The organism is Mycolicibacterium sp. CBM1 (assembly GCF_054073305.1).
In genome coordinates, this window is the sequence record NZ_JBSXPP010000005.1 from 223073 (window position 1) to 278430 (window position 55358).

Here is a 55358-nt window from a genome sequence, read left to right on the forward strand (position 1 = left end):
ACGGGCTGGCGGTGCTGCTCGGGATCGCGGGGATTGCGGCGGTGCTGTCCAACGTCGTCAACAACCTGCCCGCGGTGCTGGTGCTGCTTCCGCTGGTCGCGGGCAGCGGGCCGGCCGCGGTGCTGGCCGTGCTGATCGGGGTGAACATCGGGCCCAACCTGACCTACGTCGGGTCACTGGCCAACCTGCTGTGGCGCCGGGTGCTGCATCAGCAGGGCGAGGCGACCAGCGTGCGGGAGTTCACCTGGCTGGGTCTGCTGACGGTCCCGGCCTGCGTGGTGGTGGCCGTCGTGGCGCTGTGGGCCGGGGTACAGCTGATCGGGGTGTGACCGCGCGCCGGACGCCGGCTAGCGACGGCGCTGGCGGGCGACCTCGGCCAGCACCACACCGGCGGCCACCGATGCGTTGAGCGACTCGGTCGGTCCCGCCATCGGGATCGACACAACCGCATCGCAGTTCTGCCGAACCAGCCGGGACAGACCCTTGCCCTCGGAGCCGACGACGATGACCAGCGGGCCGGACGCGTCGAACTCGTCGATCGTGGTGTCACCGTCGGCGTCAAGGCCGACCACCTGCAGACCGGCGTCGCTCCACTCCTTGAGCGTGCGATTCAGGTTGGTGGCCCGCGCCACCCGGACCCGGGCCGCCGCGCCGGCGCTGGTGCGCCACGCGACCGCCGACACCGACGCCGAGCGGCGCTGCGGGATCAGCACCCCGTCACCGGCAAAAGCCGCCACCGAGCGCACGATGGCGCCGAGGTTGCGCGGGTCGGAGATGTTGTCCAGCGCGACCAGGAGGGCCGGGTCGCCACCCGAGGTCGCCGACGCCAGCAGATCGTCGGGGTGGGCGTAGTCATACGGTGGCACCTGCAACGCGATGCCTTGATGCAGCCCGTTGGAGCTCATCCGGTCCAGGTCGGTGCGGGGTACCTCGAGGATCGGGATTCCGCGGTCGGCGGCCAGGGTCACCGATTCGGTCATCCGCTCGTCGGCTTCGGCGCCCAGCGCGACGTAGAGCGCCGAGGCCGGCGCGTGCGCCCGCAGGCACTCCACCACCGGGTTGCGTCCGAGGACCATCTCGGTCTCGTCCGTCGGCCTGCTCGGTTTGCGTGGCGGCGGCTTGGCGGTGCGTCTGGCCGCTGGATGGTTCGGGCGCATGTGCGCCGGCGGGGTCGCGCCGCGGCCCTCCAGGCCGCGCCTGCGCTGACCGCCCGAGCCGACCGTCGGGCCCTTCTTGGTTCCTGCCTTGCGTACCGCGCCGCGGCGCCGTGAGTTTCCCGCCATTTACTTGCTGCTTTCGTCACGCAGGGCCCACTGTGGACCGTCGGCGGTGTCGGTCACCTCGATGCCGGCTTCTTTGAGCCGGTCCCTGATCTCGTCGGCCAGCGACCAGTCTCTGGTCTGGCGGGCCTCGTCGCGCCGGTTGAGCTCGGAGCGCACCAGCACGTCGACCGCGCCGAGCGCCGCCGAGGTCTCGTCGCGAACCTCCCAGCGCTCGTCGAGCGGATCGCAGCCGAGAATGCCCATCATGGCGCGAATGTCACCGGCCTTGGCCAGCGCGGTCTCGTGGTCGCCGGACTCCAGCGCACGGTTGCCGTCGGCGCGCGCGGCGTGCACCTCGGCTAGCGCGGCGGGCACGGCAAGGTCGTCGTCGAGTGCGGCACCGAACTTCTCGGTCCAGGTGCCGGGCACCACCGCGCCGACCCGGGTGCGGACCCGGTGCAGTAAGTCCTCGATACCGGTGTAGGCCTTGACCGCGTCCTGCAGGGCCGTCTCGGAGAACTCCAGCATCGACCGGTAATGCGCGCTGCCCAGGTAGTACCGCAACTCGGCAGGCCGAACCCGTTGCAGCACAGCGGGAATCGACAACACATTGCCCAGCGACTTGCTCATCTTCTCGCCGCCCATGGTGACCCAGCCGTTGTGCAGCCAGTACCTGGCGAAGCCGTCGCCGGCGGCGCGCGCCTGGGCGATCTCGTTCTCGTGATGCGGGAACACCAAATCCATTCCACCGCAATGGATATCGAACTCGGCGCCGAGGTACTCGTGGGCCATGGCCACACATTCGGAGTGCCAGCCCGGCCGTCCGCGCCCCCACGGGGTCGGCCAGGACGGCTCGCCCGGCTTGGCACCCTTCCACAGCGTGAAGTCGCGCTGGTCGCGCTTGCCGGTGCCGGCACCCTCACCCTGGTGCACGTCGTCGATCCGGTGTCCGGAGAGGTTGCCGTACTCGGGGAAGCTCAGCACGTCGAAGTAGACGTCGCCGGCACCGGTGTAGGCATGGCCGGCGTCGATCAGCCGCTCGATGAGTTCGACGATCTGGGTGATGTGGCCGGTGGCCCGGGGCTCCGCCGACGGTGGCAGCACGCCGAGCGCGTCGTAGGCCGCGGAGAACTCCCGCTCGTGGGTGGCGGCCCACTCCCACCACGGCCGGCCGGCGTCGGCGGCCTTGGTGAGGATCTTGTCGTCGATGTCGGTGACATTGCGGATGAATGCGACGTCATAGCCCTTGGCCATCAGCCAGCGGCGCAAGACGTCGAAGGCCACCCCGGAGCGGACGTGGCCGATGTGCGGCAGGCCCTGCACGGTGGCGCCGCAGAGATAGATGGAGGCGTGGCCGGGGCGCAGCGGAGTGAAGTCGCGCACGGCACCGCTGTAGGTGTCGTGGAGCCGCAGGCCGCTTGAGGTCACGACGCGCCAGCTTACCGGCCTAATCGGGGTTGTTTGGCACCGAGGCGGATCCGGCCACCACCAAAGCGGTGGCGACGGCCGCTCGACCCTCGCCGCGGCCGGTCAGCCCGAGGCCGTCGGTGGTGGTCGCCGACACCGACACCGGCGCCCCCAGCAGCCGGGTGAGGACGCGCTCGGCTTCGATGCGGCGCGGTCCCACGCGCGGGCGGTTGGCGATCACCTGTACGACGGCATTGCCCACCACGAAGCCGGCCGCCGCGAGCAGGTCGCGCACGTGGATCAGCATTTGGGCACCGGTGGCACCGCGCCACTGCGGTTGGTCGACTCCGAACACGGTGCCGAGGTCACCGAGCCCGGCCGCCGAGAGCAGCGCGTCGCACAGCGCGTGCACTGCGACGTCGCCGTCGGAGTGCCCCGAGCACCCATCGGCGTCGTCGAAGTGCAGGCCCAGCAGCCAGCATTGCCGGCCGGCCTCGATCGGATGGACGTCGGTACCCATGCCGACGCGGGGAACCGTGGTCATGTGGCCAGCAATGCACGCGCCAGCTGCAGGTCCAGGGGCGTGGTGATCTTGAAGGCCAGGGTGTCACCGGCGACGGTGTGTACCGGCGTGCCCAGGTGCTCCACCAGCGATGCGTCGTCGGTCACGGTCGCCCCCGAGGTCCGCTCGTAGGCGCGGCGCAGCAGGGTGGACTCGAAGCCCTGGGGAGTTTGAACCGCGCGCAACCCGGAACGTTCCGGGGTGCCGAGCACAACACCGTTGGCGTCGACGGCCTTGATGGTGTCGGTGACCGGCAGCACCGGGATGACCGCGCGCAGGCCCTCGCGCAGGGCGGCGACGACGCGCTGGATCTGCTCGACCGGCGTCAGTGGGCGGGCGGCATCGTGAACCAACACGAATTGTGGATCTCCGATCGCGTCCAGCGCACGCCGGACGGTTTCCGGACGCTCCAGTCCGCCGGCGACAACGATGGCGCGGCCGTCGAGCAACGATTTAGCCTCGTCGACCCGCTGCTCCGGCGCGGCGACCACGACTCGGTCGACGACTCCAGACGCCAGCAGGCCGTCGACCGCGCGTTCGAGCATGCTTCGGCCGGCAAGATCGACGAATGCTTTCGGGATACCTGCACCTAGCCGCTCACCGGAACCCGCGGCCGTGACGACCGCGACCGTCTCCGACACCTGTCTGCTCAGGGCAGTCAGGAGGCGGCGGCCAGCACCTCGTCGAGAATGATCTCGGCCTTGGCGTCATCGGTGTTCTCGGCAAGCGCAAGCTCGCCGACGAGGATCTGCCGGGCCTTGGCCAGCATCCGCTTCTCGCCCGCGGACAGGCCGCGCTCCTGGTCACGACGCCACAGGTCGCGAACGACCTCGGCGACCTTGTTGACGTCACCGGAAGCCAGCTTCTCGAGGTTGGCCTTGTACCGGCGGGACCAGTTGGTCGGTTCTTCGGTATGCGGTGCACGCAGGACCTGGAAGACCTTGTCCAGCCCCTCCTGCCCGACGACGTCACGAACACCGACGTACTCAGCGTTATCCGCTGGAACTCGAACGGTCAGGTCTCCCTGGGCGACCTTCAGGACGAGATATTCTTTCTGTTCGCCCTTGATGGTCCGGGTTTCGATCGCTTCGATCAATGCAGCACCGTGGTGTGGATAGACAACGGTGTCTCCGACCTTGAAAATCATCAGTTTCGAGCCCCTTTCACACCCCAATGTTAGCACGGCGGGCGACAGCGCGCGGAACAACGATGCAGGTCAGGGGCATCATGGATGAAGAGAGGGGGTTGACAGGGTGAAGAAAGCGTGCAAGGCGGCGACCGGAAATCGCCCGGCGATCACCCTGCGACACGCGGCCGGCTCCCACCCTGTCCGCCGCCGCGAACCCGGCTCGACACCGAGGTGAACCCTCAGCTACCGCCGGACCTCACGACCTACTACTCTGCATAGTCGAACCGCGGCGGCGCGATCATGCCGACCGCAAAGGCCGAGCAGGAGGCTGCTGTGAACCACTTGACGAATCGCCTGGTGGCCGCATCCGCCGGTCTGGCGGCCTGCGGAATGATCCTGACCGGTTGCGGATCCGGCCAGATCTCCCAGACCGCAGACCAGGAGTCGGCCGTCAACGGCGCGACCGCGAACGTGCAGAACATCGCTCTGCGCAACGTCCACTTGCAGGCCGTGCAGACCGGTGACTACCTGCAGCCGGGCCGCACCGTCGAGCTGATCTTCGTGGCGGCGAACACCTCGCCGGACGTCAACGACAAGCTGGTCAGCGTGAGCTCAGATGTCGGCTCAGTCGCCGTCACCGGCGACACGGCCATCCCGGCGGGCGGTTCGCTGGTCGTCGGCAGCGCCGACGGCCCGGCGGAGGCGACGCCGATGGGCAGCGCGCAACCGGTCAAAGCCGAGGTCACACTGAGCCAGCCGATCACCAACGGGCTGACCTACAACTTCACCTTCGACTTCGACAAGGCCGGCGAGGCCACTGTCGCCGTGCCGATCTCGGCTGGCGGCGCGCCGCGCCAGGAAGCCGCCCCCGCACCCCACGAGTGAGCCGACCGGGCCGGCGCGATTCCCGGGCAAATCCCGGTTCTGTCGTAGCGACCCGATAACGTCACGGCGTGGCCAAGGCGCGTTCGCAGTACCGGTGTTCGGAATGTCGCCATCTGAGTGCCAAATGGGTGGGGCGCTGTCCCGAATGCGGCACCTGGGGCACCGTCGATGAAGTTGCAGTGCTGTCCACCGCCTCAGGTAGCGCCCAACGCACCGTCGTGCCGACCACGCCGGCGGTGCCGATCAGCTCGATCGACCCGGCCCGCACCCGCCATTTCCCCACCGGGGTGAGCGAGCTGGACCGGGTTCTCGGCGGCGGGGTGGTGCCCGGTTCGGTGACGCTGCTGGCCGGCGATCCCGGCGTCGGCAAGTCGACCCTGCTGCTGGAGGTAGTGCACCGCTGGGCCCAGGCCGGGCGGCGGGCGCTCTACGTGTCCGGCGAGGAGTCGGCCGGCCAGATCCGGATGCGCGCCGAGCGCACCGGCTGCACCCACGACGAGGTGTTCCTGGCCGCCGAGGCCGACGTCCACACCGTGCTCGGTCACCTCGATGCCGTACAGCCCAGCCTGGTGGTGGTCGACTCGGTACAGACCATGACCGCCGGCGATACCGACGGTGTGGTCGGCGGGGTGACGCAGGTGCGGGCGGTGACGGCGGCGCTGACCGCCGCGGCCAAGTCCACGGGGGTCGCGTTGGTGTTGGTCGGGCACGTCACCAAGGACGGCGCGATCGCCGGGCCGCGTTCGCTGGAGCACCTGGTGGACGTGGTGCTGCACTTCGAAGGCGACCGCAACTCGGCACTGCGCATGGTCCGTGGCGTCAAGAACCGGTTCGGCGCTGCCGACGAGGTCGGCTGTTTCCTGTTGCACGACAACGGGATCGAAGGAGTAGCCGATCCGTCCGGGCTGTTCCTCGACGAACGCCCCACCCCGGTGCCGGGCACCGCGGTCACCGTGACCCTCGACGGTAAGCGGCCGCTGATCGGTGAGGTGCAGGCGCTGCTGGCCTACCGGCCGGAGAACGCGCAGCCCCGCCGCGCGGTCAGCGGCGTCGACAGCTCTCGCGCCGCGATGATCGCCGCGGTGCTCGAACGGCGCGCCAACTTGAAGGTGAGCGCCACCGACATCTATCTGTCGACCGTCGGCGGGATGCGGTTGACCGATCCTTCCTCGGACCTGGCCGTCGCGGTGGCGATGGCGTCGGCGTACGCCGACATGCCACTGCCCGCCACCACCGTGGTCATCGGCGAAGTCGGCCTGGCCGGGGATCTGCGGCGGGTCACCGGCATGGATCGCCGGCTGGCCGAAGCGGCCCGGCTGGGGTTCACCACCGCGCTGGTGCCGGTCGGCTGCGGCACGGTGCCCACGGGCCTGCGGGCCATCGAGAGCGCCACGATCGCCGATGCGTTGCGCTCGATGCGGACCCTGGCGAGAGCGCCGTACGACAAGGTCGTGACCCAACTTCGGCGGGACGGGTCGAGTAACGACCTCGACGCAATGGACAATAAGTGGCTGTGAACACCGTCAACCGCAATGGGTCGGCCCAGCCGACGGCTGTCACGCTGCGTGAGACCATCGGGCGGCTGGCCCCCGGCACCGCCCTGCGCGACGGGCTGGAACGCATCCTGCGCGGCCGCACGGGCGCTCTGATCGTGCTCGGCTACGACGAGCGGGTCGAGACGATCTGCGACGGCGGCTTCTCCCTGGACGTGCGGTTCGCACCGACCCGGCTGCGCGAGTTGTCCAAGATGGACGGAGCCGTGGTGCTGTCCACCGACGGCAGTCGCATCGTGCGAGCCAACGTTCAGTTGGTGCCCGATCCGACGATTCCCACCGACGAGTCGGGAACACGGCACCGCTCGGCGGAGCGCACGGCGATCCAGACCGGGTATCCGGTGATCTCCGTGAGCCACTCGATGAACATCGTCACCGTCTACGTCTCCGGCGAGCGCCACGTGGTCGCCGACTCGGCGACCATCCTGTCGCGGGCCAACCAGGCAATCGCCACACTCGAGCGCTACAAGGCTCGCCTCGACGAGGTGTCCCGGCAGCTGTCGACCGCCGAGATCGAGGACTTCGTCACCCTGCGCGACGTAATGACGGTCGTCCAGCGGCTGGAGATGGTCCGCCGGATCGGACTCGAAATCGATTACGACGCAGTCGAACTCGGCACAGATGGTCGACAGTTGCGGTTGCAGCTCGAGGAACTGCTCGGCGGCAACGACACCGCACGGGAATTGATCGTGCGCGACTATCACGCCAACCCCGACCCGCCGTCCAAGGCGCAGGTGTCGTCCACGCTGTCCGAGCTGGACTCCCTGTCGGACACCGAACTACTCGACTTCACCGCGCTGTCGCGGGTGTTCGGTTACCCGTCTACCGCCGAGGCGCAGGACTCCGCGCTCAGCGCCAGGGGCTACCGGGCGATGGCCGGTATTTCACGGCTACAGTTCGCCCACGTCGATCTGCTGGTACGGCGCTTCGGTTCGCTCCAGGGCCTGCTGGCCGCCAGTGCCACCGATCTGCAGTCCGTCGAGGGCATCGGCGCCATGTGGGCCCGCCACGTCCGCGAGGGCTTGTCGGCGCTGGCGGAATCCACAATCGCCGACCGACTGGTCTAAGCGGTTCAGCCGGCCGGGGCGGGCGCCGGCGCTTCGGCCGGAGCGGGAACCGCGGCCGGGTCGCCGGCGGGCGGCGTCTCTCCCGGCGGCGGTGCGTCGGCGAGGATGAACGGCACCGGAGCCGAGCGCAGGTTGCCCAACTGGACGACCAGGTTGTAGGTGCCCGCACCGATCGGCTGGCGGGGCAGCGGGCACTGCGGGGCCGAGCCCATTCCGGTCCAGGTCACCTCGGTGGTGACCTGCTCACCCGGGTTGAACGTCTTGACCAGCGTCTCGTTGGACGGCGCGCAGTCGAGGTTCGACCAGAGCCGCTTGTTGTCCAGCGAGTACACGTAGGCGGCCAGCACCGCGGCGCCGACGTCGCGCTTGCAGGCGACCAGGCCGATGTTGGTGACGACCATGGTGAATTTGGGCTGGTCGCCGATGACGTACTGCGGCTGGTTGGTGATGCCCTTGACGGCCAGGTTGGAGTCCGGGCAGTCGTCGCCCTCTTTGAGGATCGGAGGTGGCACCACGGCCTCGGTGGGCGTCGGGGTCGGTGCGGGGACGTTCGATTCGGCGGGCGGCGCGACAACCGGCGCCCGGTTCTCCGGCTGCGGGTTAGCCGTCGCGGCTGCGGTGGTCTTGACGGTGCTCTTGGAGTCGGAGCCGCCGCTGAAGACGACGAACGCGACACCGACGACGATGGCAAGGACGAGCGCGGCGATACCTATCGCCAGCCCCCGCCGTCGCCAATAGATTTGCGAAGGCAGCGGTCCATGCGGTTCCAGATCCAGCACCTTCTCACGGTAAGGCCAGGTCACCGCGAGTTGTCCGACCCGGCCCGGCGTGTCGCCTTGTTCGCGGGCGGCAGAAGTGATTACTCGCCGATATCGCCTAGGTGTTCGCGCAGGACGACCCTGCCGTCGGCGAGCTGGTAGGTCAACCCCACGATCGCGAGATTGCCGGCCGCCACCCGCTCGGAGATCGCGGTGGAGCGGGCCAGCAGCTGGGTGCCGGTCTCGATGACATGGCGGGTTTCGAACTCGTCGACACGGGTCAGCCCCTCGCGGCGGCCGACCAGGATCGACGGGGTGACCCGCTCGACGACGTCGCGGACGTAGCCGCTGGGCACGGTGCCGTCGTCGAGCGCCGACAGCGTGGCCTTGACCGCCCCACAGCTGTCGTGGCCGAGCACGGCGATCAGCGGCACGTTGAGCACGCTGACCGCGTACTCGATCGAACCGAGCACTGCGGAGTCGATGACGTGACCGGCCGTGCGAACCACGAACATGTCGCCGAGACCCTGGTCGAAGATGATCTCGGCAGCCACCCGGCTGTCGGCACAGCCGAAGACGACCGCGGTCGGTCGCTGCTCGAGCGCCAGGCTGGCGCGGTATTCGATGCTCTGGCTTGGGTGCTCGGGGCGGCCGGCAACGAATCGATCGTTACCCTCTCTGAGTGCCTTCCATGCTGTTACGGGGCTGGTGTTCGGCATGGCCCACATTCTGCCCTGCCGTCGCGGGCGCGACGTCATGAGCATCGATTCCGCCGAACTCGTGCGCTGGTACGGCGCGGCCTGCCGCGACCTGCCCTGGCGTGCGCCCGGGGTGAGCGCATGGCAGATCCTGGTCAGCGAGTTCATGCTGCAGCAGACGCCGGTGGCCAGAGTCGCCCCGATCTGGCTGGATTGGGTGGCCCGCTGGCCCACCCCGTCGGCGACCGCGGCGGCCGGCGCCGCCGATGTCCTGCGGGCCTGGGGCAAGTTGGGCTACCCGCGCCGGGCGAAGCGACTGCACGAATGCGCGCGGGTGATCGCCGACGAACACGGCGACGTGGTGCCCGACGATGTCGAGGTCCTGCTGACCCTGCCCGGGGTCGGTGCGTACACGGCGCGTGCGGTGGCGTGCTTCGCCTATCAGCGCAACGTTCCGGTGGTCGACACCAATGTGCGCCGGGTCGTGGCGCGGGCCGTGCATGGCCAGGCCGACGCGGGCAGCCCGTCGGCGGTGCGTGATCTGGCCGACGTGGCGGCACTGTTGCCCGATGACGCGACCGCGCCGGTGTTCTCGGCGGCGTTGATGGAGCTGGGCGCCACGATCTGCACGGCGCGGTCGCCAAAGTGCGGAATCTGCCCGCTGAGCGTGTGCGCGTGGCGCGCTGCCGGGCATCCGCCCGCGACGGCTGCGCCGCGGCCCGCGCAGCGCTACGCAGGCACCGATCGCCAGGTGCGGGGCAGGTTGCTCGACGTGCTGCGGGCCAGCTCGTCGCCGGTGCTGCGCGACCAGCTGGACGTGGTGTGGCTGACCGACCCCGCGCAACGCGACCGGGCTTTGGACTCACTGCTGGTGGACGGTCTGGTGGAGCAGACGACCGACGGCCGGTTCGCACTGTGCGGCGAAGGCGGGGAACCGGCGCCCTAGGAGCCGTGGCTAGGCGGACCGGGCGAAGCGGCGCCGGTAGTCCGACGGTGTCACCCCGACGAGGCGGCGGAAGTGGTGGCGCAGCAGAGTGGCCGTCCCGAACCCGGCCCGCTCGGCGATCCGGTCGATGTCGAGGTCGGTCTCCTCGAGCATCCGTCGCGCATAGAGCACCCGCTGATCGGTGACCCATTGCATCGGGGTGATACCGGCCTCCTCGACGAAACGCCGCGCGAACGTGCGCGCCGACATGTTCGCGCGCTGGGCCAGGCTGGCCACCGTGTGTGGCTTGTCCAGATTCGACAGGATCCAATCCAACTGCGGTGCAAAGCCTTCCGAACATCGGGTCGGAATGGGCTGGTCGATGTACTGACGCTGTCCGCCGTCACGCTGGGGCGGCACCACCATGCGACGGGCGATGATGTTGGTCACCGCGCTGCCGAGCTCGCGGCGTACCAGATGCAGGCTCGCGTCGATACCCGCCGCGGTTCCGGCGCTGGTGACCAGATCGCCGTCGTCGACGAACAGCACATCGCGGTCGACGAACGCGGTGGGATAGCGGCTGGCGAGTTCGTCGGCGTGCATCCAGTGGGTGGTGACTCGGCGGCCGTCGAGCAGGCCCGCCTCCCCCGCGACGAACACCCCGGAGCACACGGTCAGGATCGTCGAACCCGACTCGTGGGCGGCGCGCAACGCCGCCAGCGCCTCGGGCGGGTAGGGCTTGATCGGCGCCGCGACGGCGGGCACCGCCACCACGTCGACCCCGATCAAGCCGTCGAGTCCGTGGTCCGGCACAAGCTGCGCGCCGACGCTGGTGCGCAGCGCCTGCCCGGCCCGTGGACCGCAGACCTTGAAGTCGAAGTTGGGTACCCCGTCACTGGTGCGGTCGATGCCGAAGACCTCGCAGATGACCCCGAACTCGAACACCGTGAGCCCGTCGAGCACCAGGGCGGACACACTACTCAACGGCATGGCAGAATTTTATCGCATGTGGTCATTGCCGCCACTGTTGGCGGGATGTTGCCCCACGAAGAATTGCTGCCATGACTGCGCTCCTTGCCTTCGTCCTGTTGACACTCCTGCTGCTCGCTCCGTTCAGTGTGGTCGCCGCCATCGCGCTACTAGCTCGTCGAGAAGGCACCCTGCGCCTGCGCCCCAGCCAGTTCCGCGTCAGCGCGCCACTGGTCGGATACCTATCCGACGACGACAATGCCGACAGCCGCCGGATCGCCCACGACCTCGACGCCGTGCGCACCCGGTTCGAACAGCACCCATCGTGGCCGTCCTCAGGCGCGCTGGGCGAACGCCGCTAGAAAGTCCTCGACGGCCCGCCGGTAGGGCTCGGGCGCGTCGTCGTGCACGAGGTGGCCCGCGCCGGGCACGCGGACATAGCCCGCCCGCGGCCCGGCCAGCTCGGCCATTCGGCGCATCTGCCCCGGCGGCGTGACCGAATCACCGGCTTCGACGAGCAACACCGGCGCCCGGACCGAACACCACTGCTGCCAATAGTCGCGGGTGCCCCATTCGGCGGCGATCTCGATCCACCGCTGGGGGTGGCCGTGCAGCCGCCAGCCCGTCACGCTCCGGTCGAATGCCTCCAGGAAGTACCGGCCCGCAACCGGGCCGAACTCCTCGAACACCTGCTCTGCAGAGGCGTACTCGACCGGCAGCGTATGCACCCACGGCTCCCACGGCCCGGTCGTGCGGCCGACGAAGTCCGGCGCCATGTCCTCGACCACCAGCGCGTCGACCAGATCTGGTCGCTGCGCAGCCACGCACCAGGAATGCAGACCGCCCATCGAGTGCCCGATGAGCACCGCGGGACGGCCCAGGTCGGCGACGGCGCCGGCGAGTTCGTCGACGAACCGCTCGGTGCTGACCGGCAGCTCGTCGACGACGTCACGCCCGCGATGCCAGGGCGCATCGTAGGTGTAGACCGCCCCGAACCGGGTCAGCCACGGCGTCTGCCGCGACCACGTGCTACCGCGGCCCATCAGGCCGTGCACCAACACCAGCGGGCGGCTATCGCCGGTGCAGGTGCCACCCCGGTACGTCAGTTCAGACCCCACCGGTTCATCTTGCGTGGTCGGACACCGCGCCCGGCGGGCGCGGTAGCCTTGCGCCATGTCCGTGGTGAAGATCAACGCAATCGAGATACCGCCGGGCGCCGGCCCGGAATTGGAGAAGCGGTTCGCCAACCGCGCCCACGCCGTCGACAACCAGCCGGGCTTTCTCGGCTTCCAATTGCTGCGTCCGGTCAAGGGCGAGGACCGCTATTTCGTGGTGACCACCTGGGAGTCAGAAGAGGCTTTCCAGGCGTGGGCCACCGGTCCCGCCATCCACGCTCATGCCGGTGAACGCGCCAACCCGGTGGCCACCGGCGCGCACCTGCTCGAATTCGAGGTTGTGTTGGACGTTGCCGGGACCGCCACCAAGGCGTAGCGCACGCCGGGCGCTCCGGAGTGCGGTGGCCCGCTCACTGGCCCGCTCACTGGCCATGGCTACCGCCATCGCATCCACTGCCGCCCTGGCGACGAGCTGCGCACCGCCCCCCGCGCCGCCGGCCAACGCCGGTGCGGGTGTCCGCATCGACCTCAACACACCCCAGGGCGTGCGGGCCAAGCAGGTCATGGACATGCTGAACTCGGACTGGCCGATCGGACCGGTCAGCGTCAAGACCTTGGCCACCCCCGACATGGTGGATTCGGTCGCAGCCACCATGGACGCACTGTGGTGGGACCGGCCCTACACGCTGGCCGGCGCGGACATCGGCGCCAACGTGGCCACCCTGCACGTGCTGACCTCCTACGGCGCCCGCCAGGACATCGACCTGCGCACCGGCGACGACACATACCTGAGCCGTTTCCAGGTAACCACCAACAAGCCCGTCATCAACTCGTGGCAGGACGTCGATGCCGCATTCAGCCGGACCGGCGCACGATATTCCTGGCAGGTATCCAAGGTCGACGACGGCCGCTGCGAGAAGGTAGCGGGAACCAACACCACCGAATCCTTGCCGCTGGCTTCAATTTTCAAGACCTACGTGTTGTTCGCGGTGGAACGCGCGGTGACAGCCGGCACCGTCGACTGGGACGACAAGCTGACGATCACCGCCGAGGCCAAGAAGCTCGGCTCGTCGGGATTCGACAAGCTGCCCCCCGGGTCGCAGATCACCGTGCGCCAGGCGGCCGGCAAGATGATCGCCACCAGCGACAACATGGCGACCGACCTGCTGATCGGGCGGTTGGGCACGCACGCGATCGAGGAGGCGCTGGCGGCCGCAGGTCACCACGATCCGGCCAGCATGACGCCCTTTCCGACCATGCGCGAGATCTTCTCGATCGGCTGGGGCAATCCCGACCTGCGCGAACAGTGGAAGACGGCCACCCCGACGCAGCGCGCAGCGTTGTTGCGCGAGGCCGATTCTCACCCCTACGACCCCGACCCGCAGCGTACGCACGCTCCCGGCTCGGCGTACGGCGCGGAGTGGTACGGCAGCGCGGACGACATCTGCCGGGTGCACGCCGCCCTGCAGCACAACGCCGTCGGCCCGGCGGCACCGGTTAAGGACATCATGTCCGAGATCGCCGGCATCGACCTCGACCGCACCGAGTGGCCCTACATCGGCGCCAAAGCCGGCAACCTGCCCGGGGACTTCACCTTCAGCTGGTACGCCGTCGACCGCACCGGCCAGGCCTGGGTGGCCAGCTTCCAGTTCAACTGGCCGCGCTACCACAGCCCCAACGCGGGTGGCTGGTTGATGACGATCATCAAGCAGGTGTTCGGGCTGCTACCCCGCTACCGCTGATCGAAGCCCGCCCGCAGCGTCCACACCGAGCCGCGGAAGTGCAGGACGGTTCGGCTCGCCGGCGCAATGTCGATGCGCCAGAACGATTTCGGCGGCGCGTCCAACGCCGTCAGGATCGCTGCCCGGACGACTGCCGGATGGGTGACGGCCAGCAGGGTGCCCGCGGTGTTGCTGACGTCGGTCAGCCAGTCACGCACCCGGCCGATCAGCGCGGTGATCGACTCGCCCCCGTGCGGGGCGTCGCCGGGCTCGGTGAGCCACCGCGCGAGCTGGCCCGGGTCCACCTCATCGAGGCGCTTGGCCCGCCACTGGCCGCAATTGAGGTCGGCCAACCGCTCGTCGATACGGACCTTCGCAGCGAGCGCTGCGGCGGTTTCGCGGGACCGCAGCTCCGGTCCGCTGCACACCTGCTCGGCCGGGCGCACCTCGAGAGCATCGAGTTGTCTGCGGCCCAAGGCATTCAGGGGCTCGTCGGCGGGAAACCGCCCGGCTGCCATGGCGTCGGTCATGGCATGTGACACCAGGGTCAGCCGGGCGACATCGCTCACGCCGGAATGCTGACCCGTTCCGGTGCCCCGACCAGACGCTGCATCAGTGCGGCAAAGACCGCACCAATCGTCACCCACATGGCCACCTGGGTACCCAGTGAGTACAGCCGGAATTCGTAGAGCACATCAGCCGGGAAGCCCTCGGGGGTCTCGTCGATCGTCGGCAGGATCACCATGACGACGGCCATCGCCACGGCGTAGCCGCCGGCCGCGACCAGGGTCGCGTTCCATCCGCCCAGGCGCGCGACCAGCCGGCGTTGCGCCACGACAGCGCCGACGAACAGCGCAGCCGACACCACCACCATCAACAGATACAGCAGCGTCCGCTGCCGGATCGTCTCCTCCAGGCTGGCCGCGGGCGGATTGGCCGGATACTTCAGCGCGGGAACGACATAGAGCGACAACAGCATTCCGGCAGCCAGCAGCGCGGACAGCGGGCGCGGCGCGACGTCACCGACACGGCCGTAGGCGATACAGAACACCACCGCCAACAATGCGCCCATCGCCACCGCGAAGGCCAGGACGCCGAAGCCCATCCCGATGTTGCCCTGGACGCCGCGGCTGAACAGCTCAACCCCGTGCTCGTGGTGGCCACCCATGTGCGCCATCTCGTCCTCGAAGCCGATCGCACGCGCGATCACCGGCTCGAGGAAGATCCTGGCGAAGACGAAAGCGATTACTCCACCGAGCGCGCCGGCCAGCAGGCCGCGCGCGATGATTCGCGATTCCACGGCTCAGTGGCAGGGGAAGCCGAGGAGGTGACGGGCATCGTGCAGGAACTCGTGTACGTGCATGTCGTCACCGAAGACCGAGACCGCGCCCTGATCCACCCCGACGAAGTAGAGCACCAACAGCGCGAGGAAAGAGGTCGCGGTCAGCCACACGACCGCCTTGGCGGCGGAGAGGTCGACGACGCGCGTCTTGTGTGCCTCAGAAGTAGTCATGGTCAGTCCTTTCCGGGATATCGCGTCCCGCTCACAAGGTGACGAGCGTCGGGTCTGACTATGGACAGTGGCGCGACCGTTCTGGATTTTCACCAGATTCCTCGACTCGTCGTGTACGGGGGGATCCTAACCCCTCAGTGGCCTAGCTCGCGCCGTACCCCAACTGCGTAGCGGTGTACTTGGCAGCTTCGGTGACCGGGACGGCCTGAACCGCAGTGCCGTAGGCGCACAGTTCGGTCCACACGTCGCCGACTTCGGTGGTGTCGAAGCGCATCCCCACGATCGCGTTGCCGCCGCGGTTACGTGCCTCAGCCATCAGCCTGTTCATCGCTTCGTTGCGACTCTCGGCCAGGTTCTTCGTCATGCCCTGCAGCTCGCCGCCGAACAGGCTCTTCAAGCCCGCGCCCATCTGGGAGAACGCATTGCGGGAGCGCACCGTCAGGCCGAAGACCTCACCGCAGACCCGCTGAATCTCCCAGCCCGGAATGTCATTCGTCGTCACAACAAGCATGAGCAGAGATTAGCCGCCGGCGCCCGGCGGAGTGCAGCAAGCACACGCGAAAGGCCTCCGACCTTTCGGTCGGAGGCCTTCGCTGTATTGCTGGTGTTTACTCGGTGGCGGTGCCGGCGCTGGCCAGATCCGGCTCGGCCTCCTCGGCGCGCTTGGGTCCACCGGCGAAGGTGAACTTCGCATCCTCGCCGGCGCCTTCGCCGTCCCAGTTCTCGACGTCGACGGTGACCAGCTGACCGGGTCCGACCTCTTCGAAGAGAATCTTCTCCGAGAGGGCGTCCTCGATCTCGCGCTGGATCGTCCGGCGCAGCGGGCGAGCCCCCAGAACCGGATCGAAGCCCCGCTTGGCCAGCAGCGACTTGGCCTTGTCGGTGAGTTCCATCGTCATGTCCTTGGTCTTCAACTGCTTGGAGACCCGGTTCACCATCAGGTCGACCATCTCGATGATCTCGTCCTGAGTCAGCTGGTGGAAGACGATGATGTCGTCGATACGGTTGAGGAACTCCGGGCGGAAGTGTTTCTTCAGCTCGTCGTTGACCTTCTGCTTCATCCGCTCGTAGTTGTTCTCACCGCCGCCCTGGGTGAAGCCCAGACCGACCGCCTTGGAGATGTCGGAGGTGCCCAGGTTCGAGGTGAAGATCAGCACGGTGTTCTTGAAGTCGACCGTGCGGCCCTGGCCGTCGGTGAGCCGCCCGTCCTCGAGGACCTGCAACAGGGTGTTGTAGATCTCCTGGTGCGCCTTCTCGATCTCGTCGAACAGCACGACGGAGAACGGCTTGCGGCGGACCTTCTCGGTGAGCTGGCCGCCCTCCTCGTAGCCGACGTACCCGGGGGGTGCGCCGAACAGCCGCGAGGCGGTGAAGCGGTCGTGGAACTCGCCCATGTCGATCTGGATGAGCGCGTCGTCGTCGCCGAACAGGAACTCCGCCAGCGCCTTGGACAGCTCGGTCTTACCGACGCCGGACGGGCCGGCGAAGATGAACGAACCGGACGGGCGCTTGGGGTCCTTCAGGCCGGCACGGGTGCGGCGGATGGCCTTGGACACGGCACGGACCGCATCCTCCTGGCCGATGATCCGCTTGTGCAGCTCATCCTCCATGCGCAGCAGCCGGGTGGTCTCCTCCTCGGTCAACTTGAACACCGGAATACCGGTCCAGTTGCCCAGAACCTCGGCGATCTGTTCGTCGTCGACCTCGGCCACGACATCGAGATCGCCTGAGCGCCACTGCTTTTCGCGCTCTGCGCGCTGGGCGACCAGTTGCTTCTCCCGATCCCGCAGCGACGCCGCCTTCTCGAAGTCCTGCGCGTCGATGGCGCTTTCCTTCTCCCGGCGCGCATCGGCGATCTTCTCGTCGAACTCGCGCAGGTCTGGCGGAGCGGTCATCCGCCGGATCCGCATCCGGGCGCCGGCCTCGTCGATCAGGTCGATCGCTTTGTCCGGCAGGAACCGGTCGTTGATGTAGCGATCGGCCAGGGTGGCAGCGGCGACCATCGCGGCGTCGGTGATCGACACCCGGTGGTGCGCCTCGTACCGGTCGCGCAGACCCTTGAGGATCTCGATGGTGTGCGCCACCGTCGGCTCACCGACCTGGACCGGCTGGAACCGGCGCTCCAGGGCGGCGTCCTTCTCGATGTACTTGCGGTACTCGTCGAGGGTGGTCGCGCCGATGGTCTGCAGCTCACCACGAGCCAGCTTGGGCTTCAGAATCGAGGCGGCGTCGATGGCACCTTCGGCGGCACCCGCACCGACGAGCGTGTGCAGCTCGTCGATGAACAAGATGATGTCGCCGCGGGTGTTGATCTCCTTGAGCACCTTCTTCAGGCGCTCCTCGAAATCACCGCGGTAGCGGCTGCCCGCCACCAGCGACCCGAGGTCGAGGGTGTAGAGCTGCTTGTCCTTGAGCGTCTCGGGAACCTCGCCGTGCACGATGGCCTGAGCCAGGCCCTCGACGACGGCGGTCTTGCCCACGCCGGGCTCGCCGATCAGCACCGGGTTGTTCTTGGTGCGCCGGCTCAGGACCTGCATCACCCGCTCGATTTCTTTCTCACGGCCGATGACCGGGTCGAGCTTGCCCTCCATGGCGGCCGCGGTCAGGTTGCGGCCGAACTGGTCGAGCACGAGGGAGGTCGACGGGTTGCCGGACTCGCCGCCGCGGCCACCGGTGCCGGCCTCCGCGGTCTCCTTGCCCTGATAACCGCTCAGCAGCTGGATGACCTGCTGGCGCACGCGCGTCAGCTCAGCCCCCAGCTTGACCAGCACCTGGGCCGCGACGCCTTCGCCCTCACGGATCAGGCCGAGCAGAATGTGCTCGGTGCCGATGTAGTTGTGGCCGAGTTGCAGCGCCTCGCGCAAGCTCAGCTCGAGCACCTTCTTGGCGCGCGGGGTGAACGGGATGTGCCCGGACGGGGCCTGCTGGCCCTGGCCGATGATCTCCTCGACCTGGCTGCGGACACCTTCGAGTGAGATGCCCAGCGACTCCAGTGACTTGGCGGCTACGCCTTCACCCTCATGAATAAGTCCCAGCAGGATGTGCTCGGTGCCGATGTAGTTGTGGTTGAGCATCCGGGCTTCTTCTTGAGCCAGGACGACGACCCTGCGGGCACGGTCGGTGAATCTCTCGAACATCCTCGGTTACCTGCTCTCCATCACGATTAGGTACGGCGGCAGTCACCACGTACCTGTCGTCCACTGTAGTGGGCGGTCTGCGGAGGTGCGTCCCCTTGCTACCCATACCGCATCCACACGGTGAACTCAGCAGACCAACGCGCGGGGACAGCGGATCGTTTCCGAGAGCGGCGCCGGGTTGCTTCGCCGCCAGCGAACGGCGGCGGTCAGGTAGCGGCGGTCAGGTAGCGGCGTGGAACGCGTCGATGATGTCGGCCGGGATGCGCCCACGGGTCGACACCTTGTGACCGTTGCGCCGAGCCCACTCCCGGATCGCTGCGCTCTGCTCGCGATCGATGGCGGCGCGGCCCCGTCCGGGCGGACCGGAGCGGCCCCGGCGGCGGCCGCCGACCCGGCGGCTGGCCTCAACCCACGGCTTGAGATCGTTGCGGAGTTTCTGAGCATTTTTAGACGAAAGATCGATCTCGTAGCTCACACCGTCGAGCGAGAATTCGACTGTTTCGTCCGCAGCGCCCGAGCCGTCGAAATCGTCGACGAGCGTGACGGTCACCTTTTTTGCCATTACCTCACTGAATCCTTCTGCCTGCGCACAACAAGCGATTGCCGGGCGTCTCTCCCATGGTCACCAATGTGCCACATTGCCGCACGACGTTCAACAAGTATTGGATCGGCCCACCTCAGCCGTGGCGGCGAACAATCGGGAACAATACTGTTTCCCGAATTGACAAGCCGGTAAGCGCCATCAGCAGCCGGTCAATCCCCATTCCGGTTCCGGTGGTCGGCGGCATCGCATACTCCATCGCCGCCAGGAAATCCTCGTCGAGCGCCATCGCCTCGTCGTCGCCGGCGGCGGCCGCCCTCGCCTGGGCCTCGAACCGCTCCCGCTGCACGATCGGGTCGACCAGCTCCGAGTAGCCGGTGGCGAGCTCGAATCCGCGCACGTAGAGGTCCCACTTCTCGGTGACGCCGGGAATGCTGCGGTGCTGGCGGGTCAGGGGTGTGGTCTCGACCGGGAAATCCTTGACGAACGCCGGGGTCCACAGGGTGTCGCCGACGGTGTGCTCCCAGAGTTCCTCGACCAGCTTGCCGTGGCCGTAGCCGCGGTCGCGGGGAATCTCGAGCTCGAGCCGATCGGCGATGGCCAGCAGGTAATCCAGCGGCGTGTCCGGGGTGATCTCTTCGCCAAGGGCTTCGGACAACGACGGGTACATTTGTATCGACGGCCATTCGCCGTCGAGGTCATAGATTGAGCCGTCCGCCAATGGCACTTGCCGGGTTCCGATCGCCTCGTCGGCGACTTCTTGAATAAGTTCGCGGGTGACGATCGCCGAATCGTCATAGGTTCCCCATGCCTGATATGTCTCAAGCATCGCGAATTCCGGTGAATGGGTGGAATCCGCACCTTCGTTTCGGAAGTTCCGGTTGAGCTCGAATACTTTCTCCAACCCGCCGACGACGCACCGCTTGAGAAACAACTCGGGGGCAATTCGCAGATACAGATCTGCGTCGAGCGCATTGGAGTGGGTGACGAAAGGCCGCGCCGCCGCACCACCGGCCAGCGTCTGCAGCATCGGGGTTTCCACCTCGAGGAAGCCGCGGCGATCCAGAGCGTTGCGGACCGCGCGTACGACGGCGATGCGCTGGCGGGCCACCGTGCGGGCCTGCGGACGCACGATCAGGTCGACGTAACGCTGCCGGACCCGAGACTCCTCGCTCATCTCCTTGTGCGCGACGGGCAGCGGGCGCAACGCCTTGCTGGCCATCTGCCAGGAGTCGGCCAGCACCGAAAGCTCTCCACGGCGCGAACTGATCACCTCGCCGTGCACGAACACGATGTCGCCGAGGTCGACCTCGGTCTTCCAGGCTTCCAGCGCCTGCTCACCGACCCCGGCCAGGCTGATCATCGCCTGCAGCTGAGTTCCGTCGCCCTCCTGCAGCGTCGCGAAGCACAACTTGCCTGAGTTGCGAGCGAACACCACCCGGCCGGTGACGCCCACGACGTCGCCGGTCGAGGTGTCGGCGGCCAGGTCCGGGTAGGCGGCCCTGATCTGCGCGAGCGAATGGGTGCGCGGCACCGCCACCGGGTAGGGGTCTTTGCCCTCGGCCAGCAGGCGCTCACGCTTGGCCTGGCGGATCCGGAACTGCTCGGGGACGTCAGATCCCTCAGCTTCGGTGTGCGGGTCGCTTTCCGGCATATCAGCAGAGGTCACGACGTGCCAGCTTAAATGAGCCCATGAAGTCCCTCATCAACGCCGCTTCGGTGGCCGCGCTGACCGGCGACCGCATCGACTGGCGATTCAAGGGTCTGCCGGCCGGTTGGAGCGGTCAGACCGTCGCGCAGATCTGCGCCGGGGCGCCTGATCTGTTTGCCGAGGGACCGCTGGGACCGGTGTGCGTCCTGCATGCCGACGCCCTGGAGCACAACCTGTCGACCATGGCCGGCTGGTGCGTGCGGCACCGCGTGGAACTCGCGCCGCACGGCAAGACGCATATGGCGCCGCAGCTGGTGGCCCGCCAGTTCGCGGCGGGCGCGACCGCGGTGACCGCCGCCACCGTGAGCCAGGTACGGGCGTTGCGTGCCTTCGGAGTCGCAGAGGTGGTGCTGGCCAACGAGCTGGTGGACCCGGCCGGGCTGGTGTGGCTGGCCGCCGAGCAGGACGAAGATCCCGACTTCCGGGCAGTCTGCTGGGTGGACTCGGTGGACGGGGTGCGGCAGATGACGGCAGCACTGGCGGCCGCAGGCGCGCGGCGGCCGATCGAGGTCTGCGTGGAGCTCGGCGCCGCAGGCACTCGCACCGGCTGCCGCGACGACGCGTGCGTCGAGGCGGTCGCCGACGCCGCGGCAGGCAGTCCACAGCTGCGGCTGGTGGGGGTGGCCGGGTACGAGGCGGCAATCGGCCACGACGTGACCCCCGCCGGAGTCGAGCGGGTGAGCACCTACCTGAGCTGGATGCACGCCGTCGCCACCCGGCTGGCGCCGCGTTGCGACGTGCCCGACATCTCCGAGGTGATGGTCACCGCCGGCGGCAGTACGCATTTCGACTTGGTGGCACAGACGCTGGCGGGGCCGTGGCGCACGATCCTGCGCAGCGGCGCCTACCTGACCAACGACGACGGTCTGTACCTGCGCACCTCACCGCTGACCCGTCCCGGCACCGCACCCGGCGGGTTTCGGCCCGCGATGCAGGTGTGGGCCCAGGTGTGTTCGCGGCCCGAACCCAACCTAGCCCTGCTGACGATGGGCCGTCGTGACGTGTCATTCGATCAGGATCTCCCTGTGCCGCAACAGCTTAGAGCCGGTCCGGTGTGGCTGACGGATGCGTTGACCGGCTGCGAAGTGGTCGCACTCAACGACCAGCATGCGTTCCTGACATTGACCCCCGCCGCGCGGGAGACCGTCGAGGTCGGCAGCTGGATCTCCTTCGGGATATCCCATCCGTGCACCGTCTTCGACAAGTGGCAGCTCATCCCGGTGCTCGACGAGCGGGGCCGAGTGGTCGATCTGGTGCGGACGTTTTTTTGACCTATCTCGGCTAGCGGGCGGTCTTGAACCGGCCGCGCTGGCTGTCGCGGTTGCGCTCGAAGACCATCCGCAACCCGTCGAGGGTGAGGTGTTTGTCGTAGTGCGCGACGGTGTGCAGGTCGGGCAGCATCAGCGGGGCGGTGTGGCCGGTCGCGACCACGGCGACGTCGGAGCCGGCGAATCCGTCGACATCTGCCCGGATCCGGTTTACCAGCCCGTCGACCAGGCCGGCGAAGCCGAACAGCGCGCCGGACTGCATGCACTCCACGGTGTTCTTGCCGACCACCGAGCGCGGCCGGGTGAGCTCGACCCGGCGCAACGCAGCCGAGCGGGCGGCCGCCGCGTCCGAGGAAACCTGGACACCGGGAGCGATTGCCCCACCGAGGAATTCGCCCTTGGCCGACACCACGTCGACACAGATCGACGACCCGAAGTCCACGACGATGGCGGCGGAGGCGAATTTCGCATACGCCGCAAGGCAGTTCACGATCCGGTCGGCACCGACCTCTTTGGGATTGTCGACCAGCAGGGGAATCCCGGTGCGGACTCCCGGCTCGATGAGCACGTGCGGCACACCCGCCCAGTACTGGTCGAGCATCAACCGCACCTCGTGCATGACCGACGGGACGGTGGACAATCCGGTGGCCCCGGTTAGCCGCTCCGAGTCATCCCCGATCAGACCTTCGATGGTCAGCGCCAGCTCGTCGGCGGTCACTTCCGGCTCGGTGCGAATCCGCCAGTGCTGCACCACCTTGGCATGGTCGCCGGCCCCGGAGATCAACCCGACGACGGTGTGGGTGTTGCGGACGTCGATCGCCAGTAGCACGGTTACCGCACAGCCCACAGGGACAGCAGATCAGCGCTGGTGGTCGCCGATTCGAGGCGGTTGCTCCGTAACATCAATTTCTCCAGGTGATTTCATGCTTGTCGGCAGTGCCGACGCCAGGCGGGGCGGTGTCGGGCGCCAGGTCGATCGCGATGTTGTCCAGCAGCCGCGTCGTGCCGAGCCGGGCCGTCACCAGCATGCGGGCCGGGCCGTAGGCGGGCGCCGGCTCCAACTGCGGCCCCCGCACTTCGAGGTAGTCGACCTCGATGGCGGGCACCTCGTCGAGGACTGCGCGGGCGGCGTCGAGTGCTGCCGCGGCACCACCGGACGCGCCGTACATGCCGGCCAGCAGTGCCGAGGACAACGCGACGGCCTGCTCGCGTTCCTCGTTGTTGAGGTATCGATTGCGCGACGACATGGCCAGTCCGTCGGATTCCCGCACGATCGGCACACCGACGACACGGACGTCGACGTTGAGGTCGGCGACCATCTGCCGGATGAGCACCAGCTGCTGATAGTCCTTCTCGCCGAAGAACGCCTGATCCGGCCGGACGATCTGGAGCAGCTTGAGCACGACGGTCAGCATGCCGGCGAAGTGACCGGGCCGGGCCGCGCCCTCCAGTTCGGCACCGAGCGGCCCGGGATGCACCATGGTGCGCGGCCCGCCGGGATACATGGCCGCCGCGCTGGGCGCGAACACCACCTCGACTCCTTCGGCCCTGAGCAATTCCACGTCGGCGTCCAGGGTGCGCGGGTAGGCCTCGAGATCCTCCCCCGCACCGAACTGCAAGGGATTGACGAAGATCGACACCACGACCACCGCTCCGGGCACCCGCTTGGCGGCCCGGACCAGCGCCAGGTGACCGTCGTGCAACGCGCCCATCGTCGGCACCAGCATCACCCGCCGCCCGGTATGCCGCAGCGCCCGCGTGACGTCGGACACCGCTTCGGGCGTGGGGTACAGGTTGAGCTGTCCCGCGGTGAACTGCGGCCCTTTCCTCATCGTCGCCCTCGTCGGTCCGACCAGTCAGCCAACACCTCAAAGACCTCCTCGGGGGCGTGCGCACGTTGCGCGGTGCGCAGGGAATTCGCGTAATAACTCTGCGCCAGTTCAGCATTCACCTCGTCGAGGGCCGCCAGATGGCGTCCGACGGCGGGGCCGTCGCCGCGGGCCACCGGTCCGGTCAGCGCCGCCTGGCCACGTTGCAGCGTGTTCTCCAGCGCGGCGCGGGCCAGCGGACCGATGATGCGCTCGGCGAGGCCGCCGGGAGCGTCGGCGATGAGTTCCTGGCCGAGTAGCTCCTGGCCGGCCAGCGCGGCGCGCAGGGCATCCAGCGCATCGGCGACCACGGTGACGACGTGGTTGCTGGCATGGGCCAGTGCCGCGTGATAGACGGTCCGGGCGTCTTCGCGGACCCCGAACGGCTCACCGCCGACCTCGAGCACCAGGGATTGGGCGATCGCGTAACCGATCTCGTCGGCAGCGGTGACGCCGAAGCAGGTGTCGGCGAGCCGGGCAACGTCGTCGTCGGCTCCGGTGAAGGTCATCGCGGGATGGATGGCCAGGGGTACACAGCCCTGCTCGGTCAATGGCGCCAGGATGGCGACGCCGTTGGCCCCGGAGGTGTGCACGACGATCGTCCCGCGGCGCACCGCCCCCGTCGCGGCCAGCCCGTTGACCAAACCGGGAAGCTCGGCGTCCGGCACCGTCAGCAGCAGCAATTCGGCGCTGTCGGCCACGTCGTGCATCGGCAGGATGGGGGTGTCGGGAAGTCGGCGCGCGGCCAGCCGCCGCGATGTGGTGGAGATGGCGCTGCACGCCACCACGACGTGTTCGGCACGCTCGAGCGCCATCCCGAGTGCCGTGCCGACCCGCCCGGCGGAGATGATGCCCACCTTGAGCCGTGCGGGGCGCAAGCCGCTGGGGGTCCCCACGTCGACGACCTCGCTGACGTCGTTGTTTGTTCTATCCGTTGACGGTGATTCTTCGTTCCGGTCCCTGGCCGGGTACCGGACGGTCGTGACAACTCTAACCCGCCGCAGCCCATGGCCCCGCCGGGTCGTCAGTCCTCGCGCCGGCGCCGGCGACCGCCGCCCGGACCACCGTTGGCCTGCAGGCGGGCCAACAGCTCGGCGACGGACTGCCCACCGGCATGCTGGCCTTCGGGTACCTGCGGCGGCGGCTCCTGCTCACCGCCGCGATGCCGGGGCGCAGGTGGAGCCGACATGGCCGGTGCCGACGGGCCCGGCTCGGCGCTGTCGGAGCTGTCGGCGCCGTGCCGGGAGCGCGGGGCGGCCGGCTCCGGCGGCGGCTGCATGACGGGTTCGGGCCGGCCCTGCGACGCGGGCTCGCCGGCCGCTTGTTCGGGTGTCCAGTGTCTGCCGGGGCGGCGATCCTCAGCCGCAACCGGACGCCACGGGGACTGTTCGGCTGCCGGCCGTGGCTCGGGCTGGGGTGCCGGTTGAGGCGCCGGTTGCGGGCGAACGGGTTCCGGCTGGGGCTGAGGTTGGGCCTCGGTGCGCTGCGGGGCTGGTGGGGCCACCGGCGGGGCGACCGGGCCCGCGGCACGGGCACCATTGTCGCCCGCCCGCCGGTGCGAACCTCGATAGTTGTCCGCCGGGGCCGGCTCGGGCTCGGCGCGGCGCCGCGGTGGCGGCGGGGCGTAGGGCTGCGGTGCCGGCGGCGGCGGAGCCAGCGGTTCCTCGGGAACGTCGATGATTGGGTTCTCGGCGGTCGCGGGTCGGCTGGCGGTGTCCTCGGAACGCACCGGTGTGATCCGACTGCTCTGCACCCGGCCGGGGGTCGGCGGCAACGTGGTGGTGTCCTGGGTCCAGTCGCCGCGGCCGGCGCCGGAGCGATCGCCCTCGAGTGCGGGCCGGTCACCCAGGTCGGCGTCGAAGAGGATCTCGAGATTCGTCCGCAACGCGGCCAGCTCGGCACGCAGGGCGGCCACCTCGTCGGCGGCCTGGGCGCGCAGTTCGGAGGCCAGTTCGCGGCGCAGGTGGGATTCGACGCTCAGCTCGTATTCACGACGTGCGGAGATCTCCCTGTCGAGCTGCAGGTCGTAGACCAGCTTGAGGTCTCGGGCGCGGGCCGCGTCGATATCGCTCTGCCTGCGGTAGATCACCGACACGAAAGCGCCGACCACGGCTGCCCATAGCGACAGGATGACCGCCAGCTTGAGCAACTCGACACGGTTGGTGAACACCAACGCGGAACTGGCCGCGATGGCCAGCACCAGCAACACCGTCAAGAGCAGCCAACCCGGCCTGCGGCCGCCGCGCCGATTCCGGGCGCCGCGGGACAGAACGGTCATGGGGTGACTGTACCCGGGCAACATCGGGGAACGTGTCGTCGAACTGCGGCGATTCGCCTGGAAGCGGCTAGTCCCGGGCGGCGTCGGCGTTGTCGGCCGGGTCGCCCGGAGACTTGCAGCAATGTTCGAGCCACAAGGCGGCGGCGACCAGTGCCAGCGCGCTGAGCGCGGCCACGCCGGTACCCGGGATGAAGCTGCCGGCGACCTGCTCGGCGCGCCGAGGCCAGAGGTAGACCAGGATGCCGATCCACCAGCCGGCCATCAGCGCCCCGACCCAGGCCGAGGCCTTGGCGATCACCACGCTGCGCGCCACGGCCAGCGGGTGCAGCCGGCCCGCACCGACGCCGATCTCACCGTTGCGGATCCTGGTCCGCACCGACACCGCCCAGGCCGTCTCGACGGCGGCGACCGCAAGCAGCGACAGCCCGGTCCACAGCGTGATCGGCGGGAAGTGGCGGTAGAGGACCCGCATCAGCAGCCAGGTCAGGATTGCGACGCCGATGACCGCGGCCGCGAGGTCGCGCCGTCGAGTGATTCCCATCAGGAACCGAGCCGCAATACCAGGCCGGTCAGGCGTACCCCGTCGCGATCGACCGCGTCGACTTCGGCCAATAGCCCGTCGACCCGGCGGCGCTGGCCGGCGACGGTCAGCTCGGCCTCAGGGTCGACGGCCAGCCACGGGATCATCACGAACGCCCGCAGGTGCGCCAGCGGGTGCGGCAGCGTGAGGCCTTCGTCGCGGGAGAAGACCTCGATGTCGCCCTCGGCGGTCGTGTCGTAACAGCAGACCAGGTCGACGTCGAGCGTGCGCGGTCCCCATTTCTGGCCACGGACCCGCTCGTTGGCCGCCTCCAGGGTCTGCGCCCGACGCAGCCAGCCCTGCCCGTCGAGTCCGGGATCCTCGGCGACCACGATGGCGTTGAGGAAGGCGCCCTGCTCGACGCCGCCCCAGGCATCGGTCTCGTAGACCGGGGACAACGCGCGCACCGAGTCGCCGAGTCCGTCCACGGCGGCCTGCAACCGCGCCATCCGGTCGCCGAGATTGGATCCGATCGAAAGCACCACCCGGGTCATGTCACGGCTCCGGCGGGAACGATCTGACCGCGTCCGCCCCGGCGGGACCGGCGCGCGACGACGGCGACGTCGGTGAAGGACAACGGGATCGGGGCGCTTGGTTTGTGCACCACCACCTCCACGGCATGGACGCGCTCATCGGTCATGACGTCCTCGGCGATCTCGGCGGCGACGGTCTCGATCAGATTGCGCGCCGGACCGGCGACGACAGTGGCCGCCCGTTGGGCCAGCACCCCGTAGTCGTAGGTGTCGGCGAGATCGTCGCTGGCGGCGGCCGCGGCGAGGTCGATCCATACGGTGACGTCGACGACGAAGTCCTGCCCGTCGCGACGCTCGTGGTCGAAGACGCCATGGTTGCCACGAACGGTCAGCCCGCGCAACTCGATGCGATCAGCCATGTCCACCTTCCTGCCACGCCCCGACGACTTTGAGCGCATCCGCGCTCGCGCGCACGTCGTGCACCCGCACGCCCCACGCACCCTGCCCGGCGGCCAGTGCGGAGATCACCGCGGTGGCGGTCTCACGCCCGTCCGGGGGCCGGTCGGTCCCGTCGGCCTCAGCCAGAAGCGAGCCCAGGAAGCGCTTCCGCGACGCCCCGACCAGTACCGGGATGCCGGTGGCCACGAATTCGCCCAGTGCGTTCAACAGCGCCCAGTTGTGCTGCGCGGTCTTGGCGAAACCCAGGCCCGGGTCGATGATCAGCGCGTCGTGATCGACACCGGCCGCGACCGCGGCATCGACACAGGCCAGCAGTTCGTCGCGCACGTCGACCACCACATCGCGGTACTGCGGCACTTCGTGCGGGTGTTCGGCGCGCACCGACCGCCAGTGCATCAGCACCCACGGCACCTTGGCTTCGGCGAGCAGCGGGGCCATGCCCGAGTCGGCCTGACCGCCCGAGACGTCGTTGACGATACGGGCCCCGCTGTGCAGCGCCGCCTCGGCCACCGCGGCGTGCATGGTGTCAATGCTGACCGTGATGCCTTGCGCAGCAAGCTCTTTGACAACCGGGATCACCCGCGCGACCTCGACGGCCGCGTCCACCCGCACGGCACCGGGGCGGGTCGACTCACCACCGACATCGATGATGTCCGCGCCCTGCGCGACGAGCTTCAGGCCGTGTTCGACCGCGCGCGCCGGATCGAGGTAACGGCCGCCGTCAGAAAAGGAATCGTCGGTGACGTTGACGACCCCCATCACCCGGGTGCGCGGTCGGAGTGGTTGCGTCATTTACGCAAGATGAGTTCCAGCGCCTCGGCTCGCGATGCCTTGTCGGTCTTGAACTGTCCGCGCACCGCCGACGTGGTGGTGGTGGCGCCCGGCTTGCGCACGCCGCGCATCGCCATGCACAGGTGTTCGGCCTCGATCACCACGATGACCCCGCGCGGCTTGAGCTTGCGCATCACCGCGTCGGCAACCTGCGTGGTCAGCCGCTCCTGGACCTGTGGCCGCTTGGCGTACAGGTCGACTACCCGGGCCAGCTTCGACAACCCGGTAACCCGGCCGTCTTCGCCTGGGATGTAACCGACATGGGCCACCCCGTGGAACGACACCAGGTGGTGTTCGCATGTCGAGTACATCGGGATGTTCTTGACCAGGACCAGCTCGTCGTGCTGCTCGTCGAAGGTGGTCTCGAGCACCGCGTCGGGGTCGGTGTAGAGCCCGGCGAACATCTCCCGGAAGGCACGGGCGACGCGGGCCGGGGTGTCCAGCAGGCCGTGCCGGTCCGGATCCTCCCCGACCGCCAGCAGCAGTTCGCGGACCGCCGCCTCGGCTCGCGGCTGATCGAACTCCGGGGTGTCGAACGTGATCGAAGTAGGCTGCGCCATCGAAGCTTCCGTTCGTCTATCAGCCGTTGCCGGGGGGATTGGCCCGGCCGGCGTCGTCACCCTGATCGTCTGCGGGACCGGCCTTTGGGCCGGTGTGACTGGGTGAAGGATACGGCTGGTAGGGCGGGTACGGCTGGCCCTGCTGGGGAGCCGGCGGACCCCAGCCCTGCTGCGGCGGGTACCAGTACCCACCCTGCTGCGGGTTCTGCGGTGGTCCCTGCGGCGGCCAGCCGGGCGCGTGCCAGCCGGCCGGCGCCCCGTAATCGGGCTGGTTGGCACCGGGCTGGGCCGCGTGGGCACCGGTGTGCGAACCGTTGCCGTTGCCGCTGCCCGGCTGCTGGCCCTGCGCCGCCGCTGACGCTTGGGCGATCGCCTTCTTGAAGGCCGGCTCGGGCATCGGTTTGGGCCACGGCTCGCCGCGCTCGATGGCCAGCTCGCCCGGGGTCTTGATCGGGGGCTTGTCCGAGGGGATACGGCCGCCGAAGTCGTCGAACACCGTCAACCGCGGCCGCTTCTTCACCCCACCGAAGATCGCTTCCAACTCCTTGCGGTGCAGCGTTTCCTTCTCCAGCAGCTCACCGGCGAGGATGTCGAGCACGTCGCGGTACTCGGTGAGAATCGTCCAGGCCTCGGTGTGCGCCGCCTCGATGAGCTTGCGGACCTCGTCATCGATGTCGCGGGCGACCTCGTGGCTGTAGTCGGACTGGGTGCCCATGGTGCGGCCCAGGAACGGGTCGCCGTGCTCGGTGCCGTACTTGACGGCGCCGAGCTTGGAGCTCATGCCGTATTCGGTGACCATCGCCCGGGCGATCTTGGTGGCCTGGTCGATGTCGGAGACCGCGCCGGTAGTGGGCTCGCGGAACACCAGTTCCTCGGCGGCGCGCCCGCCCATGGCGAACACCAGCCGGGAGATCATCTCCGAGCGGGTCATCAGACCCTTGTCGTCCTCGGGCACCGAGACGGCATGGCCGCCGGTACGTCCGCGCGCCAGGATCGTGACCTTGTAAATCGGCTCGATGTCGGGCATCGCCCACGCCGCCAGCGTGTGACCGCCTTCGTGGTAGGCGGTGATCTTCTTCTCCAGCTCGCTGATGACGCGGCCCTTGCGGCGCGGGCCGCCGATCACCCGGTCGACGGCCTCTTCCATGGCTGCACCGGTAATGACGGTGCCGTTCTCGCGGGCGGTGAGCAGCGCGGCCTCGTTGATGACGTTGGCCAGGTCGGCACCGGACATGCCGACGGTGCGCTTGGCCAGACCGTCGAGATCGGCGTCGGGGGCCATCGGCTTGCCCGCCGAGTGCACCCGCAGCACGGCCTTGCGGCCGGCCAGGTCGGGGCTGGTGACCGGGATCTGGCGGTCGAAGCGGCCGGGGCGCAGCAGCGCCGGATCGAGGATGTCGGGCCGGTTGGTGGCCGCGATGAGAATGACACCCTGCCGTTCGCCGAAGCCGTCCATCTCGACGAGCAACTGGTTGAGCGTCTGCTCGCGTTCGTCGTGGCCGCCGCCCAGGCCGGCACCGCGCTGGCGGCCGACAGCGTCGATCTCGTCGACGAAGATGATGCAGGGGCTGTTCTGCTTGGCCTGCTCGAACAGGTCACGCACCCGGGAGGCACCGACGCCGACGAACATCTCGACGAAGTCCGAACCGGAGATGGTGAAGAACGGGACCCCGGCCTCGCCGGCCACGGCGCGGGCCAGCAGCGTCTTGCCGGTGCCGGGCGGCCCGTAGAGCAGCACGCCCTTGGGAATCTTGGCGCCCAGCGCCTGGTAACGCGACGGGTTCTGCAGGAAGTCCTTGATCTCGTAGAGCTCTTCGACCGCCTCGTCGACGCCGGCTACGTCGGCGAAAGTCGTCTTGGGCATGTCCTTGGAGAGCTGTTTGGCCTTCGACTTGCCGAAGCCGAAGCCCATCCGGCCACCGGTCTGCATGCGGGAAAACAGCACGAACAGGCCGACGAGCAGCAGCAGCGGAAGCATGTAGACCAGCAGCGAGCCCAGGATGCTGCCCTGGTTGACGGTGGTGTTGGTCTTGACCTTCTTGGCCGTCAGCGCGTTGAACAGGTCGACGGCGTACCCGGTGGGGTACTTGGCGATGACCTTGTTGGAGTCCTCGGTGTCGCTGTTGCCGTTCTTGAGCTCCAGACGGACCTGCTGTTCGCGGTCGTCGATCTGCGCACTGTTGACGTTGTCACCATTGATCTGCGCCATCGCCACCGAGGTGTCGACGGGTTTGAAGCCTCGGGTGTCGTCACTGAAGTAGAAGAACGACCAGCCGAGCAGCAGCACCACGGCAACGACCGTCAGTGTGCGGATCACGTTTTTCCGGTTCATCAAGCATCGGCCTTTGCGGCCCGGTCCTTCCGATATGCGCAGCTGGGATAGTTCAGGCTACCGCTAGACCAACGTCGGCAAGTGCCCCCAGGGTTTCCGTCAGGGTTTGGTCGTTGTTCGCCAGAAGCCGAACCACCCTTTAACGCGGGGCTCGGGCTGTGCTTGGCTGGCAGGGTGATCGCTTCGACCGAACGGTTCGTTGAGGTCAACGGCGTGCGGTTGCGGGTGCTCGAAGCCGGTGAGCGCGGCGCCCCGGTGGTGGTGCTGGCCCACGGCTTTCCCGAGCTGGCCTACTCGTGGCGGCATCAGATTCCCGTTCTCGCCCAGGCCGGCTACCACGTCCTGGCGCCCGATCAGCGCGGCTACGGCGGCTCGTCGCGCCCGGCGGCGGTCGAGGCCTACGACATCCACCTGCTCACGGCCGATCTGGTCGGCCTGCTCGACGACATCGGGGTCGGGCAAGCCGTGTTCGTCGGGCATGACTGGGGCGCGATGGTGGTCTGGCACACTGCGCTGCTGCACCCGGACCGGGTCCGCGCTGTCGCGGGCCTGTCCGTCCCGCCCATCCCGCGTGCGCGCTCGCGCCCTACCACGCGGTGGCGGGAAAAGTTCGGCGAGGACTTCTACATGTTGCGCTTCCAGGAACTCGGCGTCGCCGACGCCGAGATGAGCGCTGACGTCACGGCGACGATGCGCGAGATGTTCACCGGACTGACCGGGCCGGACGCGCCGCCGGACTGGATCAGCACCGACGAGTTCGACCACTATGTGCGCGAATTCAGCAGGACGGGATTCACCGGCGCGCTGAACTGGTATCGCAACTACGACCGCAACTGGGCGACGACGCCGCAGCTCGCCGAGGCGCGGATCCAAGTGCCCGCACTGTTCGTCGGTGGCACCGCCGACCCGATCGGGTCGACGATGAATCCGGCCCGCGCCCATGAGGTGGTCGCCGGCCCGTACACCGAGGCGTGGATCGAAGGCGCCGGACACTGGGTGCAACAGGAGCGTCCCGACGAGGTGAACCGGATTCTGTTGGAATTCCTGGGCACGGTGGAGGCGACATGACGGGGCGGCCGTTGAACACGCCTACACGATGGGCATCGACCCGGTCGACCAGCGCCGGCCCCGAGGGCCGAGTGGACCGGCATACCGACTGATTCACCCTGCGCGACGCCCAACTGCACATCCGCCCCGACCGCATCTGCGACCTACTGGAGCGGGCCGGCAAGGCGATCCTCAAAGCCATCGGCGAGCGCACCGACCAGAGCCGAAGCTAAAGAACGTCGGTGGCCGTGCCACCGTGGGTGCACAGGGCAAGCACATACTCGAGCTGGTCGAGCCCGACCAGGATGGTCCGCGCCAGCGCGCCCTCGACGCGACAGAGGACCGTCCAGAGGTGACAAGGGTCCACCGGCAATGATCCGGCGGCCCGCGCCTGTTCGGACGCGGCGATAAGCCCCGCCTTGGCGTGCGGGCTGAAGGTCAGGTGGATGTGTCGGGGCGCGGCCCGTTGCCGGGCGCCGGTGGCCTGTTCGAATTGTTCGCGGACTGTGGCGGCGCTGATGTCGCGATCCCGGAGGGCTGCCACGACCCAGTGCGAGGTGTCGGTCATCAGTCCCATCAGCAGGTGAGCGGTGCCAATGACGTCGCTGCCATAGCAATAGGCCTCGTCGTGGGCGCGCGACACCACAGCCCGGCTCTCTGCCCCCAAATCAGCCAGGGCCTGCGCGACCCGTTTCGGGTTCAGGTCTTCACCGGGTAACGACATGTCAGCAACCACAGTGACGCACTTTACAATATATTTGTATGGTAGCTGGTTTATGGCTGAATTGGGTTCGCCGCTGACGGGACCGATATCGGGAGCGGCGCGCTAGTCGGCGAACTGACCGAAGCGCAGCAGCATGTTCACCGAATCCTGCCACCGCGCCAGCTGTGCCGGGGCACAGAATGATTCGGGCAGGTAGCGGTCGATATGGCGGCGCAGGATGACGACACCGAACACCAATACCGTCGGATTGAGCGCCGCCCAGACCAGATCCAGATCCGGCCGCGTGACACCCTTGTCCGCCATCTGCCGCCAGTGCGCACCGACGATCGCCATCGTCGCATCAAAAAATGCTACGCCGGACGCGGTGCCATTAGCCAGCAAACGAGCGAGGTAGTCGACCACGGTGCGTTGCTCGGCCAGCAGGCCGGTAACCCGGCGGCCCAGTTCCAGCACGGCCTCCGTCGGTTCCTCAGACAGGGGCTGCGCCATCGCGGCCCTGATGAGCTCCATCGCGTGCGCGTCCACGGCCGCCACCAGACCATCCTTGGAACCGAAGTGGTACTGCACCAGGCCAACCGAGACGTCCGCCGTGTCGGCGATGGCCTGCAGGGTCGCCTCGGTAAGACCGCGCTGGGCGAATACCTTGAGCGCGGCATCGATGATGCGGTCGGGTTTGGACCGGGCGGGGCGCCTCCCCGACATCACTGGACTCCTTTCGCCTGCCGTGCCGACAGCGACGGCCGCCGAGGAGGTTACGCGGTAGCCGCGAGATGGCCGGTGAACTACCTGCCGCACGCTACGGTGTCAGCCATGCCGATTCCGGGACGTCGCCGTGTCGTTGTTGCGTTGGCCGCCGCGGGCGTGGCCGCCGCCTTGCTGTCCGGATGTGACTCGACCGCCGCTCCGGTGGGCGCCAATCCGCGCGAGGTGACCGTCGTCGGGGCGGGCGAGGTGCAGGGCGTGCCCGACACGTTGACCGCCGACGTCGGCATCGAGGCCGTCGCCGCGGATGTCACGACGGCGATGAACCAGACCAACGACCGGCAGAAGGCGGTGCTCAACGCCCTCAACGCCAGCGGAATCGACAGCAAGGACATCAGCACCACGCAAGTCAGCCTGCAGCCGCAGTACGCCGACAACTCTGCGATCAACGGCTATCGCGCCAGCAACTCGATCCAGATCAAGATCCGCAAGCTCGACACCGCCTCGCAGGTATTGGCCAATGTCATCAATGCCGGTGGCGACGCCACCCGGATCAACTCGGTGAGCTACTCGATCGAGGACGACTCCAAACTGGTCAGCGACGCGCGGGCGCGGGCGTTCAACGACGCCAAGCAGCGTGCCGCGCAGTACGCCGAGCTGTCCGGATTGTCGCTGGGCAAGGTGATCTCGATTTCGGAGGCGCCCGGCGGTACACCTCCCCCGCAGCCGGTCCCGATGCAGACGCCGCGCGGAGCGATGGCCAGCGAGGTCCCGCTGCAGCCGGGTCAGCAGACCGTCAGCTTCTCGGTGACGGCGGTCTGGGAGCTGACCTAGCCGCTGCGACGACGGTTCAGTGCTGGTAGACCTTGGGATCCAAAGTGCCGATGAACGGCAGGTCGCGGTAGCGCTCCGCGTAGTCCAAGCCGTAGCCCACGACGAATTCGTTGGGGATGTCGAAACCCACGTAGGCGATCTCGACGTCGGCGCGCACGGCGTCGGGTTTGCGCAGCAGCGTGCACACCCGCAGGGAGCGAGGATGGCGCGTCGCCAGGTTGCGCAGCAGCCAGGACAGTGTCAGGCCGGAGTCGACGATGTCCTCGACGATGAGCACGTCGCGGTCGTGGATGTCGCGATCGAGGTCCTTGAGGATGCGGACCACACCGGAGGACGACGTGGAGGAGCCATAGGAGCTGACCGCCATGAACTCGAGCTGGGTCGGCACCGGAAGGGCGCGGGCCAGATCGGTGACGAACATGACCGCGCCCTTGAGGACGGTCACCAGCAGCAGGTCCTGACCGCCGAGCGAGTCGCCGTAATCCCTGGCCACCAGCGCCGCCAGTTCCGCGGTGCGAGCCTGAATCTGGTCTTCGGACAACAGGACCGATTTGATGTCCCCGGGGTACAGCTCGTGCGCCGACACGAGCACACTGTGCCACGAGCCGGGCTCAACGACCAATCACACGGGCTGGGTGTACGTCATCAACCTGCCGGCACGGCGTGCAGCGAACAGCCGCTGCTGCCGCAGCCGAGAGCCGACCGCCACCCCGCCCTGCCCCCGCCAGCCGGTGACAAGTTCGTCCACGGCGCGCAGTTGCTTGTCGGTGAGGTTCACCGCTCCGCCCCGCAGCAACCAGCCCCGGATCACCCGCCGGCGCACCGCGGCGGGCAATCCGGCCAGCGCGGCCACCGCCAGCGTCTCGGCGTCGTCGGGGTCCAGTTGGCGTTCGGCCAGCAGGTCCAGGGCGTCGGTATCCTCGCGCAGCGCTGCGGCGGTGCGGGCCAACGCCTCGGCGACACCGCCACCGAGGACGTCCTCCAGCAGCGGTAGCACCTCGGTACGCAGCCGGACCCGGGTGAACCGGGCGTCCCGATTGTGCGGGTCGTCCCAGGGCACCAGACCCAGTTCGACGCAGGCCTGATGTGTCTCGCTGCGGCGCTGCCCGAGCAGCGGACGGAACCATGGCGGGTCGCCGGCCCGCATCCCGGCGATCGAGCGCGGCCCGGACCCGCGGCCCAGCCCGAGCAGTACCGTCTCGGCCTGGTCGTCGAGGGTGTGGCCGAGCAGCACCGGCGCCTCGCCGCGCGCGGCGCCCAGCGCGGCGTACCGCGCGGTGCGGGCGGCGGCTTCGGGACCGCCCTCGGATCCCACCTGCACGCACAGCACCCGGGCCGCCACGCAGCCAAGCTGTTCGGCCTGGTGGCGGGCGGTCTCGGCCACCGCGGCGGAGCCTGGCTGCAGACCGTGGTCGACGATCAGGGCGGTAGTGGGCAACGTGGCCGCGGCCGCCGCGGTGAGGGCCAGCGAGTCCGGCCCACCGGACAACGCCACACACCAGGCGGTGGCGTCGGGCAGCCAGTCGGTGGCGAAACCGGCCAGCACCGCCCGCAGGCGGGCTACAGCACCCGGTCGATCCACCGCTGCGGATCTTCGATCTCGTCGGGCAACGGCAGCGTCTGCGCGCTGGACCACACCGCGTTGAACCGGTCCATGCCGACGCGGTCCACTACGTGGTCGACGAACGCCTTGCCACGGGTGTACTGACTGAGCTTGGCGTCCACGCCGAGCAGCGCTCGCAGCAACCGCTGCAGCGGTGGTTGTCGGCGCTGGCGCCGCTCGTCGAACCGGCGGCGAATCGTCTGCACCGAGGGCACGATGGCCGGGCCAACGGCGTCCATCACGTGGTCGGCGTGGCCTTCGAGCAGGGTGCCCAGCACCAGCAGCTGATCCAGTGCTGCGCGTTGCGGTTCGGACTGCACCGCCCGCATGAACCCGAGGATGCCGGCCTCGTTCGGATCACCGTCCCCGCCGCGGCGGCGCTTCCTGACGTAATCGGCCAGCCGCGACACCGCCTGTCCCACGTCATCACCCGCGTCGGAGGTCAGCGCCCCGAGCGCCTGCGACATGTGTTGGGAAAGCCAAGGATTCGCAGTGAACTGCACCCGATGGGTGGTCTCGTGCAGGCATACCCACAACCGGAAATCGGCGGGTGTCACCCGCAACTGCCGTTCGACGGCGATGACGTTCGGATAGACCAGCAGCAGATGGCCGCCGGCCCCGTCGGCGCCGGCGAAGGGGTCGTACTGGCCGAGGATGCCCGAGGAGACAAACGCCAAGACCGCGCCCGTCTGGGCGCCGGTGACCCGCCCGGTGATCGGGTTGCTCGCGGTCTCGGTACCGCCGGTCATCACCCGCATCGACTCCGCGGCGGCCCGGACCCAGCCCTGCCGGTCGACGATGCGCGCGTCGGGCACGGGTGCGTCGCCGCCCATCCGGGTGACCTCCCGCACCGGCCCCTCCGCGGCGCGAGAGGCGGACGCCAGCTCGTCGATCGCCTGGCGACGGGTGTAGTCGGTGGTCGGCGGTCCCGGCCGGGTCAGCCAGGCGCCGACGTTGCCGGCGAACGCCCAGTCGACGGCGTGCCCGACGGTCAGTTGCGAGGAGTCGCTCACGCACCACATCCGCAGGTGCGCAGGGTGCCGGCGAGCGTGTCGAGGGCGACGCGGCCCATCGGGCCCGCGTCGTTGGAGATGAACGCGAACGTCAGTACACGGCCGCTGGCATCGGTGACGACGCCGGCCAGGGAGTTGATCGCGGTCAGCGACCCGGTCTTGGCGCGCAGCCAGCCCGCTGACGACGTCGTGGCGTCGCCGGCGAGGAACCGGTCGGACAACGTGCCGCTGCCGCCGGCGATGGGCAGCAGGTCCAGCAGCGGGCGCATGGCCGGCTGGTCGGGTCCGGCCGCCGCACCGACCACCTCGTCGAGCGTCGTGGCGGTCAACCGGTCCAGCACCGAGAGCCCGCTGGAGTCGAACAGGGTCGCGCCGGTCATGTCGATGCCGGCACCGGCCAGTTTGGCGCTGATCGCGTCGACCGCGCCGACGAAACTCTGTGGCCGACCGGCGGCCCTGGCCACTTCCCGGGCGATCGACTCGGCCATGACGTTGTCCGAAGCATTCATCATCTGTCGCAGGCGCTCGATCAGTGGGGCGGACTGCACCGCCGCCAGCTGCCGCCCGGTCGGCGGGACGGCGGCGAACGTGACGGTGGCAGGGTCGACCCCCAGTGCGGTCGCCAGTGCCCGGCCCGCGTCCAGCGCGGGGGTGGTGGACCGCGCCGAGTCGACGGTCGTCGGCTGGGTGCGACCTGCGTCGAGCATCACCGACTGGATCGGCGCGATATCGCCGCCGTCGATGTCGGCCGGGTCCCAGCCCGGCGCGAAATCCGGCCCGCTGAACAGCGAGCCGTCCACCTGGACCGCTGTCACGGTGATTCCGCTCTTGCGGACCTGATCGGCCAGGTCGCTGATTCGGGCCGCTCCCCGATACCAGGTGTCCTGGCCCGGAGGGGCCGCCGACAGGATCGGGTCACCGCCGCCGACGAGCACGACGACACCGGGCTGGCGGGTCTGGTCGGCCGCGACGACGGTGGTGGTGACACGCTCGTCTCGGTCGAGGGTGAGCAGCGCGGCCCCGGTGGTCAGCGTCTTGTTGGTGGAAGCGGGCAGCATCGGCATACCGGAGCGCTGCTGCCACAGCTGCTCACCGGTTGCCGCATCGGTGACCCGGCCGGTGACGTTGCCGAGGTTGGGGTCGGCGACCGGACCGGCCAGCGCCGCGGCAAGACCGGCCGCCGTGGGCACCGGCGCTGAAGCCGATACGGGCACCACGGCGGGGTCGGCGGTGGCCGGCGGCCGCGGGGCCGGTCCCCGCGCCGTTTTCGTGTCCCCGCCGCTGGTCAGCAACGCTGCCGCCGCGACCACCAAGGCGACCAGCGCGATCACCGCCACGGCCAGCACCACATGGGTGGAACGCCGCCACCGGGTGGGCCTCATGGATCTCCTGCCTGCTTCCGCGCATCGTTGCAACTGCGTTCTCACCATTGTTGCCCAAGCACAACCACCCTGACGCGCAGGCTGTGGCTGACGTTAGTGTTAGGCGCCGTCGCCGAAGGGCGACCACAACCAGCGGAATAGGAGTCGCGCGGTGGAGTTCGACGTCACCATCGAGATCCCCAAGGGCCAGCGCAACAAGTACGAGGTCGACCACGAAACCGGCCGGGTACGGCTGGATCGCTACCTCTACACCCCGATGGCCTACCCGGCCGACTACGGCTTCATCGAGGACACCCTCGGCGAGGACGGCGATCCGCTGGACGCGCTGGTGCTACTTCCGCAGTCGGTGTTCCCCGGTGTAATCGTCGAGGCCCGCCCGGTGGGCATGTTCAAGATGGTCGACGAGGCCGGCGGTGACGACAAGGTGCTCTGCGTCCCGGCGGGCGACCCGCGCTGGGATCACATCACCGACATCGGCGACGTGTCGAGCTTCGAGCTCGAGTCGATCAGGCACTTCTTCGTGCACTACAAGGACCTCGAGCCGGGCAAGTACGTCAAGGCCGCGGACTTCGTCGGGCGGGCCGAGGCTGAGGCCGAGGTGGAGCGTTCGCGAGAGCGGTTCGCCGCCGGCGAGCACTGAGAGCGCCCGGCTCGGCCCGCTGCAGGGCCCTGGTGAGGGTCCGGGTGAGGATCCGGGTGCGGATTTAGCCTGCCCGTAACATCCGGTAACCCAGTTGTGCTCTGGGTTTCCGATGATGACGGGGTGTTGATGCACCAGGGCATCGGTCTGCAGGCTTTCAACGAGCTGCCGGATCGCAAGGCTGTGCATGCGCTCTACGAGTGCTGCAACAGTGTGACGCTGGCCCGCGATCTCGCGCGCGGTCGCCCGTACGCCGACCACAACGCTCTGTTCCGGCGCGCCGATGCGCTGTTGTTCTCGCTGTCGGAGACCTCTATCGACGACATCCTGCAGGCCTACCCCCACGTTGGCAGCCGTCCGCGCAGCACCCGGTCGCAGGCCGAGCAGTGCTCGGTGTGGGACGAGGCCCCCGAGGTGATGGCGGAGCTGAACGCGGCGGTCCAGGAGTACACCGACCGCTTCGGCTTCGACTTCGTCATGCACGTCGGTGGTCTGCCGCCCGGGGCGTGCGCGAAGTCGGTCATCGCCGCGGTCCAGGACCGGATGCACCACGACCCGGAAACCGAGCGCAAAGTGGTCCGCAACGAGCTGGCCAGGATCAACCGCAGCCGCCTCGAGCGCATGCTCGGCCCCGAGGGCGGCTACGACAACTGGGCCTGACAACTGGGCCAGACAACCGGGCCAGACAACCGGGCCAGACAACCGGGCCGAGCCGAACCAGGCGCGGGCACCTAGGCTCGTAACGTGATCGGCCCGACTCAGAACGCACCAAAGGCCCAGCCCCACTTCCTCTCGCTGCCGGATCTGGCGGCCCGTCCCGCGGGCGGGGCTGTGGTGTGGGCGAACGACGACCTGTTTGCCGAGCGGGAGAACCTGATCAATCCGAAGCCGGCGGAGTTCCGCCCGGCCACCTTCGGACACAAGGGCCAGATCTACGACGGGTGGGAGACCCGCCGCCGACGCGGTGTCGGCCCCGACGACTGCGACCAGGCGATCGTCCGGCTGGCGACGCCGGCGATCGTGCGCGGTGTGGTGGTGGACACCGCGTGGTTCACCGGCAACTATCCCCCGCAGATCTCGGTGGAAGCGACCTTCGCCGAGGGCTACCCGGGCGCCGAGGACCTGGTGCGCGACACCGACTGGACCACCATCGTCGAGCGCAGCAACATCAACGGTGATACCCGAAACCCGTTCCCGGTCAAGTCTTCTCGGCGTTGGACCCACGTGCGGCTGTCGATCTACCCGGACGGCGGCGTGGCCAGGCTGCGGGTGCACGGTGAAGGTCTGCTCAACCCGCGCTTCACCGAGGGGATCCCGCTGGACCTCGCGGCGCTGGAGAACGGTGCGCGAGTCAGCGCGTGTTCGAACATGTTCTACAGCTCGCCCAACAACCTGCTGCTGCCCGGGACCGCCCGCACCATGGGCGAGGGGTGGGAGACCTCCCGACGCCGCGACGACGGCAACGACTGGGTGCAGGTCCTGCTCGCCGGTGAAGGCGTGCTGACCGCGGCCGAGTTGGACACCTCGTACTTCGTCGGAAACGCCCCTGGCGCAGCGCGACTGTTGGGCCGCGCGGACTCTGGTGACTGGTTCGAACTGCTGCCCCTCACGACATTGCAGCCCGACACCCGGCATCGCTTCATGCTCGGTGACCAGCGGCCGGTAACCGAGGCACGCCTGGACATCCACCCCGACGGCGGCATGGCCCGGCTGCGGCTTCCCGGCCGGCTGACCGACGACGGACTGCGGGCGGTCCGGCAGAGGTGGCAGGACAGCGCCTAATGTCGATAAGCGTGGCCCTTCCGATGGATCCCCAAGTCCAAAGCCTCCTGCAGCCGTTGCTCGCGACCGCCGCCGCGCTCGAGCCACCCGCGGTCGGCGACGTCGCGACCCGCCGCGAGCGTGCGGTGCCCTTCTTCCGCGTGCTGGCCGACAACCGTCCGGTGGTCGGCGGCGTCGAGCGACACCGCCACACGCTGACCACGGCCGACGGGGCCGAGCTGGATCTGGCCTGGTATGTCCCGTCGTCGGGAGTGCCCGGCAGCGCGGTGCTCTACCTGCACGGCGGCGGCATGATCTACAGCATGGCCGAGACCGCACCGGCCTACGACGTGGGCCTGCGCAGCTACGTCGCCGCCTCCGGCGTGCCCATGCTGACCGTGGATTACCGTGTGGCGCCGGAATATCCGCATCCCACCCCGGTCGAGGACTGCTACGCCGCCCTGGTGTGGCTGGCTGAGAACGCCGAGCAGCTCGGCGTCGACCCCGCCCGGTTGGCGGTCGCCGGTGACAGCGCGGGCGGCGGGCTGGCCGCCGGGGTGAGCCTGCTCGCCCGTGATCGCGGCGGGCCTGCGCTGGCACTGCAATTGCTGATCTACCCGATGCTCGACGACCGCACCACCACGCCCGATCCGCAGTTGGCACCGGAAACCCTGACCTGGACCTACGAGGACAACCTCACCGGCTGGGGCGCGCTGCTCGGCGATCAGGCCGGCGGTGCCGACGTGCCGGTCTACGCCGCGCCGGCACGGGCCCAGGACCTGGCCGGACTGCCACCGACCTACCTCGACATCGGTGATCTCGACATCTTCCGCGACGAGGACATCGCTTATGCGACAAGGCTTTCGGCAGCCGGTGTGCCGACCGATCTGCATGTGCACCCGGGCTGCCCGCATGCGTTCGAGGCGCTGGCTCCCACCGCGGATGTCTCGGTCCGGGTGATGGCCGACCGGGTGCGCCGGCTGCGCTCGCTGTAACGGTGGCCTCGCTGTGCACTTCGGGTGGCTGATCTTCCCGCTCAGCGGCCAGATCGAGACTTGAGCAGGTCCTCGCTAGCCTGCGGCCCAGCTCTTGGCCCGATCCAGGTCGTCGAGCCCGAACACCGCGGCCTCACCCGGCACCAGCCACGACAGCGCGTGCAGCGTGTGGGCGATCCACTCCTTGTCGGTGACGATGGCGATCCGCTTGAACGCCGCGTGATGCGGATAAACGGTGCCGAAACCCATCTTGAGATCCTCGGTCAACCCGCCGGGGCCGAACCCCGCATAGTCGGAGTCGATGACCTCGACGATCCGGATGTCCCGACCGGAGGCAAGCAGCTCGTCGAAGGTCGGTCGCAGCCGGCGCAATTCGTCGCCACCGAGCCGTCCCGACACCCGGAACCCTGTCACACCCGCCGGCATGTCCTCGAGTAGTTCGATCATCGAACTCGCCTCCCTGGTCCGCTCACCAGAGTAGGACGCGGCGGCTCGACAGTCAGTTGGTCTGGTCGATGTATCCGGCCGGGAGCTCCGACGGGGCCACGGAGATCACCGTCTCGTCGCCGATCCCGGGGCAGTCGAAATAGGTGATGTAGGCGAACTCGGCCATGAAGAGGATCGGGTACGTCGGTCCGGCGTCGCGATACGCCCGCATCTGATCGAGGTGGTCGTTCTGGTACAGCACGGTCTTGGCGAAGTCCAGCTCGACCCAGTGCGGGAAGAACACGGTGCCGTGGATCCGCCGCTTCCCGGGCATCACGTTGAGCGCGACCGAGGTGCCGGTGGGTTCGGTCCAGGACACCTTGTAGATGTCGTCGTCGAGTTGCACGAGATCGATCGCCTGGTCCTTGACCCAGCGGCCGGCCAGCGGACCGGTATGGATCCGGTAGTCGGCGGTCTGGGCGTCCTTGATGTAGAACTCGTAGACCACCCCCGTCTCGTAGCGGTACATGAAGCGGTGGCCGACCAAACCGCTGAGATCCTGATCGGGCGTGGGGGCGAATGCGTTCGTCGTCATGCCAATAGTTTTTCTACAAAACTAGTTTTGTGTCAAACCTTTCTGGAAGTGATGATCGTCTCGTGACCGCCGATGTCGTCCGACTGCTCCGCCTTCTGGGTCCGCTGCGCCGGGCACAACTGCACGCGACCCGCGCGGCGGGCGACCTGCCGGACATCCCGGAGGCCCATGTCGAGGTCCTGCGCTTGCTTGCCGCCGAGGGGCCGTTGACGTCAGGAGCACTTGCCCTGCGGCTGTACATGGCTCGCTCCACCATCAGCAACCTGGTGAAAACGATGGTGGCGCAAGGACTCCTGGAAACCACGCCCGTTCCGGACGACTTAAGATCGGTGTCGATCGGCGTGTCGGCCTTCGCCTTGCAGCAGTTGCAGCGCTACGACGAAACCGGCGTCGACGTCCTGGCCGCCGTGCTGCGACAACTCGACCCCGACGAACGCGCAGCGCTGACCGCGGCGACACCGGTCCTGGAGAAGGTGACCGCATTGCTGGCCAGCGCCGCCGAGGCGACCGGGCGGTAGCCGCGCTACGCCGCGGTGTCTGTAGCCGCGCTACGCCGCGGGGATCCGCAGCCGGTCCTGGATGCGGCTCAGCGTCGCCTGGGCGCGGGGCCCGAGTTCGCCGGCTGTGCCGGCTGGGATGAGGGTGACCCCGTCGGCGACACCGGCGACGTACAGGTCGGCGACCAGCCCGGCCAACCCGTCGACTGTGCCGGCGTAACGCACGGTCGCATCGGTGTGGTCGACATCGTCGGAGTCAGCGGAGATCGCTGCCAGCGCCGTGCGGGCGTCGTCGGCCACCGAGACCGAGACGTCGAGGATCACCGGGACGTCGGCGGGCAACCGGCGGCGGCGCCGACGCGCCTCCTGCAGATCCGGGGCACGCAGCCGCACCACCGGATGGCCGCCGCCGGTCAGCTCCGTCCAGCCACCCCCGGTGTCGGCGACGAACACGCGCAACGCCTGGCTGGTGGGTGCATCTGTCTGCGGCATGTACGCCACGTTAGGGGCACCGGCCGCTGCCGACAACGGTTGCACTCACCCGGAGGCAAAAAGAACCTCAACCCTTGTTGGTGGTCCGAGTTTTGAGCAGGCTGGCCACCATCGTCAGGAACAACGTCAGGATGATGACCGCCAGGCTCAGCAGGGTCGGAATCTCCGGGACCTCGACGTGCTGACCGCCGTTGATGAACGGCACGGTGTTCTCGTGCAACGCGTGCAGCACGAGCTTCACGCCGATGAAGAACAGGATGAACGCCAAGCCCTGCGAGAGGTACACCAGTCGGTTCAGCAGGTCGCCCAGCAGGAAGTACAGCTGGCGCAAGCCCATCAGCGCGAACAGGTTGGCGGTGAACACCAGATACGGCTCACTGGTCAGCCCGTAGATCGCCGGAATCGAGTCGAGCGCGAACAGCAGATCGGTGGTGCCCAGGGCGACGACGACCAGGAACATCGGGGTCATCAGGCGCTTGCCGCCGTCCTTGATGTACAGCTTGAGCCCATCCCACCTGTCGGTGGTGTTGAGGTAGGTCCGGGCGAAGCGCACCACGGCGTTCTCGGCGTCGTCTTCGTGGTCGGTGTCACGCACCAGCTTGACCGCGGTGACCACGAGGAACGCGCCAAAGATGTAGAAGATCCACGAAAACTTGGTGATCGCAACGGCTCCCAGCGCGATGAAGATGCCGCGGAAGATCAGCGCGAGCACGATGCCGACCAACAGCGCCTGCTGCTGGTACACCTTGGGCACGTTGAAGCTGGCCATGATGATGATGAAGATGAACAGGTTGTCCACCGACAGGCTGTACTCGGTGAGCCAGCCCGCGAAGAACTCCAGCCCGAACTGGCTGCCGTGGAAGTTCCACACCCAGATGCCGAAGGCGATGGCCAGGCCCACGTAGAACGACAGATAGATCGCGCATTCACGCGTCGTCGGTTCGTGTGGCCGGCGGGCGATGACGATCACGTCGAACAGCAGGATGGCCACGGTCACACCGAGGGTGATCAGCCATTCGAGCTGGGACACGTTCACAACTGACCTCCGGGCGTCACAAAACGTCCGAGGTCTCTTCCGCCGCATACGACGCGCGGCCCGCGGCACCGGACGGCCGATGACGGCCGACGTGGTGACGACACCGCGGCGAAGGAATACTCCCCTCTTGCCCGCAGTCTGTCAGGTCCGCGCACGGCGCGCCAAACCGGAGCGCGCCGATCGCCCGTCCCCCGTCGCGTCCGCCGCTGCGATGTCGACGACGACGCCTAGGATCCACAGTCGTGACGACGCCGGAAATTCCCCCTCAATACCTGCTCTCCGAGCAGGCTCCGCCGCCGCGCACGCTGATCGACATCCTGTACGACACCGCCAACCGTTACCCGGATGCCGCGGCTATCGACGACGGCACGGTGCAGCTCACCTATGCCGAGCTGATCGCCGACATCGAGGAGAGTGTCGACTGGCTGGCCGCGCGGGGAATCGGGCGCGGCGACCGCATCGGGATCCGGATGCCGTCGGGCAGCTATGCCCTATACGTGGCGATCCTGTCAACCCTGGCCGCCGGGGCGGCCTACGTTCCCGTCGACGCCGACGATCCCGACGAACGGGCCCAGCTGGTGTTCGGCGAAGCCGAGGTGGTGGGCATCATCACCGACGCCGGGCTGGTGCGCGGGCCGGGTTCGTCCCGCGGCTGGCGCGCCACCGCTCCGCTGGGCCGCGACGACGCGTGGATCATCTTCACTTCGGGTTCGACGGGGACACCAAAGGGGGTCGCCGTGACCCACCGCAACGCCGCGGCGTTTGTCGACGCCGAAGCCCGAATGTTTCTGCAGGACAACCCACTTGGCCCTGGTGACCGCGTATTGGCCGGCCTGTCGGTGGCGTTCGACGCCTCGTGCGAGGAGATGTGGCTGGCCTGGCGCTACGGCGCCTGCCTGGTGCCGGCTCCTCGCGCGCTTGTGCGCAGCGGCATGGACCTCGGCCCGTGGCTGGTGTCGCGGGACATCACCGCGGTCTCGACGGTGCCCACCCTGGCGTCGCTGTGGCCGGCCGAGGCCCTCGAGGCGGTCCGGCTGCTGATCTTCGGCGGCGAGGCCTGCCCGCCGGAGCTGGCCGAGCGTCTGGCCGTCGACGGCCGCGAGGTATGGAACACCTACGGCCCGACCGAGGCGACGGTGGTCGCCAGCGCCGCCCGCCTCGACGGCCGCTCCGCGGTCAGCATCGGCCGGCCGCTGCCGGGTTGGGACCTGGCGGTGGTCAACGCCGAGGGCGCGCCGGTGGCCCTCGGTCAAGTCGGCGAACTGGTCATCGGCGGGGTCGGGCTAGCCCGCTATCTGGACCCGGAGAAAGACGCCGAGAAGTACGCGCCGATGGAATCGTTGGGGTGGGCCCGGGCCTACCGCAGCGGCGACCTGGTGCGGCTGGAGGCCGACGGCCTCTACTTCCAGGGCCGCGCCGACGATCAGGTCAAGGTCGGCGGCCGGCGCATCGAACTCGGCGAGGTGGATTCGGCGCTGGTGCACCTGCCCGGCGTCAGCGGCGCCGCCGCAGCGGTACGCCGCACTGCCAGCGGCACCCCGATGCTCGTCGGCTACATCTCCCTCCCGCCCGGCACCGACACTGCGACCTTCGACCTCGCTGCCGCCCGCGCCCACCTGGCCCAGGCGCTGCCCGCCGCGCTGGTTCCGCGCCTGGTTCTGCTCGACGAGCTGCCCACCCGCACCTCGGGCAAGGTCGACCGCAACGCCCTGCCCTGGCCACCGCCGGGATACCAGGAGTCCGAGCCCGACCTCGGCGGCACCATGGGCTGGCTGGCCGGGCTGTGGCGCGATGTCCTCGGCGCGGTGGTCGACGGGCCGGAAGCCGACTTCTTCGCCCTCGGCGGCGGCTCGCTGTCGGCCGCGCAGCTGGTGGCCGCACTGCGGCAGCGCTACCCGCAGCTGACCGTCGCCCAGCTCTACGACCACCCGAGGCTGGGCTCGCTGGCCGAGTTCCTCGACGAGTTCGCCCCGCCGATCGCGGTCACCCCGCGCCACGTGACCCCCACCCCGGTATCCACCCAGGCCGCCCAGGTGCTCTTGTCGGTCCCGCTGGCGACACTGACCGGCCTGCAGTGGGTGACCTGGCTGGCACTGATCAACAACGTGGCCGCGGCCGTGCACCCGCTGCCATGGCTGGCGCCGGTGAGCTGGTGGCTGGTGGCGGTGGCGTTCATCCTGTTCATCACACCGCTGGGGCGGATGGGCATCGCCGTGCTGGGGGCGCGGGCGCTGCTGTCCGGCCTGCAGCAGGGCACCTATCGCCGCGGCGGGCCCGAGCATCTGCGGGTATGGCTGGCCGAACGGCTGGCCGACGCCAGCGGCGCGGAAAACATGGCCGGCGCGCCCTGGCTGGTGTACTACGCGCGGGCGCTGGGTAACAAGGTCGGCAAAGGCGTGGATCTGCACTCCGCGCCGCCGGTGACCGGGATGCTGCAACTCGGGCACCGGGTGTCCATCGAGCCGGAGGTCGACCTGACCGGGCACTGGATCGACGGCGACCTGTTCCACGTCGGCCCGATCACCGTCGGCAACGACGCGACCATCGGAGCGCGCACGACCTTGTTCCCCGGCGCCGTCATCGGCAAGAACGCCGACGTCGCGCCGGGTTCCGGGGTGGTCGGCAAGGTCAAGAACGGCCAGTACTGGAAGGGCTCCCCCGCGGTGAAATCCGGCAAGGCGCGCCACCCCTGGCCCGAACACCGGCCGCCGCCCGCCACGCACTGGGTGGCCATCTACGGCCTGACCTCGGTGCTGCTGGGCGCGATACCGCTGGTGTCGCTCGCCGTCGGCCTGGGCGTCCTGGTTTGGCCGGCCCGGCACACCGCGACGCTGTCGTCGGCGCTGGCCGCCGCCGCGCCGTGGATCCCGGTGGCCGCGCTGGCGGCGCTGGGGTTCTACGCGGTACTGACCGTGTTCGGGGTGCGCCTGTTGTCGCTCGGGCTGCGCGAGGGCTATCACCCGGTGCGCAGCCGCATCGGCTGGCAGCTGTGGGCCACCGAACGGCTGATGGACGCCGCCCGCAACTACCTGTTCCCGATCTACGCCAGCCTGCTCACCCCGTGGTGGCTGCGACTGCTGGGCGCCAAGATCGGCCGCAACACCGAGATCTCCACCGCGCTACTGACCCCGAAATTCACCGTCGTCGAAGACGGCGCGTTCCTGGCCGATGACACCATGGTGGCGTCCTATGAACTCGGCGGCGGCTGGATCCACGTGGCCAAGGCCACCGTCGGCAAGCGGGCGTTCCTGGGCAACTCCGGGATCACCCAGCCCGGCCGCCGGGTGCCCGACGACGGTCTGGTCGCGGTGCTCTCGGCCGCGCCGCACAAGGCCAAGGCCGGCTCGTCGTGGTTGGGCAGCCCGCCGATCCGGTTGCGCCGGCACGCCGATTCCGCCGATGCGTCGCTGACCTACAACCCGCCGATGCGGTTGAAGGCGATGCGTTCCGCCGTCGAAACCTGCCGCCTGCTCCCGGTGATCGTGACCTTCGCGATCGGCGTCGCGATGCTGGCCGCCGTGCAGGCGCTGGCGCTGAACTTCGGGTACGGCTGGGCTGCCCTGGCCGGCGGTGTGCTGCTGCTGGTGGCCGGCGCGATCGCCGGCGGCATCGCGGTGGCCGCGAAATGGCTTGTGGTGGGCCGCATCCGCGTCGGCGAACATCCGCTGTGGTCGTCGTTCGTGTGGCGCAATGAAGTATCGGACACGTTCGTCGAGACCGTGGCAGCCCCGTGGTTCGCCCGGGCGGCCAGCGGCACCCCGGTGATGAACCTGTGGCTGCGCGCGCTGGGCGCCAAGATCGGCCGCGGCGTCTGGTGCGAGACCTACTGGCTGCCCGAAGCGGACCTGGTGACGCTGCGGCGCGCCAGCACCGTCAACCGCGGGTGCGTGGTGCAGACCCATCTCTTCCACGACCGGATCATGCGAATGGATACCGTCGTGCTCGACGACGGCGCCACCCTGGGACCGCACTGCGTGGCGCTGCCGGCCGCCCGGCTCGGGGCCGGCGCGACCGTCGGGCCCGCCTCGTTGGTCATGCGTGGCGACGAGGTGCCGGCATCGACCCGCTGGCAAGGCAATCCCATTGCGCCGTGGATTGTTTCGCGCAAGAAGTCGCGCGACGACGCCAGTGGCAAAGCCGAGGGCAACGCCGCGTGAAACGTCCCACCAAGAAGGCCGCCAAGAAGGGCGAGCCACCGGTCATCGACCCGTACCTGCCGCGCAACGGCAACTTCGGCTACCGGGTGTCGCGCTATGACCTCGACCTCGAGTACAAGGTGGCGATCAACCGGCTGACCGGCACGGCGACGATCACCGCGGTGACGCTGGCTTCGTTGCAAACGTTCACCCTCGACCTGTCCGACGCGCTGTCGGTGACCAAGGTGGCGGTCAACGGCCGGCGTCCGTCGCACTTTCGGACATCTGCCGGCAAGCTGCACATCACGCTGCCGGCGGCGCTGCCGGCCGGAGCGGCGATGTCGATCAGCGTGCGCTACGGCGGCTCCCCGCGTCCGATCCGAAGCCTGTGGGGCGAAGTCGGTTTCGAGGAGTTGTCCAACGGCGTGCTGGTCGCCGGTCAGCCCAACGGCGCGGCGTCGTGGTTCCCGTGCGACGACCATCCAAGCTCGAAGGCCAGCTACCGCATCCAGATCAGCACCGACAGTCCGTATCGCGCCGTGGCCAACGGCGAACTGGTGTCGCGGCGGGTGCGTGCCGCGCACACGGTGTGGACCTACGAACAGCCCGAGCCCACGTCGACGTATCTGGTCACGCTGCAGATCGGCATGTACGGCACCACCAAGCTGCCCAAGACGCCGGTGCCGATGCAGGCGGTGTTACCGGATCGGTTGCGCGCCAACTTCGACCACGACTTCGGCCGGCAGCCGCAAATGATGAAGCTGTTCGTAAAGCTGTTCGGGCCCTACCCGCTGTCCAACGGCTACACCGTAGTGGTCACCGACGATGATCTCGAGATTCCGCTTGAAGCTCAGGGCATTTCGATCTTCGGCGCCAACCACTGCGACGGCAGGCGCCGCTCCGAGCGGCTGATCGCACACGAGTTGGCCCACCAGTGGTTCGGCAACAGCGTCACCGTGCGGCGCTGGCGCGATATCTGGCTGCACGAGGGATTCGCCTGCTACGCCGAGTGGTTGTGGTCCGAGCAGGCTGGCGGGCAGACCGCCCAGCAGTGGGCGCTGCACTACCACACCAAACTGGCCAACTCGCCGCACAACCTGCTACTGGCCGACCCCGGGCCGCGCGATATGTTCGACGACCGCGTCTACAAACGCGGCGCGCTCACCCTGCACGTGCTGCGCCACACCATCGGCGACGAGAAATTCTTTGCGCTGCTGCGGGATTGGACCGCGCGTTACCGGCACAGCACCGTGGTGACCGACGACTTCACCGGCCTGGCCGCCAACTATGCCGATGTCTCGCTGCGCCCACTGTGGAACGCCTGGCTTTACTCCACCGAGGTCCCACCGCTGTGACCGACGCGGGCGCCTCCTTCGACGCGGTGAGCGCCACCGGCGCCCACCCGGTCGGTACGACGGGGGCGATCACCCGCGGCAGCGTGGCACGGGTGGGGGCGGCCACCGCGGTGTCGGCGGTCTGCGGCTATGCGGTGCTCTACCTGGCCGCCCGCGCTCTCGACCCCGCGGGCTTCTCCGTCTTCGGAGTGTTCTGGGGCGCCTTCGGCCTGGTCGGCGGCGCCGCGTACGGGCTGCTGCAGGAGGCTACCCGCGAGGTTCGCGCGGCGGGTTACGTCGAGCTGGCCGACGGGCCGCGCACCAACCCAATGCGGGTGGCGACGGCGGTCGGGGTGATGGCCGCCCTGGCGATGGCGGGCACGTCGCCGCTGTGGGCCCAGCACGTCTTCACCGACTCCCGTGCCCTGTCGGTGGCGCTGCTCAGCGTCGGGCTCGCCGGGTTCTGCATCCACGCCACCCTGCTGGGTCTACTGGCCGGCACCGGCAGCTGGGGACCCTACGGCGCACTGATGGTCACCGACGCCGTCATGCGGGTGGCGGTCGCCGCAGCGGCATTCGCGGTCGGCTGGGGCCTCAACGGCTTCCTCTGGGCGACCGTCGCCGGTGCGGTGGGATGGCTTGCACTGCTTGCTGTTTCACCGACCGCCCGGTTCGCGGCTCGGTTGCGTACGCCCGGCGGCACCCGCACGTTCCTGCGTGGGGCGGGACACTCCATCGCCGCGGCCGGCGCCAGCGCGGTCCTGGTGATGGGTTTTCCGGTGCTGCTCAAGGCGACCTCCGGGGAGCTCGGTGCGGCCGGCGGCGTGGTGATCCTGGCGGTGACGCTGACCCGGGCGCCACTGCTGGTCCCGCTGACGGCGATGCAGGGCAACCTGATCGCCCACTTCGTCGACCACCGCGGCCACCGGCTCAAGGCCCTTATCGCCCCCGCGGCCGTCGTGGTCGGCCTCGGCACCATCGGCGTGCTGGCCGCCGGACTGGTCGGGCCGTGGCTGATCCGGGTGGCGTTCAGCGACGAGTACGCACCCAGCGGGTCGCTGCTGGCCTGGCTGACCGCGGGCGCGGTGGCCATCGCGCTGCTCACGCTGACGGGGGCGGCGACGGTGGCCGCGGCGCTGCATCGGGCATATTCGATCGGCTGGGTGGGCGCCACGGTGGCCTCGGCGGCCCTGCTGACCCTGCCGCTGGATCTGACCGACCGGACCGTGGTCGCGCTGTTGTGCGGGCCGGTGGTCGGGATCGCCGTCCACCTGGGCGCGTTGGCCCGCGCCGCGCACTGAAACGCCCGGGAACAGCGTGTACTTTGTGGACATCGACACGCCCTACCCCAGCGCCTGGATCATCGTTCCGGCGTTCAACGAAGCGAAGGTCATCGGCGACGTCATCGCCGACCTGCGCCAGACCTTCGACCACGTGGTGTGCGTCGACGACGGCAGCCGCGACGACACCGCCGACATCGCGCTGCGCGCCGGCGCGCACGTCGTGCGCCACCCGGTGAACCTCGGCCAGGGCGCCGCCATCCAGACCGGGGTGGAGTACGCCCGCCGCCAGCCCGGAGCCGAGGTGTTCGTCACCTTCGACGCCGACGGGCAGCACCGGGTCAAGGACGTCGTCGCCATGATCGACCGGCTCTGCGCCGGTGACGTCGACATCGTGATCGGCACCCGCTTCGCCGGAACCACGGTCAGCCACACCCCGCCGTTGAAGCGGCTGATCCTGCGCACCGCCGCATGGCTGAGCCCGAGCAGCCACCGCTTGCACCTCACCGACGCCCACAACGGGCTGCGGGTGTTCAACCGGACCGTCGCTGACAACCTCAACCTGACGATGAACGGGATGAGCCACGCCAGCGAGTTCATCAAGCTGATCGACGAGAACGGTTGGCGGGTGACCGAAGAACCCGTCGAGATCCTCTACACCGAATACTCGGTGTCCAAGGGCCAACCCCTGCTCAACGGAGTGAACATCGTCTTCGACGGGTTCCTGCGAGGAAGGATGCGCCGATGAACTGGATCCAGGTGCTGCTGATCGCGGCAGTGATCGCACTGCTGGTGTACCTGTTGCGCTCGCGGACCAATGCCAAGGCGAAGGCCTGGGTCAAGGTCGGGTATGTGCTGTTCGTGCTCGCCGCCGTCTACGCGATCCTGCGCCCCGACGACACCACGGTGCTGGCCAACTGGCTGGGTGTGCGCCGCGGCGCTGACCTGCTGATGTACGCGCTGATCATCGCGTTCGTCTTCACCACCATGAGCACCTATCTGCGGTTCAAGGAGCTGGAACTGAAGTACGCGCGGCTGGCCCGCGCGGTGGCATTGGACAGCGCCCGGGTCCCGGAGCACTGAACCTGCGGGGTTCGGCGCCCCGTACCATCGACGCGATGTCAGTACCGACCCGAGTGGCCCGCGTGCCACCGGTGGCGGCAGCCGCGCTGGTGCTCGTAGCGATCCAGTTGGTGGTGCGTGCGGTCCTGGCGTTCGGCGGCTACTTCTACTGGGACGACCTGATCCTCGTCGGCCGGGCGGGCACTCAGGGGCTGTTCTCGGTGTCGTATCTGTTCGACGATCACGACGGCCACGTGATGCCCGGCGCGTTCCTGGTCGCCGGGGTGATCACCCGGCTCGCGCCACTGGTGTGGGCGTGGCCGGCGGCGAGCCTGGTGATCCTGCAACTGCTGGCGTCGCTGTCGCTGGTGCGCGCCCTGCACGTGATCCTGGGCTGGCGCCCGGTGCTGCTGGTCCCGCTGAGCTTCGCGTTGTTCACCCCGCTGGGTGTGCCGGGCTTCGCGTGGTGGGCCGCGGCGCTGAACTCGCTGCCGATGCTGGCCGCCATGGCGTGGGTGTGCGCCGACGCGATCCTGTTGGTGCGCACCGGTAATCAGCGGTATGCCGCTAGCGCCGTGGCGGTCTATTTCGGTGGTCTGCTGTTCTTCGAGAAGTCCGCCGTGATCCCGTTCGTCGCCTTCGCGATCGTCACGCTGCTGTGGCATGTGCAGGGTGAACCGCGGCCACTCCGCACTGTGTGGCGCGCCGGTGCCCGGCTGTGGGTGGGCGCCCTGGCGCTGACGGCGGCGTGGGTCGGGGTGTATCTGGCGGTGGTGGACCAGCAGCGCTGGAGTTCGGATCTGGCCATGACATGGGATCTGTTGCGCCGGTCGGTCACCCACGGGATCGTGCCGGGGCTGGCCGGTGGCCCATGGCAGTGGCAGCGCTGGGCGCCGGCCTCGCCGTGGGGGGTGCCTCCCCCGACGGTGATGCTCCTGGGTTGGGTGGTGCTGGCCGCCGCGGTGACGGTGTCGCTTCTGCGAAAGCGGCGCATCGCCGCGGTGTGGGTGGTCGCGGCCGGTTACGCGGTGGCCTGCCAGATCCCGATCTATCTGATGCGTTCGTCGAAGTTCACTGCGCTGGAGTTGGCGCAGACCCTGCGGTATTTCCCCGACCTGGTGGTGGTGCTGGCGCTGCTGGCCGCTGTGGCGTTCTGCGCCCCCAACCGGGCCGGGGCTGGTTGGCTCGACGCATCCCGTCCCCGCACCGCGGTGGTGGCCGGGGTGGCCGTCGCATTCGGGGTGAGCAGTCTGTATTCGACCGCCACGTTCCTAGCCAGCTGGCGGGACAACCCGGCCCAGCCCTACCTGCAGAACGCGCTTCGCGGGCTGGCCCAAGCCCGTGCCGCTTCGTCGGCGCCGCTGCTGGACCAGGAGGTTGACCCGCTGGTGTTGCAGCGCGTCGCCTATCCGGAGAACCTGGCCAGCCACATGTTCGCGCTCATCCATGATCGCCCTGAATTCAGCGGCTCCACAACGCAATTGCGAATGCTCGACACCAGCGGGCGGCTGGTGGACGCCAACGTGACCTGGGTGCGCACCATCATGGTGGGGCCGGTGGCGGGATGTGGTTATTTCGTGCAGCCCGACGCACCGGTGCGGATGCCGCTGGACGGGCCGCTGCTGCCCGCGGACTGGACTGTCGAGATCAACTACCTGGCCAACAGCGAGGGGTCGATGATCATGGCGCTGAGCGAGGGCCCCGAGATCAAGGTGCCGGTGCATCCCGGCCTGAACCGCGTCTATGTGCGGCTGCCGGGCGCTGGCGACGCAATCAGGGTGCGGGCCTCGACCGCGGCGCTGTCGTTGTGCCTGGCGTCCGGGCCGGTCGGCTACCTGGCGCCCAGGAACTAGGTCCATGGCGCCGGGGGTCGCCAGCACCAAAGTAGTTCGCACGACCGGCCGAGTGGCCACGTGCGACACGCATTGGGCCCGACTGCGTGCAACAAGTGGCCAGTCGCGCGATGGAAATGAGAGCCGCCTGGGGGAATCGAACCCCCGACCTATTCATTACGAGTGAATCGCTCTACCGACTGAGCTAAGGCGGCGTGGCTCCGACAAATGAGCGCTTACGGGAAGAGCATCCTGCCGAGTGCCGATGGATGAGTCTACAGGTCCGAACGCAATGCCTGACCCACGGTGGCCACCATCGCATCGACGGCGAACTTGGGTTTGACGTTCATGGCCAGCGCATCGCG

The 55358-nt window shown here is 68.8% G+C and carries 59 protein-coding genes and 1 tRNA gene (2 of these 60 running past the window's edge); 22 read left to right on the forward strand and 38 right to left on the reverse strand.

Going from position 1 to position 55358, the window contains the following annotated elements; genetic code table 11:
- Positions 1 to 329 carry the end of an SLC13 family permease gene (locus ACXDF8_RS09165; RefSeq protein ID WP_457222935.1) on the forward strand. 922 nt of this gene lie to the left of the window's left edge, so the window shows 329 of its 1251 coding nt (coding positions 923-1251); its start codon lies beyond the left edge, outside the window; its stop codon occupies positions 327 to 329.
- An 18-nt stretch (positions 330 to 347) separates the two neighbouring features.
- Here the strand turns inward: ACXDF8_RS09165 and rlmB are convergent, their stop codons facing one another.
- Genes rlmB through carD form a run of 5 tightly spaced genes read right to left on the reverse strand, consistent with a single transcriptional unit; the run spans position 348 to position 4378 of the window.
- A complete protein-coding gene (gene rlmB, locus ACXDF8_RS09170; RefSeq protein WP_457222936.1) occupies positions 348 to 1283 on the reverse strand; it encodes a 23S rRNA (guanosine(2251)-2'-O)-methyltransferase RlmB in 936 nt (311 codons plus the stop codon).
- The gene (gene cysS / locus ACXDF8_RS09175) at positions 1284 to 2690 is read right to left on the reverse strand and encodes a cysteine--tRNA ligase (RefSeq protein ID WP_457222937.1); all 1407 of its coding nucleotides are present in this window, start codon (positions 2688 to 2690) and stop codon (positions 1284 to 1286) included.
- Between the two features lie 19 nt (positions 2691 to 2709).
- Positions 2710 to 3213 (reverse strand): 2-C-methyl-D-erythritol 2,4-cyclodiphosphate synthase, encoded by a 504-nt coding sequence (ispF, locus tag ACXDF8_RS09180; protein WP_457222938.1) that lies wholly within the window; start codon positions 3211 to 3213, stop codon positions 2710 to 2712.
- On the reverse strand, positions 3210 to 3872 hold the full coding sequence (gene ispD, locus ACXDF8_RS09185) for a 2-C-methyl-D-erythritol 4-phosphate cytidylyltransferase (RefSeq protein WP_457222939.1): 663 nt from the start codon (positions 3870 to 3872) through the stop codon (positions 3210 to 3212). Before ispD ends, ispF begins: the two co-directional genes overlap by 4 nt.
- A gap of 17 nt (positions 3873 to 3889) precedes the next feature.
- Positions 3890 to 4378, reverse strand: coding sequence for an RNA polymerase-binding transcription factor CarD (gene carD, locus ACXDF8_RS09190; RefSeq protein ID WP_078021125.1), 489 nt, complete (start codon positions 4376 to 4378; stop codon positions 3890 to 3892).
- A gap of 282 nt (positions 4379 to 4660) precedes the next feature.
- Here carD and ACXDF8_RS09195 point away from each other — a divergent pair, with 282 nt between their 5' ends.
- From ACXDF8_RS09195 to disA, 3 genes are all read left to right on the forward strand, one after another.
- Entirely contained in the window at positions 4661 to 5245 is a 585-nt protein-coding gene (locus ACXDF8_RS09195) for a copper chaperone PCu(A)C domain-containing protein (protein ID WP_457222940.1), read from the forward strand.
- 68 nt (positions 5246 to 5313) lie between these two features.
- On the forward strand, positions 5314 to 6762 hold the full coding sequence (gene radA, locus ACXDF8_RS09200; RefSeq protein WP_457222941.1) for a DNA repair protein RadA: 1449 nt from the start codon (positions 5314 to 5316) through the stop codon (positions 6760 to 6762).
- Positions 6753 to 7865 (forward strand): DNA integrity scanning diadenylate cyclase DisA, encoded by a 1113-nt coding sequence (disA, locus tag ACXDF8_RS09205; protein ID WP_457222942.1) that lies wholly within the window; start codon positions 6753 to 6755, stop codon positions 7863 to 7865. Before radA ends, disA begins: the two co-directional genes overlap by 10 nt.
- A 5-nt stretch (positions 7866 to 7870) precedes the next feature.
- Here the strand turns inward: disA and ACXDF8_RS09210 are convergent, their stop codons facing one another.
- Together ACXDF8_RS09210 and ACXDF8_RS09215 are read right to left on the reverse strand one after the other, a co-directional pair.
- Positions 7871 to 8644, reverse strand: coding sequence for a hypothetical protein (locus ACXDF8_RS09210; RefSeq protein WP_457223054.1), 774 nt, complete (start codon positions 8642 to 8644; stop codon positions 7871 to 7873).
- A gap of 80 nt (positions 8645 to 8724) precedes the next feature.
- Entirely contained in the window at positions 8725 to 9342 is a 618-nt protein-coding gene (locus tag ACXDF8_RS09215; protein WP_457222943.1) for a carbonic anhydrase, read from the reverse strand.
- 37 nt (positions 9343 to 9379) lie between these two features.
- Here ACXDF8_RS09215 and ACXDF8_RS09220 point away from each other — a divergent pair, with 37 nt between their 5' ends.
- Positions 9380 to 10267, forward strand: coding sequence for an iron-sulfur binding domain-containing protein (locus ACXDF8_RS09220; protein WP_457222944.1), 888 nt, complete (start codon positions 9380 to 9382; stop codon positions 10265 to 10267).
- A 9-nt stretch (positions 10268 to 10276) separates the two neighbouring features.
- On the opposite strand, the gene ACXDF8_RS09225 is transcribed toward ACXDF8_RS09220, so the two are convergent.
- Entirely contained in the window at positions 10277 to 11236 is a 960-nt protein-coding gene (locus tag ACXDF8_RS09225; protein ID WP_457222945.1) for a helix-turn-helix domain-containing protein, read from the reverse strand.
- Between the two features lie 71 nt (positions 11237 to 11307).
- Here ACXDF8_RS09225 and ACXDF8_RS09230 point away from each other — a divergent pair, with 71 nt between their 5' ends.
- The gene (locus ACXDF8_RS09230; protein ID WP_457222946.1) at positions 11308 to 11577 is read left to right on the forward strand and encodes a hypothetical protein; all 270 of its coding nucleotides are present in this window, start codon (positions 11308 to 11310) and stop codon (positions 11575 to 11577) included.
- Here ACXDF8_RS09230 and ACXDF8_RS09235 read toward each other — a convergent pair.
- Positions 11551 to 12390: an alpha/beta fold hydrolase gene (locus ACXDF8_RS09235; protein WP_457222947.1), complete on the reverse strand. Its 840-nt coding sequence runs from the start codon at positions 12388 to 12390 to the stop codon at positions 11551 to 11553. The two genes, ACXDF8_RS09230 and ACXDF8_RS09235, sit on opposite strands and share 27 nt — an antisense overlap.
- On the opposite strand from ACXDF8_RS09235, the gene mhuD reads away from it, so the two are divergent.
- Both mhuD and ACXDF8_RS09245 read left to right on the forward strand, forming a co-directional pair.
- Positions 12389 to 12706 carry a mycobilin-forming heme oxygenase MhuD gene (mhuD, locus tag ACXDF8_RS09240; RefSeq protein ID WP_457222948.1) on the forward strand — a complete coding sequence of 106 codons (318 nt, stop codon included), beginning with the start codon at positions 12389 to 12391 and terminating at the stop codon, positions 12704 to 12706. The genes ACXDF8_RS09235 and mhuD overlap by 2 nt on opposite strands.
- A 55-nt stretch (positions 12707 to 12761) precedes the next feature.
- On the forward strand, positions 12762 to 14072 hold the full coding sequence (locus tag ACXDF8_RS09245; RefSeq protein ID WP_457223055.1) for a serine hydrolase: 1311 nt from the start codon (positions 12762 to 12764) through the stop codon (positions 14070 to 14072).
- Here the strand turns inward: ACXDF8_RS09245 and ACXDF8_RS09250 are convergent.
- The 7 genes from ACXDF8_RS09250 to lysS all read right to left on the reverse strand — a co-directional run bounded on the left by ACXDF8_RS09250 (position 14063) and on the right by lysS (position 20896).
- Entirely contained in the window at positions 14063 to 14620 is a 558-nt protein-coding gene (locus ACXDF8_RS09250) for a histidine phosphatase family protein (protein WP_457222949.1), read from the reverse strand. The two genes, ACXDF8_RS09245 and ACXDF8_RS09250, sit on opposite strands and share 10 nt — an antisense overlap.
- Entirely contained in the window at positions 14617 to 15351 is a 735-nt protein-coding gene (locus ACXDF8_RS09255) for a CbtA family protein (protein WP_457222950.1), read from the reverse strand. Before ACXDF8_RS09255 ends, ACXDF8_RS09250 begins: the two co-directional genes overlap by 4 nt.
- 3 nt (positions 15352 to 15354) lie before the next feature.
- A complete protein-coding gene (locus ACXDF8_RS09260) occupies positions 15355 to 15564 on the reverse strand; it encodes a CbtB domain-containing protein (protein WP_457222951.1) in 210 nt (69 codons plus the stop codon).
- 142 nt (positions 15565 to 15706) lie between these two features.
- The gene (locus tag ACXDF8_RS09265) at positions 15707 to 16075 is read right to left on the reverse strand and encodes a YbjQ family protein (protein ID WP_457222952.1); all 369 of its coding nucleotides are present in this window, start codon (positions 16073 to 16075) and stop codon (positions 15707 to 15709) included.
- Between the two features lie 97 nt (positions 16076 to 16172).
- Positions 16173 to 18701 carry an ATP-dependent protease ATP-binding subunit ClpC gene (gene clpC1, locus ACXDF8_RS09270; RefSeq protein ID WP_457222953.1) on the reverse strand — a complete coding sequence of 843 codons (2529 nt, stop codon included), beginning with the start codon at positions 18699 to 18701 and terminating at the stop codon, positions 16173 to 16175.
- A gap of 220 nt (positions 18702 to 18921) precedes the next feature.
- On the reverse strand, positions 18922 to 19263 hold the full coding sequence (gene lsr2, locus ACXDF8_RS09275; protein ID WP_457222954.1) for a histone-like nucleoid-structuring protein Lsr2: 342 nt from the start codon (positions 19261 to 19263) through the stop codon (positions 18922 to 18924).
- 115 nt (positions 19264 to 19378) lie between these two features.
- The gene (gene lysS / locus ACXDF8_RS09280) at positions 19379 to 20896 is read right to left on the reverse strand and encodes a lysine--tRNA ligase (protein ID WP_457223056.1); all 1518 of its coding nucleotides are present in this window, start codon (positions 20894 to 20896) and stop codon (positions 19379 to 19381) included.
- 38 nt (positions 20897 to 20934) lie between these two features.
- Here lysS and ACXDF8_RS09285 point away from each other — a divergent pair, with 38 nt between their 5' ends.
- The gene (locus ACXDF8_RS09285; RefSeq protein WP_457222955.1) at positions 20935 to 22224 is read left to right on the forward strand and encodes an alanine racemase; all 1290 of its coding nucleotides are present in this window, start codon (positions 20935 to 20937) and stop codon (positions 22222 to 22224) included.
- Positions 22225 to 22234: 10 nt separating this feature from the next.
- On the opposite strand, the gene ACXDF8_RS09290 is transcribed toward ACXDF8_RS09285, so the two are convergent.
- The 10 genes from ACXDF8_RS09290 to ftsH all read right to left on the reverse strand — a co-directional run bounded on the left by ACXDF8_RS09290 (position 22235) and on the right by ftsH (position 31602).
- Positions 22235 to 23050: a type III pantothenate kinase gene (locus tag ACXDF8_RS09290; RefSeq protein ID WP_457223057.1), complete on the reverse strand. Its 816-nt coding sequence runs from the start codon at positions 23048 to 23050 to the stop codon at positions 22235 to 22237.
- 73 nt (positions 23051 to 23123) lie between these two features.
- Positions 23124 to 24053 carry a pantoate--beta-alanine ligase gene (panC, locus tag ACXDF8_RS09295; protein ID WP_457222956.1) on the reverse strand — a complete coding sequence of 310 codons (930 nt, stop codon included), beginning with the start codon at positions 24051 to 24053 and terminating at the stop codon, positions 23124 to 23126.
- On the reverse strand, positions 24050 to 24985 hold the full coding sequence (locus ACXDF8_RS09300; protein ID WP_457222957.1) for a Rossmann-like and DUF2520 domain-containing protein: 936 nt from the start codon (positions 24983 to 24985) through the stop codon (positions 24050 to 24052). The genes panC and ACXDF8_RS09300 overlap by 4 nt, the downstream gene beginning before the upstream one ends.
- Before the next feature lie 128 nt (positions 24986 to 25113).
- The gene (locus ACXDF8_RS09305; RefSeq protein WP_457222958.1) at positions 25114 to 26367 is read right to left on the reverse strand and encodes a DUF6779 domain-containing protein; all 1254 of its coding nucleotides are present in this window, start codon (positions 26365 to 26367) and stop codon (positions 25114 to 25116) included.
- Between the two features lie 67 nt (positions 26368 to 26434).
- Positions 26435 to 26908 (reverse strand): DUF3180 domain-containing protein, encoded by a 474-nt coding sequence (locus ACXDF8_RS09310; protein ID WP_457222959.1) that lies wholly within the window; start codon positions 26906 to 26908, stop codon positions 26435 to 26437.
- Positions 26908 to 27441, reverse strand: a complete 534-nt coding sequence (folK, locus tag ACXDF8_RS09315; protein ID WP_457222960.1) for a 2-amino-4-hydroxy-6-hydroxymethyldihydropteridine diphosphokinase — start codon at positions 27439 to 27441, stop codon at positions 26908 to 26910. The genes ACXDF8_RS09310 and folK overlap by 1 nt, the downstream gene beginning before the upstream one ends.
- A complete protein-coding gene (folB, locus tag ACXDF8_RS09320; RefSeq protein WP_457222961.1) occupies positions 27438 to 27839 on the reverse strand; it encodes a dihydroneopterin aldolase in 402 nt (133 codons plus the stop codon). The genes folK and folB overlap by 4 nt, the downstream gene beginning before the upstream one ends.
- On the reverse strand, positions 27832 to 28671 hold the full coding sequence (folP, locus tag ACXDF8_RS09325; protein ID WP_457222962.1) for a dihydropteroate synthase: 840 nt from the start codon (positions 28669 to 28671) through the stop codon (positions 27832 to 27834). Before folP ends, folB begins: the two co-directional genes overlap by 8 nt.
- Complete coding sequence (gene folE / locus ACXDF8_RS09330) at positions 28668 to 29270, reverse strand: GTP cyclohydrolase I FolE (RefSeq protein ID WP_457222963.1); 603 nt, start codon at positions 29268 to 29270, stop codon at positions 28668 to 28670. Before folE ends, folP begins: the two co-directional genes overlap by 4 nt.
- Before the next feature lie 19 nt (positions 29271 to 29289).
- Positions 29290 to 31602 (reverse strand): ATP-dependent zinc metalloprotease FtsH, encoded by a 2313-nt coding sequence (gene ftsH, locus ACXDF8_RS09335; RefSeq protein WP_457222964.1) that lies wholly within the window; start codon positions 31600 to 31602, stop codon positions 29290 to 29292.
- Between the two features lie 174 nt (positions 31603 to 31776).
- Here ftsH and ACXDF8_RS09340 point away from each other — a divergent pair, with 174 nt between their 5' ends.
- Positions 31777 to 32670 carry an alpha/beta fold hydrolase gene (locus ACXDF8_RS09340; protein WP_457222965.1) on the forward strand — a complete coding sequence of 298 codons (894 nt, stop codon included), beginning with the start codon at positions 31777 to 31779 and terminating at the stop codon, positions 32668 to 32670.
- A 208-nt stretch (positions 32671 to 32878) separates the two neighbouring features.
- On the opposite strand, the gene ACXDF8_RS09345 is transcribed toward ACXDF8_RS09340, so the two are convergent.
- Complete coding sequence (locus ACXDF8_RS09345; protein ID WP_457222966.1) at positions 32879 to 33385, reverse strand: Clp protease N-terminal domain-containing protein; 507 nt, start codon at positions 33383 to 33385, stop codon at positions 32879 to 32881.
- Positions 33386 to 33475: 90 nt separating this feature from the next.
- A complete protein-coding gene (locus ACXDF8_RS09350) occupies positions 33476 to 34075 on the reverse strand; it encodes a TetR/AcrR family transcriptional regulator (RefSeq protein WP_457222967.1) in 600 nt (199 codons plus the stop codon).
- Between the two features lie 108 nt (positions 34076 to 34183).
- On the opposite strand from ACXDF8_RS09350, the gene ACXDF8_RS09355 reads away from it, so the two are divergent.
- Positions 34184 to 34909: an SIMPL domain-containing protein gene (locus ACXDF8_RS09355; RefSeq protein ID WP_457222968.1), complete on the forward strand. Its 726-nt coding sequence runs from the start codon at positions 34184 to 34186 to the stop codon at positions 34907 to 34909.
- 16 nt (positions 34910 to 34925) lie between these two features.
- On the opposite strand, the gene hpt is transcribed toward ACXDF8_RS09355, so the two are convergent.
- Genes hpt through dacB form a run of 4 tightly spaced genes read right to left on the reverse strand, consistent with a single transcriptional unit; the run spans position 34926 to position 38907 of the window.
- Entirely contained in the window at positions 34926 to 35495 is a 570-nt protein-coding gene (gene hpt / locus ACXDF8_RS09360; RefSeq protein ID WP_457222969.1) for a hypoxanthine phosphoribosyltransferase, read from the reverse strand.
- A 36-nt stretch (positions 35496 to 35531) separates the two neighbouring features.
- Entirely contained in the window at positions 35532 to 36491 is a 960-nt protein-coding gene (gene tilS / locus ACXDF8_RS09365) for a tRNA lysidine(34) synthetase TilS (RefSeq protein WP_457222970.1), read from the reverse strand.
- The gene (locus tag ACXDF8_RS09370; protein ID WP_457222971.1) at positions 36470 to 37534 is read right to left on the reverse strand and encodes an Rv3626c family coenzyme F420 biosynthesis-associated protein; all 1065 of its coding nucleotides are present in this window, start codon (positions 37532 to 37534) and stop codon (positions 36470 to 36472) included. The genes tilS and ACXDF8_RS09370 overlap by 22 nt, the downstream gene beginning before the upstream one ends.
- Entirely contained in the window at positions 37522 to 38907 is a 1386-nt protein-coding gene (gene dacB / locus ACXDF8_RS09375) for a D-alanyl-D-alanine carboxypeptidase/D-alanyl-D-alanine endopeptidase (protein WP_457222972.1), read from the reverse strand. Before dacB ends, ACXDF8_RS09370 begins: the two co-directional genes overlap by 13 nt.
- A 151-nt stretch (positions 38908 to 39058) precedes the next feature.
- Here dacB and ACXDF8_RS09380 point away from each other — a divergent pair, with 151 nt between their 5' ends.
- The 4 genes from ACXDF8_RS09380 to ACXDF8_RS09395 all read left to right on the forward strand — a co-directional run bounded on the left by ACXDF8_RS09380 (position 39059) and on the right by ACXDF8_RS09395 (position 42303).
- On the forward strand, positions 39059 to 39547 hold the full coding sequence (locus ACXDF8_RS09380) for an inorganic diphosphatase (protein WP_457222973.1): 489 nt from the start codon (positions 39059 to 39061) through the stop codon (positions 39545 to 39547).
- A gap of 123 nt (positions 39548 to 39670) precedes the next feature.
- The gene (locus tag ACXDF8_RS09385) at positions 39671 to 40207 is read left to right on the forward strand and encodes a 2-oxo-4-hydroxy-4-carboxy-5-ureidoimidazoline decarboxylase (protein ID WP_457223058.1); all 537 of its coding nucleotides are present in this window, start codon (positions 39671 to 39673) and stop codon (positions 40205 to 40207) included.
- Positions 40208 to 40294: 87 nt separating this feature from the next.
- Positions 40295 to 41329 (forward strand): allantoicase, encoded by a 1035-nt coding sequence (gene alc / locus ACXDF8_RS09390; protein WP_457223059.1) that lies wholly within the window; start codon positions 40295 to 40297, stop codon positions 41327 to 41329.
- A gap of 11 nt (positions 41330 to 41340) precedes the next feature.
- Positions 41341 to 42303 (forward strand): alpha/beta hydrolase, encoded by a 963-nt coding sequence (locus tag ACXDF8_RS09395; RefSeq protein WP_457222974.1) that lies wholly within the window; start codon positions 41341 to 41343, stop codon positions 42301 to 42303.
- Between the two features lie 75 nt (positions 42304 to 42378).
- Here ACXDF8_RS09395 and ACXDF8_RS09400 read toward each other — a convergent pair whose 3' ends face one another.
- Complete coding sequence (locus ACXDF8_RS09400; RefSeq protein WP_457222975.1) at positions 42379 to 42750, reverse strand: SpoIIAA family protein; 372 nt, start codon at positions 42748 to 42750, stop codon at positions 42379 to 42381.
- A gap of 52 nt (positions 42751 to 42802) precedes the next feature.
- Entirely contained in the window at positions 42803 to 43324 is a 522-nt protein-coding gene (locus tag ACXDF8_RS09405; RefSeq protein WP_457222976.1) for a phenolic acid decarboxylase, read from the reverse strand.
- Between the two features lie 62 nt (positions 43325 to 43386).
- On the opposite strand from ACXDF8_RS09405, the gene ACXDF8_RS09410 reads away from it, so the two are divergent.
- Entirely contained in the window at positions 43387 to 43842 is a 456-nt protein-coding gene (locus ACXDF8_RS09410; protein WP_457222977.1) for a MarR family winged helix-turn-helix transcriptional regulator, read from the forward strand.
- Between the two features lie 30 nt (positions 43843 to 43872).
- On the opposite strand, the gene ACXDF8_RS09415 is transcribed toward ACXDF8_RS09410, so the two are convergent.
- Positions 43873 to 44313 carry a hypothetical protein gene (locus ACXDF8_RS09415; RefSeq protein WP_457222978.1) on the reverse strand — a complete coding sequence of 147 codons (441 nt, stop codon included), beginning with the start codon at positions 44311 to 44313 and terminating at the stop codon, positions 43873 to 43875.
- A 67-nt stretch (positions 44314 to 44380) separates the two neighbouring features.
- Entirely contained in the window at positions 44381 to 45349 is a 969-nt protein-coding gene (locus tag ACXDF8_RS09420; protein ID WP_457222979.1) for a TerC family protein, read from the reverse strand.
- Between the two features lie 242 nt (positions 45350 to 45591).
- Here ACXDF8_RS09420 and ACXDF8_RS09425 point away from each other — a divergent pair, with 242 nt between their 5' ends.
- Genes ACXDF8_RS09425 through ACXDF8_RS09450 form a run of 6 tightly spaced genes read left to right on the forward strand, consistent with a single transcriptional unit; the run spans position 45592 to position 55014 of the window.
- On the forward strand, positions 45592 to 49506 hold the full coding sequence (locus tag ACXDF8_RS09425; protein WP_457222980.1) for a Pls/PosA family non-ribosomal peptide synthetase: 3915 nt from the start codon (positions 45592 to 45594) through the stop codon (positions 49504 to 49506).
- Positions 49503 to 50840, forward strand: a complete 1338-nt coding sequence (locus tag ACXDF8_RS09430; protein ID WP_457222981.1) for a M1 family metallopeptidase — start codon at positions 49503 to 49505, stop codon at positions 50838 to 50840. The genes ACXDF8_RS09425 and ACXDF8_RS09430 overlap by 4 nt, the downstream gene beginning before the upstream one ends.
- 26 nt (positions 50841 to 50866) lie before the next feature.
- Entirely contained in the window at positions 50867 to 52120 is a 1254-nt protein-coding gene (locus ACXDF8_RS09435) for a polysaccharide biosynthesis protein (protein ID WP_457223060.1), read from the forward strand.
- A gap of 25 nt (positions 52121 to 52145) precedes the next feature.
- On the forward strand, positions 52146 to 52847 hold the full coding sequence (locus ACXDF8_RS09440) for a polyprenyl-phospho-N-acetylgalactosaminyl synthase PpgS (RefSeq protein ID WP_457222982.1): 702 nt from the start codon (positions 52146 to 52148) through the stop codon (positions 52845 to 52847).
- Positions 52844 to 53182: a DUF2304 domain-containing protein gene (locus ACXDF8_RS09445; protein WP_457222983.1), complete on the forward strand. Its 339-nt coding sequence runs from the start codon at positions 52844 to 52846 to the stop codon at positions 53180 to 53182. Before ACXDF8_RS09440 ends, ACXDF8_RS09445 begins: the two co-directional genes overlap by 4 nt.
- Positions 53183 to 53217: 35 nt before the next feature.
- A complete protein-coding gene (locus tag ACXDF8_RS09450) occupies positions 53218 to 55014 on the forward strand; it encodes a hypothetical protein (protein WP_457222984.1) in 1797 nt (598 codons plus the stop codon).
- Positions 55015 to 55135: 121 nt separating this feature from the next.
- Here ACXDF8_RS09450 and ACXDF8_RS09455 read toward each other — a convergent pair.
- Both ACXDF8_RS09455 and ACXDF8_RS09460 read right to left on the reverse strand, forming a co-directional pair.
- Positions 55136 to 55208: transfer RNA gene (locus ACXDF8_RS09455), tRNA-Thr, on the reverse strand.
- A 60-nt stretch (positions 55209 to 55268) separates the two neighbouring features.
- Positions 55269 to 55358 carry the end of a DNA polymerase III subunit delta' gene (locus tag ACXDF8_RS09460; protein WP_457223061.1) on the reverse strand. Its footprint extends 1128 nt past the window's final position, so the window shows 90 of its 1218 coding nt (coding positions 1129-1218); the start codon falls outside the window, past its right edge — the gene reads right to left on this strand; the stop codon is at positions 55269 to 55271.

Excerpts from the sequence above, each read along its gene's own strand:
- ACXDF8_RS09245 (WP_457223055.1), top strand. The coding sequence starts at position 12,762 with ATGGCTACCGCCATCGCATCCACTGCCGCCCTGGCGACGAGCTGCGCA.
- folB (WP_457222961.1), bottom strand. The coding sequence starts at position 27,839 with ATGGCTGATCGCATCGAGTTGCGCGGGCTGACCGTTCGTGGCAACCAT.
- ACXDF8_RS09450 (WP_457222984.1), top strand. The coding sequence starts at position 53,218 with ATGTCAGTACCGACCCGAGTGGCCCGCGTGCCACCGGTGGCGGCAGCC.
- ACXDF8_RS09195 (WP_457222940.1), top strand. The coding sequence starts at position 4,661 with ATGCCGACCGCAAAGGCCGAGCAGGAGGCTGCTGTGAACCACTTGACG.
- ACXDF8_RS09265 (WP_457222952.1), bottom strand. The coding sequence starts at position 16,075 with ATGCTTGTTGTGACGACGAATGACATTCCGGGCTGGGAGATTCAGCGG.
- ispF (WP_457222938.1), bottom strand. The coding sequence starts at position 3,213 with ATGACCACGGTTCCCCGCGTCGGCATGGGTACCGACGTCCATCCGATC.
- ACXDF8_RS09305 (WP_457222958.1), bottom strand. The coding sequence starts at position 26,367 with ATGACCGTTCTGTCCCGCGGCGCCCGGAATCGGCGCGGCGGCCGCAGG.
- ACXDF8_RS09225 (WP_457222945.1), bottom strand. The coding sequence starts at position 11,236 with ATGCCGTTGAGTAGTGTGTCCGCCCTGGTGCTCGACGGGCTCACGGTG.
- rlmB (WP_457222936.1), bottom strand. The coding sequence starts at position 1,283 with ATGGCGGGAAACTCACGGCGCCGCGGCGCGGTACGCAAGGCAGGAACC.
- clpC1 (WP_457222953.1), bottom strand. The coding sequence starts at position 18,701 with ATGTTCGAGAGATTCACCGACCGTGCCCGCAGGGTCGTCGTCCTGGCT.
- ACXDF8_RS09215 (WP_457222943.1), bottom strand. The coding sequence starts at position 9,342 with ATGCCGAACACCAGCCCCGTAACAGCATGGAAGGCACTCAGAGAGGGT.
- ACXDF8_RS09285 (WP_457222955.1), top strand. The coding sequence starts at position 20,935 with ATGAAGTCCCTCATCAACGCCGCTTCGGTGGCCGCGCTGACCGGCGAC.
- ACXDF8_RS09235 (WP_457222947.1), bottom strand. The coding sequence starts at position 12,390 with ATGGCGCAAGGCTACCGCGCCCGCCGGGCGCGGTGTCCGACCACGCAA.
- ACXDF8_RS09445 (WP_457222983.1), top strand. The coding sequence starts at position 52,844 with ATGAACTGGATCCAGGTGCTGCTGATCGCGGCAGTGATCGCACTGCTG.
- ACXDF8_RS09350 (WP_457222967.1), bottom strand. The coding sequence starts at position 34,075 with ATGTCGGGGAGGCGCCCCGCCCGGTCCAAACCCGACCGCATCATCGAT.
- carD (WP_078021125.1), bottom strand. The coding sequence starts at position 4,378 with ATGATTTTCAAGGTCGGAGACACCGTTGTCTATCCACACCACGGTGCT.
- lysS (WP_457223056.1), bottom strand. The coding sequence starts at position 20,896 with ATGCCGGAAAGCGACCCGCACACCGAAGCTGAGGGATCTGACGTCCCC.
- lsr2 (WP_457222954.1), bottom strand. The coding sequence starts at position 19,263 with ATGGCAAAAAAGGTGACCGTCACGCTCGTCGACGATTTCGACGGCTCG.
- folE (WP_457222963.1), bottom strand. The coding sequence starts at position 29,270 with ATGGCGCAGCCTACTTCGATCACGTTCGACACCCCGGAGTTCGATCAG.
- ACXDF8_RS09230 (WP_457222946.1), top strand. The coding sequence starts at position 11,308 with ATGACTGCGCTCCTTGCCTTCGTCCTGTTGACACTCCTGCTGCTCGCT.
- panC (WP_457222956.1), bottom strand. The coding sequence starts at position 24,053 with ATGAGGAAAGGGCCGCAGTTCACCGCGGGACAGCTCAACCTGTACCCC.
- ACXDF8_RS09415 (WP_457222978.1), bottom strand. The coding sequence starts at position 44,313 with ATGCCGCAGACAGATGCACCCACCAGCCAGGCGTTGCGCGTGTTCGTC.
- ACXDF8_RS09400 (WP_457222975.1), bottom strand. The coding sequence starts at position 42,750 with ATGATCGAACTACTCGAGGACATGCCGGCGGGTGTGACAGGGTTCCGG.
- ACXDF8_RS09310 (WP_457222959.1), bottom strand. The coding sequence starts at position 26,908 with ATGGGAATCACTCGACGGCGCGACCTCGCGGCCGCGGTCATCGGCGTC.
- ACXDF8_RS09370 (WP_457222971.1), bottom strand. The coding sequence starts at position 37,534 with ATGTGGTGCGTGAGCGACTCCTCGCAACTGACCGTCGGGCACGCCGTC.
- folP (WP_457222962.1), bottom strand. The coding sequence starts at position 28,671 with ATGACGCAACCACTCCGACCGCGCACCCGGGTGATGGGGGTCGTCAAC.
- folK (WP_457222960.1), bottom strand. The coding sequence starts at position 27,441 with ATGACCCGGGTGGTGCTTTCGATCGGATCCAATCTCGGCGACCGGATG.
- ftsH (WP_457222964.1), bottom strand. The coding sequence starts at position 31,602 with ATGAACCGGAAAAACGTGATCCGCACACTGACGGTCGTTGCCGTGGTG.
- mhuD (WP_457222948.1), top strand. The coding sequence starts at position 12,389 with ATGTCCGTGGTGAAGATCAACGCAATCGAGATACCGCCGGGCGCCGGC.
- ACXDF8_RS09355 (WP_457222968.1), top strand. The coding sequence starts at position 34,184 with ATGCCGATTCCGGGACGTCGCCGTGTCGTTGTTGCGTTGGCCGCCGCG.
- ACXDF8_RS09220 (WP_457222944.1), top strand. The coding sequence starts at position 9,380 with ATGAGCATCGATTCCGCCGAACTCGTGCGCTGGTACGGCGCGGCCTGC.
- ACXDF8_RS09260 (WP_457222951.1), bottom strand. The coding sequence starts at position 15,564 with ATGACTACTTCTGAGGCACACAAGACGCGCGTCGTCGACCTCTCCGCC.
- dacB (WP_457222972.1), bottom strand. The coding sequence starts at position 38,907 with ATGAGGCCCACCCGGTGGCGGCGTTCCACCCATGTGGTGCTGGCCGTG.
- ACXDF8_RS09405 (WP_457222976.1), bottom strand. The coding sequence starts at position 43,324 with ATGACGACGAACGCATTCGCCCCCACGCCCGATCAGGATCTCAGCGGT.